The sequence below is a fragment of the Bradyrhizobium sp. Ken64 genome (assembly GCF_055807555.1).
This window is the reverse complement of the sequence record NZ_JBVVPA010000024.1, coordinates 1-54,380: the sequence shown is the minus strand read 5'-3', so window position 1 is coordinate 54,380 and position 54,380 is coordinate 1. Positions and strand designations below refer to the sequence as shown.

56 protein-coding genes, 1 tRNA gene and 1 pseudogene are annotated in these 54,380 nt (G+C 64.5%); 32 read left to right on the top strand and 26 right to left on the bottom strand.

Annotated features, from left to right (window positions below; translation table 11 throughout):
* Nucleotides 1-128 precede the first annotated feature (128 nt).
* Nucleotides 129-1,112, top strand: a complete 984-nt coding sequence (locus AC0L2F_RS29930; protein ID WP_473250844.1) for a VOC family protein — start codon at nt 129-131, stop codon at nt 1,110-1,112.
* A gap of 15 nt (nt 1,113-1,127) precedes the next feature.
* Here the strand turns inward: AC0L2F_RS29930 and AC0L2F_RS29925 are convergent, their stop codons facing one another.
* Together AC0L2F_RS29925 and AC0L2F_RS29920 are read right to left on the bottom strand one after the other, a co-directional pair.
* Complete coding sequence (locus AC0L2F_RS29925; RefSeq protein ID WP_473250843.1) at nt 1,128-1,790, bottom strand: response regulator; 663 nt, start codon at nt 1,788-1,790, stop codon at nt 1,128-1,130.
* Nucleotides 1,787-3,172, bottom strand: a complete 1,386-nt coding sequence (locus tag AC0L2F_RS29920; protein WP_473250842.1) for a HAMP domain-containing sensor histidine kinase — start codon at nt 3,170-3,172, stop codon at nt 1,787-1,789. Before AC0L2F_RS29920 ends, AC0L2F_RS29925 begins: the two co-directional genes overlap by 4 nt.
* A gap of 192 nt (nt 3,173-3,364) precedes the next feature.
* Here AC0L2F_RS29920 and AC0L2F_RS29915 point away from each other — a divergent pair, with 192 nt between their 5' ends.
* Nucleotides 3,365-4,243 (top strand): DUF3280 domain-containing protein, encoded by an 879-nt coding sequence (locus AC0L2F_RS29915; RefSeq protein WP_473250862.1) that lies wholly within the window; start codon nt 3,365-3,367, stop codon nt 4,241-4,243.
* Nucleotides 4,244-4,258: 15 nt separating this feature from the next.
* Here AC0L2F_RS29915 and AC0L2F_RS29910 read toward each other — a convergent pair whose 3' ends face one another.
* From AC0L2F_RS29910 to AC0L2F_RS29900, 3 genes are read right to left on the bottom strand one after another with little or no spacing between them, the layout of a single operon-like run.
* Nucleotides 4,259-5,290, bottom strand: coding sequence for an L-idonate 5-dehydrogenase (locus AC0L2F_RS29910; RefSeq protein ID WP_007611425.1), 1,032 nt, complete (start codon nt 5,288-5,290; stop codon nt 4,259-4,261).
* A 26-nt stretch (nt 5,291-5,316) separates the two neighbouring features.
* Nucleotides 5,317-6,084: an SDR family oxidoreductase gene (locus AC0L2F_RS29905; protein WP_473250841.1), complete on the bottom strand. Its 768-nt coding sequence runs from the start codon at nt 6,082-6,084 to the stop codon at nt 5,317-5,319.
* Between the two features lie 12 nt (nt 6,085-6,096).
* On the bottom strand, nt 6,097-7,296 hold the full coding sequence (locus AC0L2F_RS29900) for a mandelate racemase/muconate lactonizing enzyme family protein (protein ID WP_007611423.1): 1,200 nt from the start codon (nt 7,294-7,296) through the stop codon (nt 6,097-6,099).
* 180 nt (nt 7,297-7,476) lie between these two features.
* On the opposite strand from AC0L2F_RS29900, the gene AC0L2F_RS29895 reads away from it, so the two are divergent.
* Together AC0L2F_RS29895 and AC0L2F_RS29890 are read left to right on the top strand one after the other, a co-directional pair.
* Nucleotides 7,477-8,241, top strand: coding sequence for a GntR family transcriptional regulator (locus AC0L2F_RS29895; protein WP_473250840.1), 765 nt, complete (start codon nt 7,477-7,479; stop codon nt 8,239-8,241).
* 19 nt (nt 8,242-8,260) lie between these two features.
* Entirely contained in the window at nt 8,261-9,625 is a 1,365-nt protein-coding gene (locus AC0L2F_RS29890; RefSeq protein ID WP_473250839.1) for an MFS transporter, read from the top strand.
* A 71-nt stretch (nt 9,626-9,696) separates the two neighbouring features.
* Here AC0L2F_RS29890 and AC0L2F_RS29885 read toward each other — a convergent pair whose 3' ends face one another.
* The 3 genes from AC0L2F_RS29885 to AC0L2F_RS29875 all read right to left on the bottom strand — a co-directional run bounded on the left by AC0L2F_RS29885 (nt 9,697) and on the right by AC0L2F_RS29875 (nt 14,048).
* The gene (locus tag AC0L2F_RS29885) at nt 9,697-9,933 is read right to left on the bottom strand and encodes a hypothetical protein (protein WP_007611419.1); all 237 of its coding nucleotides are present in this window, start codon (nt 9,931-9,933) and stop codon (nt 9,697-9,699) included.
* Between the two features lie 98 nt (nt 9,934-10,031).
* The gene (locus tag AC0L2F_RS29880; protein WP_473250838.1) at nt 10,032-11,282 is read right to left on the bottom strand and encodes an arsenic transporter; all 1,251 of its coding nucleotides are present in this window, start codon (nt 11,280-11,282) and stop codon (nt 10,032-10,034) included.
* A 288-nt stretch (nt 11,283-11,570) separates the two neighbouring features.
* Nucleotides 11,571-14,048 (bottom strand): hybrid sensor histidine kinase/response regulator, encoded by a 2,478-nt coding sequence (locus tag AC0L2F_RS29875; RefSeq protein WP_473250837.1) that lies wholly within the window; start codon nt 14,046-14,048, stop codon nt 11,571-11,573.
* On the opposite strand from AC0L2F_RS29875, the gene AC0L2F_RS29870 reads away from it, so the two are divergent.
* From AC0L2F_RS29870 to AC0L2F_RS29850, 5 genes are all read left to right on the top strand, one after another.
* Entirely contained in the window at nt 14,049-14,267 is a 219-nt protein-coding gene (locus tag AC0L2F_RS29870; protein ID WP_473250836.1) for a hypothetical protein, read from the top strand.
* A complete protein-coding gene (locus AC0L2F_RS29865) occupies nt 14,264-15,346 on the top strand; it encodes a zinc-binding metallopeptidase family protein (RefSeq protein ID WP_473250835.1) in 1,083 nt (360 codons plus the stop codon). Before AC0L2F_RS29870 ends, AC0L2F_RS29865 begins: the two co-directional genes overlap by 4 nt.
* A gap of 183 nt (nt 15,347-15,529) precedes the next feature.
* Nucleotides 15,530-17,545 (top strand): acetyl-CoA carboxylase biotin carboxylase subunit, encoded by a 2,016-nt coding sequence (locus AC0L2F_RS29860; RefSeq protein WP_063995995.1) that lies wholly within the window; start codon nt 15,530-15,532, stop codon nt 17,543-17,545.
* A 167-nt stretch (nt 17,546-17,712) separates the two neighbouring features.
* On the top strand, nt 17,713-18,579 hold the full coding sequence (locus AC0L2F_RS29855) for an isocitrate lyase/PEP mutase family protein (RefSeq protein ID WP_473250834.1): 867 nt from the start codon (nt 17,713-17,715) through the stop codon (nt 18,577-18,579).
* Nucleotides 18,576-18,875, top strand: a complete 300-nt coding sequence (locus AC0L2F_RS29850) for an acylphosphatase (protein WP_007611410.1) — start codon at nt 18,576-18,578, stop codon at nt 18,873-18,875. Before AC0L2F_RS29855 ends, AC0L2F_RS29850 begins: the two co-directional genes overlap by 4 nt.
* 8 nt (nt 18,876-18,883) lie before the next feature.
* Here AC0L2F_RS29850 and AC0L2F_RS29845 read toward each other — a convergent pair whose 3' ends face one another.
* Together AC0L2F_RS29845 and AC0L2F_RS29840 are read right to left on the bottom strand one after the other, a co-directional pair.
* Nucleotides 18,884-20,404, bottom strand: a complete 1,521-nt coding sequence (locus tag AC0L2F_RS29845) for a PAS domain-containing sensor histidine kinase (RefSeq protein ID WP_007611409.1) — start codon at nt 20,402-20,404, stop codon at nt 18,884-18,886.
* A gap of 151 nt (nt 20,405-20,555) precedes the next feature.
* Nucleotides 20,556-21,410 (bottom strand): LysR family transcriptional regulator, encoded by an 855-nt coding sequence (locus AC0L2F_RS29840; protein WP_007611408.1) that lies wholly within the window; start codon nt 21,408-21,410, stop codon nt 20,556-20,558.
* A gap of 112 nt (nt 21,411-21,522) precedes the next feature.
* Between AC0L2F_RS29840 and AC0L2F_RS29835 the strand changes: the two genes are divergently transcribed.
* On the top strand, nt 21,523-21,945 hold the full coding sequence (locus AC0L2F_RS29835; RefSeq protein ID WP_007611404.1) for a tautomerase family protein: 423 nt from the start codon (nt 21,523-21,525) through the stop codon (nt 21,943-21,945).
* Between the two features lie 61 nt (nt 21,946-22,006).
* Here AC0L2F_RS29835 and AC0L2F_RS29830 read toward each other — a convergent pair whose 3' ends face one another.
* Complete coding sequence (locus AC0L2F_RS29830; RefSeq protein WP_473250833.1) at nt 22,007-22,720, bottom strand: DNA helicase; 714 nt, start codon at nt 22,718-22,720, stop codon at nt 22,007-22,009.
* A gap of 198 nt (nt 22,721-22,918) precedes the next feature.
* Nucleotides 22,919-23,665: a lipoyl(octanoyl) transferase LipB gene (lipB, locus tag AC0L2F_RS29825; RefSeq protein ID WP_007611402.1), complete on the bottom strand. Its 747-nt coding sequence runs from the start codon at nt 23,663-23,665 to the stop codon at nt 22,919-22,921.
* Between the two features lie 80 nt (nt 23,666-23,745).
* Here lipB and AC0L2F_RS29820 point away from each other — a divergent pair, with 80 nt between their 5' ends.
* The 3 genes from AC0L2F_RS29820 (at nt 23,746) to AC0L2F_RS29810 (ending at nt 25,160) form a co-directional block, all read left to right on the top strand.
* Entirely contained in the window at nt 23,746-23,988 is a 243-nt protein-coding gene (locus AC0L2F_RS29820) for a FliM/FliN family flagellar motor switch protein (protein WP_007603171.1), read from the top strand.
* 185 nt (nt 23,989-24,173) lie between these two features.
* Nucleotides 24,174-24,258: transfer RNA gene (locus AC0L2F_RS29815), tRNA-Leu, on the top strand.
* 293 nt (nt 24,259-24,551) lie between these two features.
* Complete coding sequence (locus tag AC0L2F_RS29810; protein ID WP_473250832.1) at nt 24,552-25,160, top strand: cysteine hydrolase family protein; 609 nt, start codon at nt 24,552-24,554, stop codon at nt 25,158-25,160.
* Between the two features lie 11 nt (nt 25,161-25,171).
* On the opposite strand, the gene AC0L2F_RS29805 is transcribed toward AC0L2F_RS29810, so the two are convergent.
* The 5 genes from AC0L2F_RS29805 to AC0L2F_RS29785 form a co-directional block, all read right to left on the bottom strand.
* A complete protein-coding gene (locus tag AC0L2F_RS29805) occupies nt 25,172-26,332 on the bottom strand; it encodes a DUF305 domain-containing protein (RefSeq protein WP_473250831.1) in 1,161 nt (386 codons plus the stop codon).
* A complete protein-coding gene (locus AC0L2F_RS29800; RefSeq protein WP_007603181.1) occupies nt 26,329-26,508 on the bottom strand; it encodes a CsbD family protein in 180 nt (59 codons plus the stop codon). Before AC0L2F_RS29800 ends, AC0L2F_RS29805 begins: the two co-directional genes overlap by 4 nt.
* A 143-nt stretch (nt 26,509-26,651) precedes the next feature.
* Nucleotides 26,652-28,256, bottom strand: coding sequence for an alpha-amylase family glycosyl hydrolase (locus AC0L2F_RS29795; RefSeq protein ID WP_473250830.1), 1,605 nt, complete (start codon nt 28,254-28,256; stop codon nt 26,652-26,654).
* 27 nt (nt 28,257-28,283) lie between these two features.
* Entirely contained in the window at nt 28,284-28,823 is a 540-nt protein-coding gene (locus AC0L2F_RS29790; RefSeq protein WP_007611395.1) for a hypothetical protein, read from the bottom strand.
* Nucleotides 28,824-28,835: 12 nt separating this feature from the next.
* On the bottom strand, nt 28,836-30,011 hold the full coding sequence (locus AC0L2F_RS29785) for a zinc-dependent alcohol dehydrogenase (RefSeq protein ID WP_007611391.1): 1,176 nt from the start codon (nt 30,009-30,011) through the stop codon (nt 28,836-28,838).
* A gap of 173 nt (nt 30,012-30,184) precedes the next feature.
* Here AC0L2F_RS29785 and AC0L2F_RS29780 point away from each other — a divergent pair, with 173 nt between their 5' ends.
* Nucleotides 30,185-30,967 carry an SDR family NAD(P)-dependent oxidoreductase gene (locus AC0L2F_RS29780; protein WP_007611390.1) on the top strand — a complete coding sequence of 261 codons (783 nt, stop codon included), beginning with the start codon at nt 30,185-30,187 and terminating at the stop codon, nt 30,965-30,967.
* Nucleotides 30,968-31,310: 343 nt separating this feature from the next.
* Here the strand turns inward: AC0L2F_RS29780 and AC0L2F_RS29775 are convergent, their stop codons facing one another.
* Nucleotides 31,311-31,715 carry a response regulator gene (locus AC0L2F_RS29775; RefSeq protein ID WP_007611389.1) on the bottom strand — a complete coding sequence of 135 codons (405 nt, stop codon included), beginning with the start codon at nt 31,713-31,715 and terminating at the stop codon, nt 31,311-31,313.
* 85 nt (nt 31,716-31,800) lie between these two features.
* Here AC0L2F_RS29775 and AC0L2F_RS29770 point away from each other — a divergent pair, with 85 nt between their 5' ends.
* The 5 genes from AC0L2F_RS29770 (at nt 31,801) to AC0L2F_RS29750 (ending at nt 37,667) form a co-directional block, all read left to right on the top strand.
* Nucleotides 31,801-32,808 (top strand): chemotaxis protein CheB, encoded by a 1,008-nt coding sequence (locus tag AC0L2F_RS29770; RefSeq protein WP_473250829.1) that lies wholly within the window; start codon nt 31,801-31,803, stop codon nt 32,806-32,808.
* Nucleotides 32,809-32,818: 10 nt separating this feature from the next.
* Nucleotides 32,819-33,097, top strand: a complete 279-nt coding sequence (locus AC0L2F_RS29765; protein ID WP_473250828.1) for a hypothetical protein — start codon at nt 32,819-32,821, stop codon at nt 33,095-33,097.
* 339 nt (nt 33,098-33,436) lie between these two features.
* Nucleotides 33,437-36,604 (top strand): CheR family methyltransferase, encoded by a 3,168-nt coding sequence (locus AC0L2F_RS29760; protein WP_473250827.1) that lies wholly within the window; start codon nt 33,437-33,439, stop codon nt 36,602-36,604.
* Complete coding sequence (locus AC0L2F_RS29755) at nt 36,604-37,350, top strand: Crp/Fnr family transcriptional regulator (protein WP_473250826.1); 747 nt, start codon at nt 36,604-36,606, stop codon at nt 37,348-37,350. Before AC0L2F_RS29760 ends, AC0L2F_RS29755 begins: the two co-directional genes overlap by 1 nt.
* A gap of 134 nt (nt 37,351-37,484) precedes the next feature.
* Nucleotides 37,485-37,667 carry a hypothetical protein gene (locus AC0L2F_RS29750; RefSeq protein WP_007611379.1) on the top strand — a complete coding sequence of 61 codons (183 nt, stop codon included), beginning with the start codon at nt 37,485-37,487 and terminating at the stop codon, nt 37,665-37,667.
* A 78-nt stretch (nt 37,668-37,745) separates the two neighbouring features.
* On the opposite strand, the gene AC0L2F_RS29745 is transcribed toward AC0L2F_RS29750, so the two are convergent.
* Nucleotides 37,746-38,030, bottom strand: a complete 285-nt coding sequence (locus tag AC0L2F_RS29745; protein WP_007611375.1) for a hypothetical protein — start codon at nt 38,028-38,030, stop codon at nt 37,746-37,748.
* 308 nt (nt 38,031-38,338) lie between these two features.
* On the opposite strand from AC0L2F_RS29745, the gene AC0L2F_RS29740 reads away from it, so the two are divergent.
* The 7 genes from AC0L2F_RS29740 (at nt 38,339) to AC0L2F_RS29710 (ending at nt 42,399) form a co-directional block, all read left to right on the top strand.
* The gene (locus AC0L2F_RS29740) at nt 38,339-38,545 is read left to right on the top strand and encodes a hypothetical protein (protein ID WP_007611373.1); all 207 of its coding nucleotides are present in this window, start codon (nt 38,339-38,341) and stop codon (nt 38,543-38,545) included.
* Between the two features lie 2 nt (nt 38,546-38,547).
* Nucleotides 38,548-38,748 (top strand): hypothetical protein, encoded by a 201-nt coding sequence (locus tag AC0L2F_RS29735; RefSeq protein ID WP_007611372.1) that lies wholly within the window; start codon nt 38,548-38,550, stop codon nt 38,746-38,748.
* An 80-nt stretch (nt 38,749-38,828) separates the two neighbouring features.
* Nucleotides 38,829-39,905: a flavodoxin family protein gene (locus tag AC0L2F_RS29730; RefSeq protein ID WP_473250825.1), complete on the top strand. Its 1,077-nt coding sequence runs from the start codon at nt 38,829-38,831 to the stop codon at nt 39,903-39,905.
* A complete protein-coding gene (locus AC0L2F_RS29725; protein ID WP_473250824.1) occupies nt 39,902-40,807 on the top strand; it encodes an NAD(P)/FAD-dependent oxidoreductase in 906 nt (301 codons plus the stop codon). Before AC0L2F_RS29730 ends, AC0L2F_RS29725 begins: the two co-directional genes overlap by 4 nt.
* An 18-nt stretch (nt 40,808-40,825) precedes the next feature.
* Nucleotides 40,826-41,770, top strand: coding sequence for a cation diffusion facilitator family transporter (locus AC0L2F_RS29720; protein ID WP_473250823.1), 945 nt, complete (start codon nt 40,826-40,828; stop codon nt 41,768-41,770).
* Between the two features lie 100 nt (nt 41,771-41,870).
* Nucleotides 41,871-42,200: a four-helix bundle copper-binding protein gene (locus AC0L2F_RS29715; RefSeq protein WP_473250822.1), complete on the top strand. Its 330-nt coding sequence runs from the start codon at nt 41,871-41,873 to the stop codon at nt 42,198-42,200.
* Between the two features lie 10 nt (nt 42,201-42,210).
* Nucleotides 42,211-42,399 (top strand): hypothetical protein, encoded by a 189-nt coding sequence (locus tag AC0L2F_RS29710; RefSeq protein ID WP_027567374.1) that lies wholly within the window; start codon nt 42,211-42,213, stop codon nt 42,397-42,399.
* A gap of 21 nt (nt 42,400-42,420) precedes the next feature.
* On the opposite strand, the gene AC0L2F_RS29705 is transcribed toward AC0L2F_RS29710, so the two are convergent.
* Nucleotides 42,421-42,678, bottom strand: coding sequence for a hypothetical protein (locus tag AC0L2F_RS29705; protein WP_179950104.1), 258 nt, complete (start codon nt 42,676-42,678; stop codon nt 42,421-42,423).
* Nucleotides 42,679-42,967: 289 nt separating this feature from the next.
* On the opposite strand from AC0L2F_RS29705, the gene AC0L2F_RS29700 reads away from it, so the two are divergent.
* A complete protein-coding gene (locus AC0L2F_RS29700) occupies nt 42,968-43,342 on the top strand; it encodes a hypothetical protein (protein WP_007611365.1) in 375 nt (124 codons plus the stop codon).
* A 6-nt stretch (nt 43,343-43,348) separates the two neighbouring features.
* Here AC0L2F_RS29700 and AC0L2F_RS29695 read toward each other — a convergent pair whose 3' ends face one another.
* Nucleotides 43,349-44,665, bottom strand: coding sequence for a polysaccharide deacetylase family protein (locus AC0L2F_RS29695; RefSeq protein WP_473250821.1), 1,317 nt, complete (start codon nt 44,663-44,665; stop codon nt 43,349-43,351).
* Nucleotides 44,666-44,855: 190 nt separating this feature from the next.
* Nucleotides 44,856-45,629: a polysaccharide deacetylase family protein gene (locus AC0L2F_RS29690; RefSeq protein WP_473250861.1), complete on the bottom strand. Its 774-nt coding sequence runs from the start codon at nt 45,627-45,629 to the stop codon at nt 44,856-44,858.
* A 116-nt stretch (nt 45,630-45,745) separates the two neighbouring features.
* Here AC0L2F_RS29690 and mgtE point away from each other — a divergent pair, with 116 nt between their 5' ends.
* From mgtE to AC0L2F_RS29670, 4 genes are all read left to right on the top strand, one after another.
* The gene (gene mgtE / locus AC0L2F_RS29685; RefSeq protein WP_473250820.1) at nt 45,746-47,167 is read left to right on the top strand and encodes a magnesium transporter; all 1,422 of its coding nucleotides are present in this window, start codon (nt 45,746-45,748) and stop codon (nt 47,165-47,167) included.
* 162 nt (nt 47,168-47,329) lie between these two features.
* Complete coding sequence (locus AC0L2F_RS29680) at nt 47,330-47,662, top strand: helix-turn-helix domain-containing protein (protein WP_035974180.1); 333 nt, start codon at nt 47,330-47,332, stop codon at nt 47,660-47,662.
* Between the two features lie 172 nt (nt 47,663-47,834).
* Complete coding sequence (locus AC0L2F_RS29675) at nt 47,835-48,653, top strand: aldo/keto reductase (protein WP_007611358.1); 819 nt, start codon at nt 47,835-47,837, stop codon at nt 48,651-48,653.
* Between the two features lie 49 nt (nt 48,654-48,702).
* Nucleotides 48,703-49,656, top strand: a complete 954-nt coding sequence (locus tag AC0L2F_RS29670; protein WP_473250819.1) for a hypothetical protein — start codon at nt 48,703-48,705, stop codon at nt 49,654-49,656.
* A 687-nt stretch (nt 49,657-50,343) separates the two neighbouring features.
* Here the strand turns inward: AC0L2F_RS29670 and AC0L2F_RS29665 are convergent.
* From AC0L2F_RS29665 to AC0L2F_RS29650, 4 genes are all read right to left on the bottom strand, one after another.
* A complete protein-coding gene (locus AC0L2F_RS29665; protein WP_146159799.1) occupies nt 50,344-50,541 on the bottom strand; it encodes a hypothetical protein in 198 nt (65 codons plus the stop codon).
* 1,046 nt (nt 50,542-51,587) lie between these two features.
* The gene (locus AC0L2F_RS29660) at nt 51,588-51,956 is read right to left on the bottom strand and encodes a response regulator transcription factor (RefSeq protein WP_084777341.1); all 369 of its coding nucleotides are present in this window, start codon (nt 51,954-51,956) and stop codon (nt 51,588-51,590) included.
* 266 nt (nt 51,957-52,222) lie between these two features.
* Nucleotides 52,223-52,453, bottom strand: a complete 231-nt coding sequence (locus AC0L2F_RS29655) for a hypothetical protein (RefSeq protein ID WP_063993432.1) — start codon at nt 52,451-52,453, stop codon at nt 52,223-52,225.
* Between the two features lie 331 nt (nt 52,454-52,784).
* The gene (locus tag AC0L2F_RS29650; protein WP_063993431.1) at nt 52,785-53,417 is read right to left on the bottom strand and encodes a response regulator transcription factor; all 633 of its coding nucleotides are present in this window, start codon (nt 53,415-53,417) and stop codon (nt 52,785-52,787) included.
* Nucleotides 53,418-53,820: 403 nt separating this feature from the next.
* Between AC0L2F_RS29650 and AC0L2F_RS29645 the strand changes: the two are divergent.
* Nucleotides 53,821-54,380: pseudogene (locus tag AC0L2F_RS29645) on the top strand (hypothetical protein); the annotation flags it as partial.

Below are 54,380 nucleotides of genomic sequence, written 5' to 3'. Positions count from 1 at the left end.
GGCCGGCGGCCCCGCGCTTATCGTCTTTGCGAACGCGAAGCGATCGCGGGACGCCACCGTAGGATCGCGCGCGGCCGGTATCAAGTTCGCCGCAGTGCGGCGGACGCGATGTCCTCGGGAGGAATTCGATGGAAATCACCGCGCTCGGCTATATCGGGATCAATTCATCCCAGCTCGATCAGTGGGGTCGGATGGCGACCGAGCTGCTCGGCATGCAGCAGGTCGATCGCGGCGGCAAGATGCGCGCCTTCCGCATGGATGACCACAAGCAGCGCCTGGTCATCGACGGCAGCAGCGATGCCGGGCTCGCGGTGATGGGATGGGAGGTTCCCTCGGCCTCGGACATCGACCGTCTCGCCGGCCGTCTGGAAAGCCATGGCGTGAAGGTGACCCGCGGCTCGCGCGCGCTGGCCGACGAGCGGCATGTGGCCGAGCTGGTCGTGTTCAGCGATCCCGCCGGCAACCGGCTCGAGGCCTTCTGCGAACCGGAGCTTGCGACCGAGCCGTTCAAGCCTGGGCGGCCAATCTCCGGCTTCCGCACCGGTGCGCTCGGCATGGGGCACGTCGTGCTCAACGTCGAGGATGTCGAACTGCTGGTGCCGTTCTATCGCGACGTGCTCGGCTTTCAGGTTTCCGATTTCGGCCTCAAGCCCTACGGGCTCTATTTCTTCCACGTCAACGGCCGTCACCACTCCTTTGCAATGGTTGGCTCAGGGCGGAAAGCGCTGCACCATTTCATGGTCGAACTTGGCAGCCTCGATGATGTCGGGCAGGGCTACGACCTCGCGCAGCTGGACGACGGCCGCATCGCCTACACGCTTGGACGGCATACGAACGATCACATGACCTCGTTCTACGTGAACACGCCGTCCGGCTTCTTCATCGAATATGGCTGGGGCGCTCGTGTGATCGATCCGGAAACCTGGCAGCCACACGAAACCTTTGACGGCCCGTCGCTGTGGGGCCACGAGCGGCTCTACATGCCCGAGGAGCAGCGCAAGCGCCTGCGCGACATGAGATTGGATGCAGCGTCGCGCGGCGTCCGTGTGGCCGATCCCCGCGTGCCCCCACTGAATTGTGCGTGGCTGGATTCGGTGGTGGCGCGGGAGTAACCGGAGCGGACACGATCAGGCCTCGCCGAGATCGACCTCCGTCAAGATTCCCTGGCGCAGCGCCAGCCGGACCAGCTCGATGTCGGAGCCGACGCCGAGCTTGTCCTTGATCATGGAATGCAGGTTCGCCACCGTCTTCGGGCTGACATGGAGCGTCTCGGCGATCTCCTCTGTCGTGTTTTCGGCGAGCAGCAGCCGCAGCACCTCGAACTCGCGCGGCGTGAGGACGTCGGCGGCAGAGCTTTCCCCGGCGAGCCGGCTCAACGCGAGCTCATGGTCGATGTCGGGGCTGATCGCGATCTTGCCGGCGAGCACGTCCATCACGGCGCGCACCAGCGTCTCCGGCGGGCTGGTCTTGGTGACGTAGCCCCTGGCGCCGGCGCGGATCGCCTGCACGGCAAAGCCGGCATTCTCGTGCATGGTGAAGACCAGGATCCTCGCGCCCTTGTCCCATTGCCTGATGCGCCTGACCGCCTCGATGCCGCCGATGCCGGGCATGCTCAGGTCCATGATGACGAGGTCGGGTGCCTCCGATTTGTAGAGACGGTAGGCCTCGGCGCCGTCGGCGGCTTCGGCGATGACGCGCAATCCCGGCTGCTTCTGGAGCACGGAGCGATAGCCCTCGCGGACGACGGAATGGTCGTCGACCAGCAGAATGGTCGCATCGGCCGCCCTCATGCGGCATGCTCCAGCGGCGGCCGATCGGCGGCTGCGAGCGGAATGACCACGCGCAGTGCGGAGCCGCCGTTCGGCGCGGCCTCGAAGCTCAACTGGCCGCGCAAGGCTGCAACCCGTTCGCGCATGCCGAGCAGGCCCATTCCGGATTTCGCGGCGGGATCGCTCGCGCGTCCGTCATCGTCGATCGCAAGCGCGATCTCGCCGGCCCCCATCGTCAATTCCAGGCTGACCCGCGTGGCGACGGCATGCTTGGCGGCGTTGGTGAGCGCCTCCTGCACGATCCGGTAGAGGCTGGCGCTGATCGTGGCGGGCAGGGTCTCGAATGCGCCGTCGAACCGGATCGAGAAACGCGTCTCGCCGCGGCTGCGCCCGTTCCAGCCCGCGACGAGGCCTTCGAGGCTGGCGACGAGCCCGAGTTCCTCGACATCGGGCGGCCGCAGCCGGAACAATGTGCCGCGCAACGTCTCCATCATGCCGGTTGCGGTCCGCGCGATGCCGTCGCATTCGCCAAGCAGGGAAGGGCAGTCCTGCGCGGCGGTCTGGCGGGCAGAGGAGGCGAGCGCGCGGATTGCGGCGAGCGACTGGCCGAACTCGTCATGCAGCTCGCGCGCGAGATGGCGGCGCTCCTCGTCCTGGAGCGCGATCAGCTTCCGCGTCAGCTCGCTGCGTTCGGCAAGCGCAGTCTCGAGGCTTTCGGCGAGATGGTTGAAGCCGTCGCGGATCGCGGAGAGCTCGGCAAGGTCGAACGGCGGCAGCCGCGTGGTGAGGTCGTTGGCGGCGATCCGCTCGAGGCCGGTGCGGATCATGCGGGTGGGGCGCAGCGCGCGTGCCAGCGCGGCGTAGACCAGCCCGCAGAGCAGCGGCAGCGCGATCGCCAGCGCCAGCATCAGGCGGCCGGCCTCGTGCCAGGCCTCCGCGGTCTGCACGGCCGGCTCGACCGAGACCACGGCGTCGCCGAGCTTCGCTCCGCGCACGATCACAGGCCGTGCCGCTTCGCGGCCGGGGTCGAACAAGCTGCGATAGAAGGCCGTGAAGGCTTGCGGCGGCGGGTTCGCCGGGGCGGGCGCGCCGCTGCAGAAACGCTGGAGGGTGTCGCCGCTCGTGCCGCGGAACGCCAGGCAGAGGCCGGGCGTCATCACATAGGCCGAAACGGGGTCGAGGTTGGGAAAGTCCGAGCGCGGGCTGGCCACCCACTGGATCTTGCCCTGCTGCAGCTCCAGCGTTTTGGCCACGATGGCGGCGATATCGTCGAGGCGCGCATGCGCCGCGCGGTCGGCCGTAATCAGGAAGTAGGCGGAGATGGCTGCGAAGCAGGCGGCCGATATCGCGGCCACGCGCAGCGTCAGTCGGACTTTGAGATCGAACCTCGGGCGGTTCCACATCGGCGGGCACCTGGTGCGAACGGGTTTGTCGCGACAGCATTAGACGGCAGAACGCATCCGGCGCAAAGCCGCCAGGCGCCAGTGCGGTGCACCGTCGTGAAATTTTCCCGGCCATCGCCGGGACCGGCGCCGCTGCATGGCCTGATGTCGCCGTCCAGATTGGCGCGCCGCTCCGTCACACGAGGCACATTTATGCACCTCCGCCGGTTGATCCTGTCAGTCTGTCTCCTTGTCGTCCTCCCGGCGTCTTATGCGCTTGCCGAAACCGCCATCGGCGTCGCCATGGACGATTTCAGTTATACCGATACGTCGGCTGAACCCGCCAACCAGACCGCCGCCCACGAGCGACGGCTGGCGGCCTTCATGGCCGCGCTCCGGCAAGACATCGGCGAAGACCGGCGCTACCGGCTCGTGCCGTCGGCCCAGGACGGCGCGGCGTTCAAGGTCATCGGCGGCATCCAGAAAACGAGCACGCTGGTACAATGGGCCAAGGTCGCCGTGATCGACGTCGGCGCCAAAAAGATCGTGATGGACAAGCTCTACACCTTCCGTGGCGACAATGATGAATCATGGCAGCGTGCCGAGATCTTCGTGTCGCGCGAGATCATGGCCGCACTCGCCACGCCCGCGCCGATTGCAATGGCCGTGTTCGATTTCGAACTGGAGGATACGACCGCCGCTTCGGCTGGCGCGTCGGCCACATCAGATGCGTCATATCTGGCCGAAGTGAGCGGGAGTGTTCGCGACGCCCTCGGCCGATCCGGCCGCTACCGCCTCGTCGATGTCGGCAGCGCGAACGAGAAGGCGGTGAAGGCGCACGCTTTGCGCGACTGCGGCGGCTGCGAAGCGGCGATTGCGCAAGGGCTCGGTGCGGATCAGTCGCTGATCGGGGTAGTGCGGCGGGTCAGCCGTACCGAATATACGCTCGGCTTCCAGGTGCGCGATGCCAGGACCGGCGCGGTGCTCGCACGCGGCGACAGCGGCCTGCGCCTGGGCGCGGACTATTCCTGGAAACGGGGCGCGGTGCGGCTGGTCAGTGATCGCATGATCGAGAACCAGCCGCAGCAATAGGCCTCAGGCGCGGCCTCAGAACGTCAGCTGCACCTTCATCGACTGCGAGCGGTCGCTGGCGAGCTCGAACGCCGCGACCGCGTTCTCGAACGGCATGGTCGCCGTGATCAGCGGCTTGACGTCGATCAGGCCTTCGCCCATCAGCCGCACCGCCAGCTCGAATTCGGGATCGAAGCGGAAGGTGCCGCGCAGCTGCAATTCCTTGGCGACGATGGAGTTGATCGGCAGCGTCATCTCGCCGCCGAGGCCGAGCTGCACCAGCGTGGCACCGGGCCTGAGCACGTCGAGGGCGGTGCGGAGTGCGGCCTGGTTGCCGGAGGCCTCGAACAGCGTGTCGAACACGCCTTTGCCGGTGCGCCAGGGATCGAGCGCCGTGGCGTCGGCCGCGACATTGATGGCGTGAGTGGCGCCGAGCTTTCTGGCGACGGCAAGCGGCGCCTCCGCGACATCGGTGACCACGATCTCGGCCGCGCCGCCGAAGCGCGAGACCAAAATCATCAGCGCGCCGATCGGGCCGCAGCCGGTGATCAGCACGCGCTTGCCGAGCAAGGGCCCGGCCTGCTTGCCGGCATGCAGGCACACCGCGAGCGGCTCGGCGACCGCGGCTTCCGCCAGCGACAGCTTGTCGGCGATCGGAACGGCCTGCGCCGCATCGACCGTGATGAATTCGCGAAAGCCGCCCTGCACATGGGGAAAGCGCATCGCGCTGCCAAGGAAGCGCATGTCGAGGCACTGGTTGCGCATGCCTTCCTGGCAATGCAGGCACTGGCCGCACGGCTTGCTCGGATTGACTGCGACGCGGGTGCCCGGCTTCACGTTGGCGACGCCGTCACCGACGGCCGCGACCACGCCGGCGATCTCGTGCCCCAGCGCCATCGGCTGCTGGATCCGCACGACGCCGAAGCCGCCGTGATGATAATAGTGCAGATCGGACCCGCAGATGCCGCCGTTCGCGATCTTGACGCGGACTTCACCCGGACCGGGCGCTGCATCGGGATAGAGGTCGATCCGCAGATCTTTCGGTGCGTGAATGACGACGGCGCGCATGGTGGGCTCCCTCAGCGTTTCGCGGCTCACATCGCGGCGATCATGCCGCCATCGACATAGATGATCTGGCCGTTGACATAGGTCGAGGCATCCGACGCCAGGAAGATCGCAGCGCCCACCAGCTCGTCCGGTCGGCCCCAGCGCTTGGAGGGAACGCGGCCCATCAGCCAGGTGTTGAAGTCGGTATTGTTGACCAGCGCCTCGTTCATGTCGGTTAGCATGTAGCCGGGGCCGATCGCGTTGGCCTGGATGCCGTGCTGGGCCCATTCCACTGCCATCGAGCGGGTCAGGTTCTTGATGCCGCCCTTGGCGGCGGTGTAGGGCGCAATCGTGGGACGCGCGAGCTCGCTGCCGAGCGAGCCGATATTGATGATCTTGCCGTGCTTGCGCGGGATCATGCGCTTGGCCGCCTCGCGGCCGATCACGAAGGCGCTGGTGAGGTTGGTCTCGATCACCTTGCGCCACTCGTCGGTGGTGAACTCCACCAGCGGCTTGCGGTGCTGGATGCCGGCATTGTTGACGAGGATGTCGACCGCGATACCCTTGTTGTCGAAGTCGTTGAAGGCGGCGACGATCGCGGGCTCGTCGGTGACGTTGAAAGCAGCACCCTCCGCCTGGTGGCCGGCGGCGCGAAACTCCGCGACGGCCTGCTCGACGCGCTTCGGATCGACGCCGTTGACGATGATCCTGGCGCCGGCCTTGGCCATGCCCTCGGCGATGGCGCGGCCAAGGCCGCGGGAGGAGCCGGTCACGAGCGCGGTGTGGCCGGAAAGGTCGAAGAGGGCGGTGCTCATCTCAAAATATCCTCACACGTTGGAACGGCGCACGGTCAAATCGGAACGGTCGAATACGGCGGGCAGAAGGTCGACGCCGAGGCCGGGGCCTTCCATCGGATAGACGAAACCATCTTTGATCGTGGGCATGGTGGTGACGAGCTCATTGTACCAGCCCTTGTAGAAGGCGCGCACCGATTCCTGGATCAGGGTGTTGGGCTGGCTGAACGACATGTGGATGGCGGCGATGAAGCCGATCGGGCCGATGCAGTCGTGCGGTGCGAAGGGCCGGTGATAGGTCTCGGCCATCGCCGCGATCTTGCGGCCCTCGGTGAGGCCGCCGGTCCAGCACAGATCCGCCATCACCACGTGCATGGCGTCGCGGTCGAGCATGTCCTTGTAGGGGAAGCGCGAGCCGAGCGTCTCGCTGGCGCAGACCCAGACGTCGGTGCAGCGGGCATATTCGGCCAGCGCCTGCGGCGAGTTCATCCGGATCGGGTCTTCGTACCAGGTCGGCTTGTAGGGCTCGAGCGCGCGCGCGATCTGTTTTGCGGTGGGCAGGTTCCACAGCGAATGGAGCTCGACCATGATCTCCATCTTGTCGCCGACGGCCTTGCGGATTTTCTCGAACGGCTCGATCGCGTGCTTCATCTGGGCGGCCGTGATGTACAGGCCCTTGTTCTCCTGCGCCGCCGGATCGAACGGCCAGATCTTCATCGCCGAGATGCCGCTCTCCAGCAGGTTTTCGGCAAGCGCATCGGCGTGGTGCATGAAGCCATCGAGATCCTCATAGGGCCCCTTGGCAGCGCCAAGATTCCAGTTCGCGACCGGGCTAATATTGGTCGAGCGGACATATTGGGTGCCGGCGCAGGTGTTGTAGATGCGCTGCTTGTCGCGGCAGAGGCCGCCGAGCATCTGGTGCACCGGCTGATTGCAGACCTTTCCGAACAGGTCCCATAGCGCGATGTCGATTGCCGACGCCGCGCGATATTCGACGCCGGTGGACGACTGCGCCATCGGCAGGTTCAGCATATCGCGGTGGATCGCCTCGATGTGCAGCGGGTTGCGGCCGAGCAGGCGGCCGGCAAAGGTGTCGTGGATCTGGGCCTCGACCGCGCCGGCGCCGTAGAAGGTTTCACCGAGACCGATCATGCCCGTGTCGGTGTGGACGCGCACCCAGATGACGTTGGAGAATTCTTCGGTGCGCAGCGTCTCGATCGACGTGATCTTCACGGCAATACTCCTCCCATCGCAGGCGCGCGCAGCGCCGTCTTGTTGTCATTCCGCACCGCAACATGGTGCGGGCGCATGCCAAGTCTTACGCTCGCTTGTAATATATCACAACATGTTTTAGGGATATCACCAACAAGGCGCCGCCCTGCAACGACGGCGCGGGCTGAGGGGAGAGACGACATGGCAACGCGCAAGCGCGCGCTCGGGGTGGTGAGGAACGACGATGCCGAGGGCAAGCCCTCCCGGCGCAACCGTCTCAACTTCTTCGAGCTGGCCTATCAGAGGATCGAAGAGCTGCTCGTCCATTGCGAGCTCAAGCCCGGCCAGTTCATGACGATGCTTGAATTGCAGCACATCACCGGATTCGGCCGCACGCCGGTTCATCACGCCGTCAATCGTCTCTCCGCCGATACGTTGATCATCATCCGTCCGCGTCACGGTCTTCGCATTGCGCCGATCGATCTGGCACGCGAGCGCATGCTGCTGGCTTTGCGCCGCGACATGGAGCGCTTCGTGATCCGGCTTGCGGCCGACCGCGCCAGCCTTTCGCACCGCAATCAGGCGCTGCACATCGAGCGCCTTCTGCGCGAGCGCCGCGCCAATCTGACCCTCGACGAGTTCAACCACATCGACCGCCGCATCGACGCGCTGGTGCTGGAGGCGGCAGGCGAACCGTTTCTGGTGCACACGCTGCGGCCGTTGCACACGCTGTACCGGCGCATCGGCTACATCCACCACCGTTTCATGCCGGGACAGGCCGAGCTTTCAGGAACAATCGATCATCATCTGGCTATTCTTAATGCGGTCGCCAGCCGCCGCGTCGAGGACGCGGTGAAGGCGAGCGATGCACTGATCGACTACATGGGCGAGATGTTCACCGGCATGGAGGTGGGGATCGACCCGCGCCTGCTCGATTGCAGCATCGAGCCGCTGCTCGGCACGTAAAAGTTCAGGAGGACCAAAGATGTCGACGATGGCGATGCCACAACCGACCGCGAGCGAAGCCGCGGTCCGCTACCTCATCACGAACTACAGCCCCAAGGGCAACAAGGTCGGCTGGCTGATGATGGCCTCGATCCTGGTCGAAGCCTGGGATCTCTATTCGATCGCCTTCGTGCTGATCTTCATCAAGGAGCAGTACAATCCCGATCCGCTGATGCTGGGCCTGGCCGCGGCAGGTACGCAAGGCGGCGCCATGATCGGCGCACTGCTCGGCGGCTGGCTTTCCGACAAGATCGGCCGCCGCGTCATGTTCCTGGTGACGATGGTGATGTTCATCGTGCTGGCGCTGGCGCAGGCCTTCGTGCCCAGCGTCGGCTGGCTCGTCGTGATCCGCTTCCTGCTCGGCATACCGCTCGGTTCGGACATCTCGACCGGCTACACCTACATCATGGAATCCATGGCCAAGGGTGAGCGCGAGGTCATGGGTAACCGCTGGCAGTTCATGTTCGCGGTCGGCGAGGTCCTGACGATCGGCGTCATCGTGATCTTCCTGCTGTTCGACATTCACCACGAGACGCTGTGGCGGGTGACGCTCGGCCTTGGCGCGTTGCCGGCGCTGATCATCCTGATCATGCGGCACGACGTGCCTGAGACGGCTGTGTGGCTGGTGCAGAAGGGACGCTACCGCGAGGCCAAGCAGGTCGCGCGCGAGATGTTCAACGATGATCTCGCCATGCTGCCGGACCATGACGTGGAGATGCCAAAGGTCTCCACCCGTGCGTTCCTCGCCGACCTCAAGAAGGATCCGATCCGCTGGCGCGCCACGATTTATGGCTGGATCGCCTGCTTCGCACAGGCCAGCGAGTTCTCGACCTTCGCGTTCTACCTGCCGGTGCTCTTTGTGATGGTCGGCGTGTCGAGCGTGCTCGGCATCAATCTGGTGACGATGGCGCTATTCTCCTTCGCCGCCGTGTCGGGCTGGGTCGGTCCGCTGCTGACGCCCAAGATCGGTCACCGCGGCATCTCGATCGCGGGCTTCTCGATCGTGCTGGTCTCGCTGCTGGTCGCGGCTTTCGCGCTCTACACCGACAACAAGATCCTGCTGCCGTTCGCGGCCGCCGCGATGCTGTGGGGCCATTATTGGGATGCGTCGAACTGCATGACGATCCCGACCATGGTCGCCAAGCCGAAATATCGCGGCACCGCCAGCGGCTTCGCTTACATGTTCGTGAAGCTGCCGTCGTTCCTGGCAATCTTCCTGTTCCCGACGGTGTTCGCCGCGATTGGGCAGGCGAATGCCACGCTGATGGTCGCGATCTTCCCGCTGATCGGATTGCTCGCCGCAATCTTTATCCTGCCGGAAGTCTACGGCTACGAGAACGATTGACGATGCGTGACCCGGTCGCGGCCGTGGTGGCCGCGATCGGGCTTTTCCCGTGGACGCGCCGGCGCGAACGGCTACGGGCTCAGGAAGATGGAATCGATCCCGGCGCCATGGCTGAGCAGGCCGATGGCCTGAAGCTGTGCGCTGTGCAGGTCGATCTCCACGATGGCGAACAGGGTCAGCAGCACCACGACCGAAAAGACCAATAGCGGGTGGGATGTTTCGCCCCGGCCTTGGTCCGCTGTGGTGAAGCCTTGAAACGTGCGGCGCAGGGAGAAGCTCTGCGGCAATGCCTTCGACTGGATCTGCATGATGAACCTTCCTTGCCGCGCGGTATCAGGCCGCGCGACGAGGTGCAGTATAGGCCCAACGTCAGCGGCGACATTGATGCGCCGCAAATTGCGCGCGATTACCGGATCGCGGCTGCCAGCGCCGCGATCAAGGCGGGCGGCGTCACCAGCAGTCCGAGCTTCAGGAACGGCCAGGCGCCGACTTCGATCTTCTCCCGCCGCAGCGCCACCAGCCACAGGATGGTGGCGAGCGAACCGGTTACCGACAGATTGGGCCCGAGATCGACGCCGATCAGGATGGCGCTCACGACCGGCGCGGGCAAGTGATCGCTGGCGGCAACCGAGCCGGCAACGAGGCCGACGGGAAGATTGTTCGCGATGTTGTCGGCGACCGCGGTGGCGATGCCGACGCTCCACGCCGCCTTCGTCACGGATTGCCCGACGGCTTCATGCAGCAGCGCGCTGAGCTGCCCGATCACGCCCGTCTTGATCAGCGCTTCCACCATCACGAACAGGCCGCCGACCAGCGGCAGCACGCTCCAGGAGACGCCGCGCAGCACGGGGAGCGGCGATTGCCGGTTGAGCAGCAGCACGATTGCGGCTGTCACCACGCCGCAAACGAAGGTCGGCAGGCCCAACTCCTTGTCCAACGCGGAGGCCGTGACCAGCACGATGCCGATCGCCACGATGCCGATGGCCGTCAGCTTGCCGCCGCGGCCGAGCTTTGGATGCGGCACGCTGCTTGCGATCGTCTCTTCCTTCAGGGCGCGGTGCTGGGTCAGGCGCAGCACGACATAGGTCAGAAGGATCGAGGCCGCCGAGGGCAGGGCGAACAGGCGCAGCCATTCGGTGAGCGCAGGCATGTGGGCCCCGAACACGACCAGATTGGCCGGATTGGAGATCGGCAGCACGAAGCTCGCGGCGTTGGCGATGAAGGCGCAGACGAACAGATACGGCAGCGGCTTGGCGCCGGCCGCGCGCGTCGCGGCATAGACGGCGGGCGTCAGCACGATCGCGGTGGCGTCGTTCGAGAGCAGGACGGTGACGAGCGTGCCGACGATGTAGATCAGCAGGAACAGCCGCTGCGGCGAGCCGCCGGCATATTCCACGGCGAGCGCTGCGAGGTAGTCGAAGAGGCCTTCGAGCCGCGCCAGTTCGGCGATCAGCATCATGCCGATCAGGAAGAGATAGACATCCACGCCTTTCTCGATGCCGGTGAGCGCATCCCGCCACGGCAGCAGGCCGAGCAGCAGGAGCGCACTGGCGCCGATGACGGCCCAGATCGCCTCCGGCAGGCGAAAGGGCCGGATAATGACGCCTGCGGTCGCGGCGACGATGATGCTCCAGGCCAGGATGGCGTCAGACGGCACGTTCGATCCCTAGGATGTGTCGGTTCATTCGGCAGCGATAGCGGAAGCCGCCGCCGCTGTCTTCCCCCGCGGGCGCGGACCGCCGTCTGCGATCTGCCGCGTCTCGGTGCCGAGTTTCGGTCTATGATTTTGTTCAAAGCCTGTTGGGTTGGGGCGGCGCGATAGCGTCGTCATTGCGAGCGGAGCGAAGCGATCCAGACTGTCTCCGCGGAGCGAGTTCTGGATTGCTTCGTCGCAAGGGCTCCTCGCAATGACGGAATCTGTGGAGGCGTCTCGCGATGTTCACTCTCACCGCGCCATCGACGGCTTTGCCGTGATCGCCTTGCGCAAGATGCGCGACAGCGCTTCGACCGAATACGGCTTCTGGATCAGCTCGAAACCGCGATCGGCGTTCTCGGCGAGAACGTTGCTGTAACCAGAGGTGAGCACGACGGGCAGGCCCGGATAGCGTTCGCGGATGATGCCGGCGAGCTCGACGCCGTTCATGCCGGGCATGATGACGTCGGAGAAGACGAGGTCGACGGCGAACTCGTTCTCGCCGAGGATGGCGAGCGCCGCATTGGCGTTGGCGGCACGGCGGACGACATAGCCGAGGTCTTCCAGCAACTCCGTGGAGAACCGGCCGACCTCGTCGTCGTCTTCCACCACGAGCACGCGATAGCCGCGCCCGGTGGCCGCGGCCTCATAGGTCAGCGCCGCCGCTTCCTGTTCCGTGGCGGGGCTTTGCGCCTGCGGCAGATAGATGGTGAAGGTCGCGCCTTCACCAAGCGTGCTCGTCACGGCGATGTCGCCCTCGGACTGCTTTGCGAAGCCGAAGGCCTGGCTCAGGCCGAGGCCGGTGCCCTTGCCGACCTCCTTGGTGGTGAAGAACGGCTCGAAGATGGCCTCGATGTTTTCCGGCGCGATGCCGCTGCCGGTGTCGGCGACCGAGATCGCGACATAGTCGCCGCCGCGCGCCGATTGCGCTCGCAGGTTGGGGATGCCCTGAACTTTCCGGACCGCTATCGTAAGGCGGCCTTCGCCGTCCATGGCGTCGCGTGCGTTGATCGCGAGGTTGATCAGCGCGGTCTCGAACTGCGCGATATCGGCGACCGTGAAGCAGTCGCCATCGTGAACCTCCACCGCGATGTCGATGCGGCCACCGACCAGCGGCCGCACCAGTTGCGCGACGCCTTCAACCTGGCTGGCGACGTTGAAGATCTGCGGTTTCAGCGGCTGCCGGCGCGCGAAGGCCAGCAGCTGGGCGGTCAGCTTGGAGGCACGCTCGACGGTGTCGGAGATGGCATCGACATAACGGCGGCGGCGCTCCTCCGGCAGCTCGCGGCGGCGCAGGAAATCGGTGGCCGAGCGGATGATGGTGAGCAGATTGTTGAAGTCGTGCGCGACGCCGCCGGTGAGCTGGCCGATCGCCTCCATCTTCTGCGATTGCCGCAACGCTTCCTCGCCGCGGCGGCGTTCGGTGATGTCGACAGCCTCGGGCACCGCGCCGGTGATGTTGCCGTGGCGGTCGAGCACCGGGCGCATGCCGAACTCGAAATCGCGCTCGCCGATGGGAAGGCGCAGGCGCATCTCCAGCCGCACGGCTTCGCCCTTGAGCACGGTGTCGAAGGCCTCGCGCACCAGCGCGCTCATGCCCTCCGTCGCGCTGAACCAGGGCGTCTGCCACAGCGGCTTTCCGATCACGTCCGCGGGGCTCGCCTTGATGCCGTCGAGTGCGTTCTTGTTGGCGTAAAGCAACTCGCCCCTGAGATTGACGAGGCCCTGATACTGGTTGCTGGTCTCCAGGATCGCGCGCAGCCGCGCCTCGTTGGATTCGAGCTCGGCGGTGCGCTCGACGATGCGTTCTTCCAGCGTCTCATTGAGCTGCCGGAGCTCGATCTCGGCCTGCTTGGCCACCGTGATGTCATGGGCAACGCCGATGAAGCCGATATGCCGGCCGGTCGGGTCCCAGCGCGGCTGTGATTCCGAACGCAGCCAGCGCCATTCGCCGGCGGCGTTCTTGTAGCGGGCTTCCAGCACGAACGGTTTGAGCGATGCTTCGCCCTGAACGGATTGCTGCAGCACGTGCGGCAGGTCGTCCGGATGCAGCACCTTGCGCCAGTCGAAGGCAATGGCCTGGTCGTAGGGCAGGCCGACGAAATCGACATAGGCCTGGTTGGCAAAGGACCGTGTGCGGTCGAGTTTCGTGACCCAGATCGGCACCGGCGCGCTGTTGGCGATCAGCCGGAAGCGCTCCTCGCTCTCGCGCAGGGTCTCGCGCACCAGCATCTGGTCGGTGACGTCGATATGGGCGCCGACGAGGCGGAGGGCACGGCCATCCGTGTCGCGCTCGATCTTGGCGACGACGCGGATCCAGCGGGTCTCGCCGTCGTTAGGGCGGATGATGCGGTATTCGGCGGTGTAGTCCTCGCTGGTGCCGGACAGTGCGTCGATGAAGTGCTTCACCGCAGCGTCGCGCTCGTCGGGATGAATGCGATTGACCCAGTCCTCGTGCGACTCGTCGGCGGCTTCCGGCGGCAGGCCGTGGAGCATCAGATATTCCGGCGAACGGCGGTTCTTGAAGCCTTCGCGGAAGTCGACTTCGAGACCGCCGACCTTGCCGATGCGCTGGATGCGCGCAAGCTCGGCTTCGCGCTCCTGGAGCGCGCGATAGGCGTTGTCGCGCTCGCGTGCGACGTCTTCCAGGTGCTGGCGCAGCCTTTCGGCGGCGAAGGTCTCGGGCAAAGGATCGTTCAAGGCGGTGGCCGTTGTGATGCAGGAGCGCACATGGCCGACCGATATTCACACAGACGAAGCGTGATGGCCATTGCTCAAAGGAAATATGGAAAGAAAGACGTCGCCGAATGCAGTGTGGTGGGCATGAACGAACGCCGGGTCTGGCTATTTGTTCCGAACCTTGGAACGATGAGCCTTCCGGGCGCGTATCTCCGGGGCGCTACAACTTTCATTCCCAAAAGCTCCCTTTCCGAAGAGGCTAAATCTTGAAGCTTTTTGTCTGCCAGGCCTGCGGCAACGTGCTCTATTTCGAGAACCGCGCCTGCGAACGCTGCGGCCATCGGGTCGCGTTCCTGCCGGAGAAGGAGACGATGTCGGCGATCGAGCCCGACGGAGAGAGTCAAGGTGGGGCCTGGCGGACGCTGGCTACCAAGGGCGAAAGTCGCATGCTCTGCAGCAATGCCGAGCATGATGCATGCAACTGGCTGACGGATGCGGGCGATACCACCGGCTATTGCCGCGCCTGCCGCCATAACGGCGTCGTGCCGGATCTGTCGGATCCGGCGCAACTCGCCGGCTGGCGCGAGCTGGAGATGGCGAAGCACCGGCTGTTCTATTCCCTGATCCGCTGGAAGCTGCCGCTCCAGACCCGGCAGGACAATCCCGAACATGGCCTGATCTTCAATTTCCTCGCCGACGATCCGCAGAGCGGGCAGAAGGTCCTGACCGGCCACGACAACGGCCTGATCACGATCGCGCTGACCGAGGCGGACGACATCGAGCGCGAGCGGCGCAGGCTGGAGATGGGCGAGCCCTACCGGACGCTGCTCGGGCATTTCCGCCACGAGGTCGGGCACTATTTCTGGGATGTACTGGTGCGCGACGGCGGCAAGCTGGACGAATGCCGCGCCGTGTTCGGCGACGATTCCGCCGATTACGGCCAGGCCTTGCAGCGCCACTATGCCGAAGGCGCCCCGGCTGACTGGCAGCAGAACTACGTTTCAGCCTACGCGACCACGCATCCCTGGGAAGATTTCGCCGAGACCTGGGCGCACTATCTTCACATCGTCGACACCCTGGAGATGGCTAGCGAGTTCGGCATGGAGGTGCGGCCCAAGGTGGACCGCGACGGGGAGTTGACGACGCGTATCCGCTTCAACCCTTACGATGCGAGGGACGTCGAGGCCATCGTCAACGCATGGCTGCCTTTCACCTTCGCCATGAACAGCGTCAACCGCGCCATGGGCATGCGCGACCTCTATCCGTTCATCCTCTCGCCGGTCGTGGTCGACAAGCTCGGCTTCATTCACGGCCTGGTCCGGGACGCCGCCAAGGCCGGGAAGCCGTAGGCCGTCCGGGGCCTGCCAGGCCCGTTTCGGTCTTGCTTCGGTCTTGCGCTGGTACGCCAGAGGGGCCGGATTTTGACCGTTGCCTCCGGCCTATTTTGATGTACCACGGGAGCCACACGGCCCCTCCCATAGGCTCCAACGGCCAGGGAAGGGTCCCGCCCAAGGTCGAGACTCAAGAAAAGCATGTTCAAACGCATTCTGATCGCCAATCGCGGCGAAATCGCCTGCCGGGTCATCAAGACCGCTCGCCGCATGGGAGTTCAGACGGTCGCGGTCTATTCCGAGGCCGACCGCGACGCTCTCCATGTCGAGATGGCCGACGAGGCCGTGCTGATCGGCCCGCCGGCTGCGGCCGAGAGTTATCTGGTGATCGAGAAGATCGTGGAGGCCTGCCGCAAGACCGGCGCCGAGGCCGTGCATCCCGGTTACGGCTTCCTGTCCGAGCGCGAGGCGTTTCCGCGCGCGCTGGAGGCGGCCGGCATCGTCTTCATCGGCCCCAACCCGGGCGCGATCGCGGCGATGGGCGACAAGATCGAATCCAAAAGGGCTGCCGCGAAGGCAAAAGTCTCGACCGTGCCCGGCTATCTCGGCGTCATCGAGGACGCCACGCACGCGGTCAGGATCGCCGACGAGATCGGCTATCCCGTGATGATCAAGGCCTCCGCCGGCGGCGGCGGCAAGGGCATGCGCATCGCGCATTCGACCTCCGAGGTCGCCGAGGGTTTTAACCTCGCCAAGGCCGAAGCCAAGGCCTCGTTCGGCGACGATCGGGTCTTCATCGAGAAGTTCATCGTCGATCCCCGCCACATCGAGATCCAGCTGCTGGGCGACAAGCACGGCAACGTGATCTATCTCGGCGAGCGCGAATGCTCGATCCAGCGCCGCAACCAGAAGGTCATCGAGGAAGCACCGTCGCCGCTGCTCGACGAAGCCACCCGCCGCAAGATGGGCGAGCAGGCGGTCGCACTCGCCAAGGCCGTGAATTACGACTCCGCCGGCACCGTCGAATTCGTCGCGGGGCAGGACAAGAGCTTCTACTTCCTGGAGATGAACACGCGCCTCCAGGTCGAGCATCCCGTCACCGAGCTCGTCACCGGCGTCGACCTCGTCGAGCAGATGCTCCGCGTTGCCGCCGGCGAGAAGCTCGCCATTGCGCAGAAGGACGTCACGCTGACCGGCTGGGCCGTGGAGTCGCGCCTCTACGCGGAGGACCCGTTCCGCAACTTCCTGCCCTCGATCGGTCGCCTGGTGAAATACCGTCCGCCGGCGGAAGCGAGCCAGGACGGCATCACCGTGCGCAACGATACCGGCGTGCAGGAGGGCGGCGAGATCTCGATCCATTACGATCCGATGATCGCCAAGCTCGTCACCCACGCGCCGTCACGCGCGGCCGCGATCGAGGCGCAGGCCACCGCGCTGGACTCGTTCTACGTGGACGGTATCCGTCACAACATCCCGTTCCTGTCGGCGCTGATGCATCATCCGCGCTGGCGCGAAGGCCGGCTCTCCACCGGCTTCATCGCCGAGGAATTCCCCAGGGGCTTTGCCGTCCGCGTGCCGGAGGGCGAGGTCGCACGGCGGCTTGCCGCGGTCGGTGCCGCCATCGATCACGTGCTCGGCGAGCGCAAGCGGCAGATTTCCGGTCAGATGGGCGGCCGCATCGTGCAGCGCGAGCGGCGCCGTGCGGTCTGGCTCGAGCGCCAGGAGATCCTGCTGGAGATCGCGCGCGAGGGCGAGGCGGTCGCGGTGCGTTTCGTCGATGCCGACGGCAAGGCCGGCAATGCGCATCTGTTGCAATCGCCGTGGAAGCCGGGCGATCCGGTCTGGCAGGGCACCATCGACGGGCACCTCGTGGCGGTGCAGGTGCGCCCGATCGCAAACGGCATCCGCCTCGCGCATCAGGGCGTCGAGGTGCCGGTCTATGTCTGGACCGAAGCGGAAGCTGCCTCGGCGCGGCTGATGCCGGTGACCACGGCTGCCGACACCGGCAAGAAGCTGCTTTGTCCGATGCCCGGTCTCGTGGTCTCGATCGCGGTGACCGAGGGGCAGGAGGTCAAGGCCGGCGAGACGCTCGCGGTGGTCGAAGCCATGAAGATGCAGAACGTGCTGCGCGCCGAGCAGGACGGCACGGTGAAGAAGATCCACGCCAGCGCCGGTTCGACGCTCGCGGTGGATGCGCTGATTTTGGAATTTGCATAGGGGCCCAATGTCGTCCTGGCGAAAGCCAGGACCCATTGCCCCAGGGAGTAGTTGTTGATGGCGATGGTGGCCGTCATTTTCTGCCACCATATCCAATTGTGGTAATGGGTCCTGGCTTTCGCCAGGACGACGGCGGGGACGCAATTCGCACTAACCGAGACATCACCATGGCCTTTCGTTCCCGCCGCGAAAAATTGCGATCGATCCTGTCGGGCGCGACTTGCGTCCATCCCGGCTCGGTCTACGACGCCATCTCGATCCGCATCGCCGAGGATCTCGGTTTCCCGCTCGGCATGTTCGGCGGCTCGGTGGCTTCGCTCGCGGTACTCGGCGACCCCGACATCACGCTGATCACGCTCACCGAGCTCGCCGAGCAGATGCGACGGATGTCGCGTGCGGCAGCACTGCCGGTGCTGGTTGATGCCGATCACGGCTATGGCAACGCGCTCAACGTGCGCCGCACGGTGCAGGAGCTGGAGATGGCGGGCGCCGCCGGCCTCACCATCGAGGACACGCTGCTGCCGGCTGGCTTCGGCGAAGCGAAGACGCAGCTGATCTCGCTGGAGGAGGGCGTCGGCAAGATGAAGGCGGCACTGGACGGCCGCGGCGATCCCTCGCTCTTCATCATGGGGCGCACCGGTGCGGCCTCGATCACCTCTATCGAGGATGCGATCCGCCGCGCCAGGGCCTATGAAGCCGCCGGCGTCGACGCGCTGTTCTTCACCGGCATCAAGTCGCGCGCCGAGCTCGAGGCGGTCGCATCCGCCACGCATCTGCCGATCGTGCTCGGCGGCGCGCCGGAGGAGTTGAACGTGCTCGAATACCTCGCTGGCCAGCGCGTGCGCATCGCGCTTCAGGGCCACGCGCCGATCGCGGCCGCAACACAGGCCGTCTACGAGACACAGAAGGCGCTGCGCGACGGCACTGCGCCGAAGAATCTCAAAGGCCTCCCGTCATCGGACTTGACCAGCCGCATCACGCGGGAGGCCGACGTCAAGGCGCGGAGCGCCGACGTCCTCGGACTGCAACAATGAGCCGGGCGATCCTCCAGGTCATGATCCGCGGCCGCGTGCAGGGCGTCGGCTACCGGGCCTGGCTCGAGTACCAGGCGACGACGTGCGGTCTCGAAGGCTGGGTCCGCAACCGCCGCGACGGCAGCGTCGAAGCGCTGTTCGCAGGGCCGCCGAAGCACGTCGCCGACATGGTGGCGCTGTGCCGCCACGGCCCGCCGTCCTCGCGCGTCGACAGCGTCACCAGCGAGACGGCCGACGCCGATGAGCTGAACTTGCGCCGGGCAGGCGAGGCGTTTTCGGTGTTGCCGACGGTGTAGCTAAAGAATCACCGCGGCAGCTTGGCGATTGCCTCGCTCAATTCGTGGATCTCGTAGGGCTTGCGCAGGATCGGGAAATCGCCGCGCACGCCTGCGGCGACTTCGCTGTAGCCGGTGGCGAGCAGGATCGGCAGGCCGGGGCGGATCTGGCGGAGGTGATGGGCGAGGCTGAGCCCGTCCATCTTGCCGGGCATGACGATATCCGAGAACACGAAGTCGACGCCGTTCTTCTCGATCTCGCTCAAGGCGGCTTCGGCGTCCGCGACGCGACGCACCTGATAACCGAGCTGCTCCAGAAGACCGATGCTGACGGCGGCGACGTCCGGATTGTCCTCGACCAGCAGCACCGTGCCGCTGCCCTGGAACGCCGGTTCTCCCGCCGCCTCGCGCGATGGCTCGTCTTCTCCGCGCGGTAGGAGGATGGTGAAGGTCGTGCCCTTGCCGAGCGCGCTCGCGACCCGGATCGTGCCGCCGGCCTGATGGGCGAAGCCGTGCACCTGGGAGAGACCGAGGCCGGTGCCCTTTCCGATCGGCTTGGTCGTGAAGAACGGCTCGAAGATCTTGTCGAGAACGTCGGAGGGAATACCGAGGCCGGTATCGCTGACGTCGATCGCGATGAATTCGCCCACGAGGGGATCCTCGTCGAGCACGAGATTGCGCGCTGCGATCGTCACCGTGCCTCCGTCGGGCATCGCGTCGCGGGCATTGATGACGAGGTTGAGCAGCGCGGTCTCGAGCTCGGAAACGTCGGTCCTGATCGGCCAGACGTCGTCGCTGACGTCGAAGGCCAGGCGCACGGAGCTGCCGACGCCGGCATCGAGCACCTCGCGGATCGCCGCGATGCGGTCGGCGAAGTCGATCGCCTGCGGATTGACGCTCTGCCGCCGCGCGAACGTAAGGAGCTGGTTGGTCAGCGCCGCGCCGCGCTTGGTAGCGGTCTCGATCGCCGAGATCGCGCGCTGAAGCTTGGCGTCGTCGTTGGCCCCTCGTTTCAGCATGTGGAGGCTGCCGCTGATGATCATCAGGAGGTTGTTGAAGTCGTGGGCGACCCCGCCGGTGAGCTGGCCGAGCGCATCGAATTTCTGGGATTCGGCGAGCTGCTTCTGCATCGCCTCGAGCTTGAGCTGGGTATTGCGGCGCTCGGTGATGTCGCGCGTGATCTTCGCGAAGCCGACCAGCTCGCCGGCCTCGTAGATCGGATCGATCACGACGCTGGCCCAGAAGAAGGTGCCGTCCTTGCGGACGCGCCAGCCTTCCTCCTCGTAGCGGCCCTTTTCCCGTGCGATCCCGAGCGCACGGGCGGGCTTGCCGTTGGCGCGGTCGGTCTCGGTGTAGAAACGGGAAAAGTGCTGGCCGAGGATCTCCCCGGGCGAATAGCCCTTGATGCGCTCGCCGCCGATGTTCCAGCTGGTGATTCTCCCGGTGGGATCCAGCATGTACAGGGCGTAGTCCGCGACCCCTTCAACCAACAGGCGGAAACTGCGTTCGCTTTCGAACAAATCCCTCTGCTGACTAGACTTCTCGATCATTCCCGGACCCTGCCTTAACCGGGGCAAACGCGGTAGGTGGCGGATTGTTCCGAAGATTTGGAACCTTTTTAGGCAATATTGCGGGCCCGTATGCAGGGCGCAAGCTAGCGGACGCTCGCAGCGTTAGGCGATCTTGTAAACCGGTCTGGCGTCAGACCGCCGCCGCGCTCCGGAACGTCGCCGCCACCGCGCGCAGCGCCGCAAGCTTTGCGGGATCGCTGACCTTCGAATGCAGCATCACCTTGGAGCTGCCGAGTTTTGGCAGCTTCTGGACTGGCCCGATGTCGACCAGCCCAGGAGGTGCGATCCGTCGCGCCAGCGGTGCGATGGCAAGTCCGGCAAGTGCGGCCGCGACCACGGCGGTGACGCCACCGCCGACAAAACGCTCACGCCATGTGAGGCCGGCCTTGTCGAGCGCGCGCACGGCGATGGCGCGGACGCCGCAGGGCGGAGCGAGGGTTGCGAGCGGCAAAGGCTGCCCCTTTGGCACGGTGAAGCGTCTTGACGCGAACCAGCCGAATTCGTCCTCGGCCAGCCTCTCGCCGCCGCGGCGGCTGCCTTCCTGGCGCACGATCACCGCATCCAGTTGGCCGGAATCATAGGCCTCCTGCATCTCGCGTGAGAAGCCGATGGTGACGGCGAGGGTGAGGTTCGACGACATCGCATGCAGGCGTTCGAGCAGCGGTACCAGCTCCGGCCCCGCGGCATGGTCGGAGATGCCGAGCGAGAGCGACTGCGCGAGCGAGGCCTCGCCCGACAGCGCGCGGTCATGTGCCGCGATCAGCGCGCGGGCGCGATCGAGGAACGTCGCGCCGTCTGCCGTGAGCCGGACCGCGCGCGGCGAGCGCTCGACGAGGCGCCTGCCGAGCAGCGTTTCCAGCCGTTGCAGCTTGAGGCTGACGGCCGCCTGGGTCGTGCCAAGGACCTCGGCGGTGCGCGTAAAACTCTGGAGGTCGGCGACCAGCAGGAAGGCCTGGACAGTGGCGATGTCGAGCGTTGCTGTCATTATGATATCTTATCACTGGTATCAACAGAGATAAGATACCAAAATGTCGAGGGTCGGTCTAGCTTCTCATCAACGCCGCGCAACACCTGCGCGACATCCGAGGAGAACGACCATGCCGCTGATCACCGTGTCCTACACCACCTCCCGCCAGTCGCCTTCGCTGAAGGCCGACATCGCGAGCGCCGTGTCCGAACTCACCGCAAAAATCCTGCACAAGGACCCTGAGGTCACCGCCATCATCGTGAAACCGGTCGAGGCGGGCGACTGGTTCGCCGGCGGCAAGTCGCTCGCAGAGCAGAAGCTCGCGAGCTACTGGATCGACATCCACGTCAGCGAAGGCACCAATACCAAGGACGAGAAGGCCGCCTATCTCGCCGCGATGTTCCAGCGCATGGCCGGGATCCTGGGTCCGCTGCATCACGAGACCTATCTGCATGTCGACGAGGTCAAGGGCGACGCCTACGGCTTTGGCGGCCTGACCCAGGAGCGGCGCTACATCGCCGGCAAGCTCGAGGTTTCCCCCGAGAAGGCGTGAGGAGGGAGGCCGCGGGTGAACGATCTCACCCGCGGCCTGAACCGGTTGGGCCTCCTGATCGTCAGCTCGCTATGCGAAACTGAACTTCGTCCTTGTTCAGGAAACAGGTCTTGTCGAACAGCTTCAAATCAAGCGGGTTCGGCAGCCTGACATCGTCCAGGTCAGGGCAGGGTTTGAGCGAGGGATCATAGGAGCGGTCGATCTGCGAGATGAAGACGACGATCAATCCCTTGTCGCGCGCGAATGATTTCAACGCGCGCACCTGAACGGTGAGGTCGGGATTTTCACGCCGCTGGTCGAGCAGTTGCAGATAGTCGATCACCACGACCGTGCCGCGCGGTGCTGCGGCCATCTGCTTGACGACGTAATCGGCACTGATGGCGTCGGAGCAATCGACCTCGAGGAGCTTTTCGAATTGCGCCGGGTCTACGCCGACCCTCCGAAGGCGATCCAGAACGTCTTTCTCGGTGTATTCGAGCGAGAAGAACGCAGCGCGGTGGCCCGACCGCATCGCCTCCACCGCAAGCTCGAGGCTCATCAAGGTCTTGCCCTGGCCGGGGCGCGCCCCGACCAGCACGAGGTCACCCGGTTGGAATTGCGGGAAAAACCTGTTGGCCGGGCTCGCTGCGGCCGCTTTCGCCGCGAGCATGCTCCAGGCGGAAAAGCCTTCCGTCGCGGCGATGCGATCGAGCGCATCGTGCAGCGGGATGCCTTCCTCGCGGGACAGACGCTTCGCTCTTCGCTTCAGATGATAGATGGGTGCAGACAGTCTCATCGCAAAAACCTCCCATTGCGAGCTGAAACGCAACCCCTCCTTATGCCTGGCGCTCGAACAGTCGGTCCGAAGATCAAATCGCCCGGCATGACATCTGCTTTCCCGGCGGAGGGGGGAGGCGTGGGCGACACCGGAATCGAGCCTAGCCGATTCCGCATTGGCGGAAAACGATAGAGGCGGGGCGCTCTACAGAAAGCGTTAGACGGCTTCCGGGATCAGCGCCCGGGTCGGCCCGAACAGCTCCTCGAAGGCCTGCCGGAGCGCGACGTCGACATCGGACATCGTCACGAGCTGGCCGAGATCGACCAGCGAGGTGACGCCGTAGCGGGGATCGGCGACGCCGCAGGGCACGATGCCGGCGAAATGCGACAGCTCCGGCTCGACATTGATGGCGATGCCGTGAAACGAGACCCAGCGCTTCAGTCGGACGCCGATCGCCGCGATCTTGTCCTCGTGCTCGGGTCCCTTGTCGGGCCGCTTCACCCAGACGCCGACCCGGTCCTCGCGCCGCTCGCCACGGATGTTGAAGGCGGCGAGCGTCCGCACAATCAGCTCCTCCAGGCTCGCGACATAGGCCCGGACGTCCGGCCGCCGGCGCTTCAGGTCGAGCATGACATAGGCCACGCGCTGGCCGGGCCCGTGGTAGGTGAGCTGGCCGCCGCGCCCGGTGGCAAAGATCGGGAATCGGGCATCGAGCAGGTCGGATTCCTTGCCGGAGGTGCCGGAGGTGTAGAGTGGGGGATGTTCCAGCAGCCAGACCAGCTCCGGAGCTTCACCCGCTGCGATCGCCGCGACGCGCGCCTCCATTTCGGCCACGGCCTCCGGATAGGGCACGGGCGCGTCCGAAATCCGCCACTCCACGGGCTCGCCGGAGGAGGCGGAAAACGCCGTCAAATCGAGCTCTTGACGCTGGTTTTGGCGGGGGTTTTGGGGTGAATTAACCATTGGCTAACCATAACCGGGTGATGATCCCAGGTGCAAATATCAAGTCCCTAGTCCTAGTCCCAAGTTGCGGTGGTGCTGCAGTGCCTACTCTCGACAAAGTCACCGTGGATCTCATGGTCGTCCTCGGGACGACCACCATGCCGATCCATCAGGTATTACGTCTTTCCCGCGGCGCCATCATCGAGCTGGACGCAACCGAGGCCGACGAGGTCAAGGTTCTGGCCAATAATTTGCCGGTCGCCTCCGGCGTCGTGCTGGTCGACCGCAACCGGATCGCGGTCGAGGTCAAGCAGATGCTGCCACGTATCCCGGGCACGCGGTAGCGGCCTGGGCATACGGTAGCGGCCCGGGCAGGCGGAAAAGGCCGATCCCGGCGCGAGGAGCCGGAACTTTCCTGCCAAGCTTGTGGAATTCAGGGCCTTTGGAGGCTTGTACCCCTCTGACGGATTTGTTAGATCGGCGCCGTTGATCCGGTTGGCCTTCAAGCCTCAGGCCGGCATCCCCAAAAGCGCTCGTGGCGGAATTGGTAGACGCGCTGCCTTGAGGTGGCAGTGAGTAAAATCGTGGGGGTTCGAGTCCCTCCGAGCGCACCATTTGGCCACCTCGGTATTGATATTCCTTGGTTATTGATGCCCTCCGGGGGCGTGGCTGCGCAGTTGCTGCGCAGGGCCCGAATGGCGCTGCCGACGTGAGCCGGGGTCCCGAGCACCGTTCCGATAAAGCGATGATCGTCCTCATTCCATGGCGCCGGCATTGTTCGATTCGGCGCTGCGGCTGGATCGCGCGTGATGGGGAACGATGATCGTCGGGATCGCATTTGCAGTCGGTGAGGTCGCTGCGCAAATGCCGGCTGCGGCGCGTGGCTATGGTTAGACGGTGAAGGACGATGAGAGACAGCGCGTCGGAAGTGACCGACATCGGCGACGCCGTTCACTTGTGCATCGACATGCAGAACATCTTCGCTCCGGGCGGTCTCTGGGAGACGCCATGGATGGCGCGAGTGTTGCCGACGATCGCCTCGATCGTTTCGCGCCATCAGGCCAGAACGATCTTCACGCGATTTATCACGCCCGAGAACCCGGAGGATCGGCCCGGACAGTGGCAGCGCTATTTTCGTCGCTGGCAAGAGGCGACCCGCAAGCATCTGCCGCCATCCGGTCTCGAGCTTGTGCCGGCCCTGGGCCGCTTCGTTCCGCCGGCTGCCGTCATCGACAAGCCGGCCTATTCGGCGTTCAGCAATCCCGGCCTCGCCGGTCTGTTGATCGACAAGAATGTCGGCACAGTCGTGATCACGGGCGCAGAGACGGACGTCTGCGTGCTCTCGACGGTCCTGAGCGCCGTCGATCTCGGCTTTCGGGTCGTTATCGTCGAGGATGCGCTGTGCAGCTCGTCCGACGTCGGCCATGATGCGCTCATGACGATGTACCGCACCCGCTTTCACGGCCAGGTCGATCTGATGACCGCCGAGGAATTGGCGGAGTTCTGGCGGGAGTAGGGACGATTGGCTCAGTTGACGTTGTCCGCGAGCATGTTGCGGAAGGCGGTGGCGACGGCGGCAATGCCGCTGGCGTCGTGCATCAGTGCGATCTCGCCCTGCTGCTCGTGGCGGATGGCGTGGGCCATCACACGCAGGCGCAGATCGCCGCCGCTATGCCACATCTGATCGGCCATCCTGACCGCGCCGGCGTGATGCTTGCTCATGGTCTCGACGAACAGCGTGTCGAATTGGTCCGCCGGCGCGGCCTTGACCTGTCGCATCTCGGCCTGTGTCAGGAAGCCCGGCATGGCGGCACGTTCGTCCGAGCTGCAATCGGGCATCTCGGTGTCGAACCAGCTCAGCCACCAGGTCTCGAAAATCCGGTTCTCGCCGGTCTGGCTTGCGACCATCAGCATCGCCAGCTTTCTCAGATGCGGGTCCTGCGCGCGCTCCGCGGCGATCCGCGCCAGGTCGATGCCCTGGGCGTGATGCGCGGTCATATGACGGATGTAAGTCTGGTCCGCGTCCCTGTCGCGGCCCATCCATGGCGGCTCGTAACCATGGCTGCCGAACAACGCGGTCGCTCCGAGCAGTGCGATCAAAGCCAGCGCGCCGGTGGTCCAGGCATTGGTGAAGCGAACATCGCGCGCGGGTGCCGCGCCTCGTCTCCAGCGCAACCGGGCGAACAGGGGATACATCACGGCGGAGGAGCCATGGACGAGCAGGCCGATCCAGTACGGCTGCTGCAGCGTGAACAGCGGCTGCCAGAACGGAAACAGCGGCACCAGCACGAACCATTCCATGCTTGACGAGAACACGGCCCAGGGCAGGGCGAGCAGCAGGATCGCCAGCGGCCGCAGGTCGGCGGTCCAGCGCCCGAGCAGGCCGAAGAAGACCACCGCCCAGGAGAAGTCCGCCCATTGGTGGAAGGCGATCCCGGCAAGGATCGCGCTCCACGACGGCTCTGCGCTTATCGCCCAATCGCGCGCGGGGATGGCGGCGACCGTCATCCAGTCGACGGCGGCATCGCGTCCGATCCGCGCGGCGAAGAGCTGGCTGACGATGGTCGAGAAGGTGCTGCTGATCAGGCCGAGTTCGGCAGCGGCGATCCAGCGCGAGCGTCGCCGTGAGGCGGCTTCATCACCGGGACGAATTGAACTGGAAATGGTTGACGGCGCGGCGGCGTTCACGTCAGCTGATTGAGTTTCTTCAACGGATTGAGCTCGCTCGGCTTGCTCTGTTCGTCCCGGCCGCGCTCGGCTTGCTCCTTGCCTTCCTCGTGGAGATCCTGATCGCCGACGATCTCGCCGACGGCCTGTTTCGCCTTGCCAGCGATCCGCTGACCGAGGCCCTTGGTCTTGCTCATGGTCTGCCTCCAGGCTCACGCCGCGGCGCCGGCGCTTGAAGGGGATGAGCGCCGGGGCCGCGGTTTCCTCTATTCAGCCTCCGGCAGGGGGGACGTCGGAAGCGTTGATGAGACGCGCTGACCCGCGGATGGTTCCTCGGCCGTCATCTTGGCTCGAGTTCGATGATCACGCCTTCATTGCCGCGGAGCAGGATGGTGGCGCCCGGCAACGGCTCGGACGGCAGGTCGAGATGCGTCGACATCAGCAGGCGGCCGCGACCTTGCCAATGCCATTTCCGCGGCTCGGCGGCGATGTTGAGCGCGACCAGAATTTCCCTGCCGCCATCCGTCCGCCTGTAGGCAAGAACGTCGTTCTGCGAGCGTAGCGGCTCGTAGCCGCCGTGGCGCAGGCACGCGTGCTCGCGCCGCAGCGTCATGAGCGCGCGAAACAGCGCCAGGATCGAACGCGCATCGCGCTGCTGCGTGGCCACGTTGGTCGCGCCGTCGGGCGGCTCCAGCGGCAGCCATGGATCGCCGGTGGTAAAGCCGCCATTGCTGCTGTCATCCCATCGCATCGGCGCGCGTTCGGGATCGCGGCAAAGGCCATACCCCGGCACGAGCTTCTCGAAGGGATCGCGGACGCGGTCGGCCGGAATGGGAACGCGCTTGCGGCCGATCTCGTCGCCCATGAAGAAGAACGGCGTTCCCCGCAGCGTCAGCAGCAGCATCGCCAGCACGCGCATTTGCGGCTCGCCGATCTTGCTCGCGATCCGCTGCTTGTCGTGGCCACCGATCACCCAGACCGGCCAAGCATGATCCGGGATAGCGTTGAAATACGCATCGATCGTTGCTTGCAGGGACAGCGCGTCCCATTGCGAGTCCAGCAGCGCGAAATTGAGCGGCAGATGCAGGCGCGGACGGTCGTTGCCGTAGAAGTGGCCGATGCGGTCGGTCTTGCCCTGGACTTCACCGCACAACATCCGCCCAGGATAACCGTCGATCATCTCGCGGATGAATTCGATGCAATCCATCGTCTCCGGCCGATCGTCGGTAAAGACGGGCGTCTGGCGCTGCGGCGGCGGCTTGCCTTTCACTTGCGGGTTATGCGGATTGTCGCGCAGCAGCGCGTCCTTGATCAGCACCGCGCTGGCATCGACGCGAAATCCGTCGACGCCGCGATCGAGCCAGAAGCGCATGACATCGGCGATCGCGGCGCGCAGCTGCGGGTTGCGCCAGTTCAGATCGGGCTGCTCGACCAGGAAGGAGTGATAGTAATACTGCCGCCGCGCCTCGCACCATTCCCAGCCGCTGCCGCCGAAGCGGCTTAGCCAGTTGTTGGGCGGGCCGCCGTTCTCGGCCGCGTCGGCCCAGATGTACCAATCGGCTTTCGCGCTGTTTCGTGAGCTGCTGCTCTCGACGAACCATGCGTGGTCGTTCGCAGTATGGTTGGGCACGAGATCCAGGATCACGCGGATCTCCGCGGCGTGCAGGGCCTTGAGCAGGCGGTCGAACGCCTCGAGGCTGCCGAACGCAGGGTCGATGGAGCAGTAGTCGGAGATGTCGTAGCCGAGGTCGCGGAACGGACTCTTGTAGATCGGCGTCAGCCACACCGCGTCGACGCCGAGCCATTTCAGATAGTCGATGCGCGAGGTCAGGCCGGCGAGGTCGCCCTTGCCGTCGCCGTCCGAGTCCTGGAACGAGATCAGTGCGATTTCGTAGATGACGGCGGATTCCCACCACGCACCTTCGTCACGGGACGCCTCGCTCATTGCCTTGCATCACCTCGTCGTGCGTCCTCAGGTCCGTGCCGCCGCGTGGGCTGCGATCTGCTTGGCCGCGGTTCGGGCGCTCTCGATGCCCTTGGGAAAGCCGCTGCGGTTCGGATACAGCTTGCGTCGGGCATCGCGCGGCGGCCGTTGCGGCTTGGTGTCTTGCGCGGCGCGGTAGTCGAGCATCGCGATGCCGCCAACCATCAGCAGCGCCAGCGCGATATTGCCCTTTTTGGGATTGTCCGCGGTCATGCCCGAGAGCAGCGCGGCGGCATCGAGGCCGTCGCCGCCGACGCGGGCCCACAGGCCGGCGTTCTTCTCGACCGAGAGGGTCATGACCCCGGCAAGGATTTCCCGCACGCCGAAGGCACGGACCAGCGTCTCGCTACCTTCCATGCCCAGCGTTTCCGTGACGCGCCGCGGCGCGAAGAATTCAACGACGCCGAGACCGATGCTGAACCAGCCGAGTGCGCGGGCGAGCTGGTCTTCGGGCCGCTTCAGGCTCGGGCCACCCTCGACGATTTTCGGATCGCCCTTGGTGCGAACGATGTTGGAGAAATGAAACATGGGCCTTGCTCCTCAGGGCTTCAGCACGACCTTGACGCAGGAGTCGCGCTTGTCGCGAAACACCTGATACATCTCGGGGCCTTGGCTGAGCGGGACGGTGTGGGTGATGACGAAGGACGGATCGATCTGGCCTTCCTCGATGCGATGGAGCAGGTCGTCGGTCCAGCGGTTGACGTGGGTCTGGCCGGTGCGCATCTGCAGGCCCTTGTTCATGAAGGCGCCCATCGGAAGCATGTCGGAGAATCCGCTGTACACGCCCGGCACCGAGATGATGCCGCCAGGGCGGCAAACATAGATCATCTCGCGCAGCACATGCGGCCGGTCGCTCTCCACCATGACCATCTGCTTGGCGCGATCGAGCAGCGTGTCGGGCAGGGAGGCCATCACATGCGACTCCATCCCGACGCAGTCGATACATTTTTCGGGGCCTCTACCGTCGGTGAGCTCCTCGAGCCGCTCCAGGACGCTTTCGGTTTCGAAGTTGATGGTGGTGGCGCCGCCGGCTTCGGCCATGCTGAGCCGTTCGGGCAGGCAGTCGATCGCGATCACCTGGTTGGCGCCGAGCAGGATGGCGCTGCGGATCGCCATCTGTCCCACGGGACCGCAGCCCCAGATCGCGACCGTATCGGTCGGCTCGATGTCGCATTGCGCGGCGGCCTGCCAGCCGGTCGGGAAGATGTCGCTGAGAAACAGCAGCTTCTCGTCGGGAATGCCGTCGGGCACCTTGATGTGGGTGGCGTCGGCGAACGGCACGCGCAGATATTCGGCCTGGCCGCCGGGATAGCCGCCGGTCAGATGGGTGTAGCCGAACAGGCCGGCCGTCGTGTGTCCGAACGCCTTGTCCGCCAGATGGCGCTTGCGATTGGTGGTTTCGCAGACCGAGAAATTGCCGCGCTTGCACTGGTCGCATTCGCCGCAAATGATCGTGAAGGGAACGACGACGCGGTCGCCCTTCTTCAGCTTGCCGTCGACGCCTGAGCCGACCTCGACCACTTCGCCCATGGTCTCGTGGCCCATGATGTCGCCGGGCAGCATGCCCGGAATGTAGTTGTGAAAGAGGTGCAGGTCGGAGCCGCAGATGGCGCAGCTCGTGACTTTAATGATCGCGTCGCGCGGATCCTGAATCTCAGGATCGGTGACGGTGTCGCAGCGAATATCTTCCTTGCCGTGCCAGACCAGCGCCTTCATCTCTGTCCTCCCGCGAGCTACGAGGCATCCAAGTCGAACAACGAACGATGGTTGCTATCGCACGGTGCAAAATCTTTGCGCCGCACCGGCGTGCGTCCCGATAGGAACGAGCGGCCATTGCGGTGATTGGAGCGTCATCAATCCCATCTCAAGGACTAGCGAAGGATACGCTCATGGCCGCCAATCAACTCGCCGTCGTCACCGGCGCCTCCACCGGCATCGGCCTGGAACTCGCCAGATGTTGCGCCCAAGGAGGCTTCAACCTTGTCATCGCGGCGGACGAGCCCGAGATCGAGAGGGTGGCCGTCGATCTCCGCAGGCTCGGCGGCGGCGTCGAGGCGGTCGAGGCCGACCTCGCCACCACCGAAGGCGTCGACAAGCTTTGCGCCGCGGTCGGCGACCGGCCGATCGACGCGCTTCTGGCCAATGCCGGGGTCGGCCTCGGCAAGGCCTTCCTCGATCAGGATTTTGCCAGGATCAAGCACCTCGTCGACACCAACATCACCGGCACGCTGTATCTGATCCATCGCGCCGGCAACGAGATGCTCCGCCGCAATTCGGGGCGCATCCTGATCACGGGCTCGATCGCCGGATTCACGCCGGGCAGTTTTCAGGCGGTCTACAACGCCAGCAAGGCCTTCCTCGATTCATTCTCGTTTGCACTGCGCGAGGAGCTGCGCGACAGCGGCGTCACCGTCACCTGCCTGATGCCGGGCGCCACCGAGACGGAGTTCTTCCGCCGCGCCGACATGATGGACACCAAGGTCGGCACCGAGCCGAAGGACAGTGCCTACGACGTCGCGAAGGCCGGCTTCGACGCCATGTTGCGCGGCGAATCCGACATCGTGACCGGAATGAAGAACAAGCTTCAGACCACCATCGCCAACGTCACGCCGAACGAGATGCTGGCCAAGCAGCATCGCAAGATGGCGGAACCGGGCACGGCGAAGTCGTAGAACGACGCCGTCGCAATCTAAGCTGAGGGCCCGGCCGCTCCCGCGGACCGACAAAGGAGCACGCCGATTCACATAGCCTAATGCGCAAGGCTCCCCGAGCGCTCAGACTGGTCCGGCTGGAGTGAGGGGGCTGTGTTACCGATGGATCGCGTTGAACAGGCCTTTGTCGCAACGGCAATCACAGGTTTCCTCGTGATGATGGCGGCGATCGTCTGGATGATGATGGGCTGATGGCCGGGAGGGTTGCTGATTGCGGATCGCGTTGCCGTATGCTGCAGTGCTCCTGTGCCTGGCGGTCACCGCCTGGCTCGCTTTCGCGCATCTGCTCTGATCGCCGTCCGGCTCAACCGTGCTGATCGGCGATCAGCGCGGCCAGCCTGTGGGCCATCGCCGGCATATCGATCGGTTTCTCCAGGATTGGCACGTCGTGGAATTCCGGACTGATGCTGATCTTGTCGTAACCGGTCGTGAACAGGAAGGGTATGCTGCGGGCCTTCAGTTCGCGCGCGACAGGGAAGATCATCTCGCTGTGGAGATTCACGTCAAGCACGGCGGCATCCAGGATGCCGCCATCTTGCAGGATCCTGAGTGCTTCATTGAGATCGCCGACTGGCCCCGCGACCTCGGCACCGAGCGCCTGACATGCCTTGCCAATGTCATCGGCGAGAAAATATTCGTCCTCGACAATGAATATCCGCCGCCCCGTGAGCGGCGACTGCGGATCTGACGATGTGGGCGCTATCGCCATGGCGCTTCCGTGGCTTCCTTCCGGTCCGTAGGAACATCGGGCGGTGACTGGCCTTGGTATAACCATACAACCGAAAGCGGGTTCCATGAGCAACCGCGATATCATCGTCATAGGTGGCTCGGCCGGCGCGACCGCACCGTTGAAGCAGATCCTCGGCCGGCTGCCGCCGGATCTGCCCGCGGCGGTGTTCATCGTGCTGCACATCCCGGCGCAGGGCATCGGCATCCTCTCGACGGTCGCCAGCAGCGCCGGTCCGCTGCCGGTGCGGCAGGCCGAAAACGGCATGAAGATCGAGCCCGGCCAGGTTTATCTGGCCGCGCCGGACCATCATCTGCTGCTATCCGGGGATCACCTGTTCCTCGGGCGCGGTCCGCGCGAGAACATGGTCCGGCCGGCCATCGACGCCTTGTTCCGCTCGGCCGCCATCAACTACGGCCCGCGCGTCATCGGTGTGCTCCTCAGCGGGCTGTTGTCCGACGGTGCGGCCGGTCTCAACGCCATCAAGCGTTGCGGCGGAATCTCGGTGGTTCAGGACCCCTCGGACGCCATCGCCGATGAAATGCCAAGGAGCGCCCTGGAGGCGAGCATCATCGATCTTTGCGTCCCCGGTGCCGGAATGGGGGACGTTCTGTCCGATCTCGCCAGGGAAGTTGCGGGTGCCGCGCTGCCGATCCCGCCCGAGATCCGGCTCGAGGTCGACATCGCGGCGGGCGAACGGATCGGCAGTGACAAGCTCCTCTCGGTGGCTGATCCAGTTGCACTGACCTGTCCGGCCTGCGGGGGCGTGCTATCCGAGATCAAGGAGTCGCACCCGATGCGCTTCCGTTGCCAGGTCGGTCACGCCTACGCCGCCGACATCCTCGCAAAAGAGCAGGAGGGGCAAGTGGATGAAGCCCTGCGGGTCGCACTGCGCATCATCGAGGAGCGGGCTGAGTTGGTGCAGCGCATGGCTGCGGACGGACGGCGCAACGGCCGGCCCGCGGTTGCCGAGATGTACCAGGCGCGGGCTGCCGAATATCGCGAATATGCCGACATGATCCGGCGCGTGGTGCTAAAGTCGCTTGATCCTCCGGTTCGCAAGCGGGAGGCCTGAGGAGGTCGCCATGACCATTTCCCTCGCCGAATGGACCGAGCAGCTCGATACCGAGCGCCGCCATCTGATCAAGGCCGATCGGGATATCGAGGAGGGTTCGCAGCGCATCCGCGATCAGGAGGATCGGATCCGCGAACTCAGTGCCGGTGGCCACGATGCGGGCGAGGCGGAGCGCTTGGCCGAGGTGCTGAAGCAGACCCTGACGGAATGGCTCCGCCACCGCGTCCTGATCGAGCAGCGGATTGGCTATCTCCGGCAGCAAAGTCGGTCCGGAGTGATCCAGGGGTAGCAGGCCGCCCGAGCTCTATCCCGAGATCGTACCCGCCTAGCCCGTACATGAAGTCGTGTGGCCCCTCGGCGCTGCGGCGCAACGATCGTTCTCGCGGAGCAGCCGGCGGGCGAACGCGGTGGCGTCCTGGGCCGGCCTGATCAGGGCCGCGAGCTCGTCCGAGGTCTGCATCATGGGACCCCGATTGTAGGCCCCTGGGTCGGCAATCGACAACGATGTTCGCCGTATGGAACGCTGCGTGACGTTTCCGCCTTGCACCTGTTGGGGTAACATCAATCCTGCTATTTGCGGCGAGCGGGCGTCCCCTGGTTCCCGTCACTGAATGAGGCTACCGAGACTATGCATGAAATCGGCGACCAGCCGGTCGAAAGAGAGCGCCAGACCAGGTCTCCGCTGATCATCGGGGTGGGCGCCGCGCCGACAGCTCTGGATAGCGTCGAGCGGTTCTTGTCCAAGCTGACCGTGAGCGCCGACCAGGCCGTCGTGCTGGCGCTGCAACATCACGAGGCGCTGGACGAGCCGCGGCTGCGTCGGATCGTGCAGGATGCCACCGGCGGCAAGATCACCGACATCAGTAACGGCCAGACCATCGAGGGCGGCACGATCTATCTGTGCCCGCCGGCGATGATCACGACGATCCATGACGGTCGCTTCGCGGTCCGCCCGGCCGAGCAGGCCCCCGGCGAGCGGGCCACGATCGACAGCTTCCTGGTGTCTCTGGCGGAAGAACGCGCCGAGCAATCGATCGGCGTGATCCTGTCCGGCGTCGGCGGCGATGGCACGCTGGGTACCGCGACTCTGAAGGATCACGGTGGTCTCGCCATCGCCGAGAAGGGCGCGAGCGACGAGGCTGATCATCTGAAAGAAGCCAACACGCCGGCTGCGATCGCCGACTACGTGCTCTCTCCGGAGGAGATCGCCGAGCACATCCAGGTCTATGCCCGTCACCTGCGGCGGCTGGAGGAGAAGCAGGGGTTCGACGAGGTGCTGGCCGCTGCGGCGACCTCGCTGTCGCGCATCGCCGACATCCTGCGCAGCAAGACCGGTAATGATTTTCACGGCTACAAGCAGAACACCTTCCTGCGTCGCGTGCAGCGACGGATGCAGGTGGTCCAGATCGCCGACATCGCCGCCTATGTCGATTTCCTGCGCAACGACCAGGACGAGGCGCAGCATCTGTTCAACGACCTCTTGATCGGCGTCACCGAATTCTTCCGCGACAAGCGCGAATTCGATGTGCTCGAGAGTCAGATCGTCCCGAAGCTCTTCGAAGGCAAGGACGCGCGCCAGCAGGTTCGCGTCTGGGTGCTCGGATGCGCCACCGGAGAGGAGGCCTATTCCATCGCTATCCTCCTGCGCGAGCACATGGCCAAGATGGACTCGCCACCGCAGGTTCAGATCTTCGCGACCGACATCGACGGACGGGCTCTGGCGACCGCACGCGTCGGCCGCTACCGCACCAATATCGAGGCGGACATGACCAGCGAGCGTCTGGCGCGCTGGTTCGTGCGGGAAGGCGATACATATTGCGTCGTCAAGGAACTGCGCGAGATGTGCATCTTCTCGCAGCATAACGTGATCAAGGACGCGCCGTTCTCGAAGCTCGATCTCGTCTCCTGCCGCAATCTGCTGATCTATCTCAATGCCGAATTGCAAAATCGGGTGATCCCGCTATTCCACTTCGCGCTTCTGCCGGATCGATTCCTGTTTCTCGGCAATTCCGAGAACGTCACGCGGCATCCAATACTTTTCGTGCCGATCGACCGCCGCGCCCGCATCTTCAAGAAGCTGGAGACCGGAACACGGCTGCCACCGGAATTTCCAATCACGACCGCTGCCGGGAGGGCGCCCGCCGAGGTGCCGCCGCTGCGCTCGTTCCGCCCCGACATCGGCCTGGAGCGCCGCGCACAGCGGATTGCCGAGCGCTACGCGCCCGCCTATGTCATTACCGACAGCAATTTTCAGGTCCTGCACTTTTCCGGGCGCACCGGCCGCTACATCGAGCCGACGGCAGGCGCTGCCACGCTCGATCTGCTCCAGCTCGTTCACCGCGATCTCCGCCTGGACCTGCGCGCGGTGCTCAGCCGCGCGACGGAGACCAACGAGCCGGCCCATGCCGAGCAGGTACAGCTCGGCGCCAACGGTCAGCACATTTCCGTCGACATCATGGTGGAGCCGATCCAGGAGGGCGGCAGCGGCAACCGCAATTTCGTCGTCCTGTTCAAGGACGGCCCTGTGCGCGCAATAGATGCCGGCGAGGGCAAGCCCAATGCGCTGGTGCAGACCGAGCATGTCGAGCGTATCGAAGGCGAGCTGCGGGCGACGCGGGAGCGCCTCCAGGCAACCATCGAAGAGCTCGAAAGCACCAACGAGGAGCTGAAGTCGTCGAACGAGGAATACCAGTCGCTCAATGAAGAGCTTCAGTCCGCGAACGAAGAGCTCGAAACGTCACGCGAGGAATTGCAATCGGTCAACGAAGAATTGACCACCGTGAACGGCGAGCTGGCTCACCGCGTCCAGGAATTGACGCGCGCCACCAGCGATCTTCAGAACTTCCTGGAGAGCACGCAGATCGCGACCGTATTCCTCGACAACGATTTGCGCGTCATGAACTTCACGCCGGCGATCACGCAGGTACTGCATCTCGTCGAGACCGACACGGGCCGCCCCATCGCGCACATCAAGGCGCGCATCCCGATCGAGGAGCTCTATGACGACATTCGCGGCGTGTTGCGGACGCTTGCCACCGCCGAGCGCGAGCTCAGGGATCCGGACACCGGCACGCGCTACATCGTGCGCATCCTGCCCTATCGCAGCATCGACAATTTCATCGCGGGGGTCGTGATCACGTTCGTCGACGTCACCGCGATTACCCGCGCCGAGGAGCGGCAGCGCCTGCTGCTGGCCGAGCTCCAGCACCGGGTCCGCAACACGCTGGGCGTGGTGCGCTCGATCGCCCGTCGCACGGCCGATAGCAGTTCGACGGTCGAGGAGTTTGCTTCCCATCTCGATGGCCGGCTCAACGCATTCGCCCGAACCCAGGCGCTGGTGACCCGCGATCCCGAGGGCGGCGTTGATCTCGAATACCTCGCGGTCGAGGAACTGCTGGCCTATAACGCCAGGGAAGGGGAGCAGGTACGGGTCAGCGGCCCCACGGTGCGTTTTCAGTCGAAGGCCGCGGAAACCTTTGCCCTTGCCATTCACGAATTGGCGACCAACGCGCTCAAATACGGCGCCCTGAGCCGGCCGACCGGTCGCATCGAGATTTCCTGGCGCCTTGAGCAGGGCACCGACCCGGCGGAGCTGGTGTTCGAGTGGCGGGAGCGCGGTGGGCCGCCGGTTGCGCCGCCGCCGCACAAGGGATTTGGGACCGAGCTTCTGGAGCGCACACTCGGGTTCGAGTTCAAGGGGCAGACCAGGTTGGCATTCAATCCCAGGGGACTGGAATGCACGATCACCATTCCTCTCAGCAAACGGGCGTTTCATACACCGGCGGTGGCCAACTGATGCCCTTGTCGACGCTCGATCGCAGCCAGGTGGACCCGGTCATTCGCCGGCTGAACGTGCTGAGGCCGTTGTCGATGGAGGCCCGCACCTCGCTCGAATACGCAATGCTCGAAGGAATCCAGCGTGCAGGGGCGGGCGAGGATCTGATCTCGGAGGGAGATCCGGTCGACAGCGTGCGCCTCGTGCTGTCGGGCTGGCTCTGCCGCTACAAGACGCTTGAGGACGGGCGGCGCCAGATCGTCAATTTTCTCTTTCCCGGCGAAAGTTGCGATGCACACGCGTTCCTGCTGTCGGTGATGGATCATTCCATCGCGGCGATGACGCCGGTCGTCTACACCGAAATCAAGCGCGCGCGGTTTGAAAGTCTGGTGGCGGGCGACCGCGCGCTGGCGGAAGCGTTCTGGTGCGAGACGCTCGTCAACAACGCGATCCAGCGCGAATGGGCCATCAATCTCGGCCGCCGGGTGGCCTTTGAACGCGTGGCCCATCTGTTCTGCGAGATCATCGAGCGGCTGCGTCCTGTCGGCATGGTCGAGGGCAATTCCTGCGTGATGCCGGTAACGCAAATGGATCTTGCGGACGCCACCGGCCTGTCGGTGGTCCACCTCAACCGCACGGTTCAGGAGCTGCGCGCCTCCGGCCTGATCGTGCTGCGCGATCGCACGCTGACCATCACCGATCTCGATGCGCTCAAGGACGCGGCGCTGTTCTCGCCGAGCTATTTGCAACTCTATCGGCGGGCCTAAGCGCCTTCTCGGGTGTTCCGAGATACTTGATCCAGGTTAGCGCTCGCGAATGTTTTTGAGCGGATGGCTGGTTTTGAGTAATCGACGTAACTTACGTAAAGGCGGTTTCGTCCCGAATCTTCTATCGTCGTTCCATGAACGACGTCCTGCTTGCCCGCGCTGAGCGCGCGATCGAAGCAAGCCGCGCCCTCCGGGCGCAGCGCAGAGCGGTCGCGGATCAGCTTGATGACGCCACGCGCGAGGTGCGCCGGGTGGTGATGGAAAGCGCGATGCTGCGCTCGGAGCTCAAGGCCCTTCGCGACAACCGGGAAGAGTAGGACCTCCGGCACGGCGTGCCGCCGGAATCGGAGCCGACGACACCAAACGCGCAGCACGCGCCTGGATGGGTGCCTCGCTCAGCGCCGCTTCGCTGCTTTGGATCGCCTGTTGTAAGGCGAGCGGTTGACGGGCTTGAGCGAAATGCCTTCGCGTTGCGCCTTGCTGCGAATGGCCGCCACCGGGCGCTGCAGCTTGATGCTCATGACGCCCGTGGGCGTGTTTCCTTTTGCGAGCTGCTTCAGCTTGCTCACGTCCGCAGGTGTCCACCGTTCGCGCGCCCGGCGCTTGTACGCGGGATTGGCCTTGCGCGGGCCTTTGCGGCCGATTGGTGAGCCCGGCCGCTTCCATGCTGCTTTCGCCATGATGATCCTCCTTCAAGTCCTTCATCAATCAGCGAATCAGCATTTCGGTTCCGGCGCAGACGAGGTGGCGCCGCGCGCGAAGGGAATGCGCGCATCCGTCGCTGCTCGGCCGCTTCGTTTCGCACCGGCAAAATCACGCACTGTTAACTTATTGAAATGCCGGAACCTGCGGTTGCGGCCGAAGCTGCCAACACTGCCGGGCTGGGCCGCCCCAACCGGCATGAACTGTGGCCCCGGCGCCGACCTCCCGCCGGGGCCAATTCCTCCCATCTCGATTCCTTCCATCTGAAGGGCTTTGTGAAAGTACAATGACCGCGAAACGCAACCGCAGGAAACAGACCCAATCGCTCCAGGAGCGATTGGCGGCATTCGCCCAAACCGCTCGCGAGCGCGCGCGCAGCCTGCCGCCCGGCAAGGAGCGCGACATGCTGCTTCAGCGCGCCATGCAGAACGAGGTGACCTCGAACCTGACGGACTGGTTGAGCGAACCCGTCTACCCGAGGCGAGGACCTTGACGATGCGGAGCATCAAGCACTACCGCGCGTTCCAGATCGATCCGGACGGGCATGTGTTTGGATGCATCAATTTGGCCTGCGACGATGATGAGCAGGCCAAGCGCGAGGCCGCCTCGCTGGTGCTGGTGCACCGCATCGAACTGTGGCGGCTGGACCAGCGCATCGCGCAGTTCGATGTGCCGCCGGTAGTTGTCCGCCAGTAGGGCGACGAGAGGAGAGCGAGAAGGAACCCCGCGCCGCGCCCCGGGTTGGTCGAACTGTACCGACCTCGCGAGGAGCCAGCATGACGGAAGCCGACATTCGCAAGGGGATGCCGCCCGTCAAGCTCTCGCGCGAGGCCTTCGAGCGCCGCTACAGGAGCCGGTTCGTCGATCCCACCTTTGCACCGCTCCAGCGCGAGCTCGACGCCATCGTCGGCGCGGCCTGGGATGCCTACAGCAATTCACGCAAGGCCCCGCTGACGCGAAAGGCGGGCGCTGGATTCGCCGATCCCGATTACGACATCGCCATCGACTGGCTCGATGCGCGCGCGAAGATACTGGCGGCGCAGAGACGCCATGACGATGCGGACGAGACGCCGCGCATCCTCATTATCAACGGCTCGGCGCGGAGCGAGCACACCTGTCCCGGCGAGATGTCCAAGACCTGGCGTCTGGTCGAGCTCGCCGAGCCGGTCTTTGCCGAGCTTGGGTTTGCCGTCGACATCCTCGATCTGTCGCGCCTGGCTTCGGAGTTCGGCAAGACGATCCATCCCTGCAAATCCTGCGTCGGAACCGCGATGCCGCTCTGCCACTGGCCGTGCAGCTGCTATCCGAACTATTCGCTGGGGCAGACCGACGACTGGATGAACGATATCTATCCGCTGTGGGTCGCAGCCCACGGCATTCTGATCGTGACGCCGGTGAACTGGTATCACGTGCCCGCCGGCCTTAAGGCGATGATGGACCGCATGGTCTGCGCCGACGGCGGCAATCCCGATCCGACCTCGACCCACGGCAAGCAGGCGGACGAAGCCAAGGCGCTGGAGCTGAAGGGCTGGTCTTATCCGCGCCATCTCGCCGGCCGGCATTTCGGTCTTGTCGTTCACGGCGATGCGGTCGGTGCCGAGGGCGTGCGCCGGGCCTTGTCGGATTGGCTGACCGATATGCAGTTGATCTCGGCAGGCCGCTTCGCCGAGCTCGATGGCTATGTCGGCTACATGGAGCCATACGCCACCTCGCACCGCGCGCTCGATGACGACAGCGCATTCCAGACAGAGGTGCAGAACGTCGCGCGCGCACTCGGCAATGCGGTCCGGCTGGCGCGGAGTGGACAGCTTTGCGCGCCCGGTGCGGGCCTGTCGGATCCAAACCCCAAATGACGGCGAACGATCAGCCGTATGATTGCCTGATCGTCGGCGGCGGCCCCGCCGGGCTGATGGCTGCGATCTATCTCGCGCGATTTCGGCGCCGCGTCTGCGTCGTGGACGCAGGCGCGAGCCGGGCGGCGCTGATCCCGCGCAGTCACAATGTGCCGGGCTTCGTCCATGGCCTGTCCGGTACCGACCTGCTCGCGCGCATGTCTGCGCAACTGGGCGAGCTCGCGGTCACGCGCGTTGATGCCGAGGTCACCACTTTGCGGCGACACGCGCGAGGTTTTCAGGCGATCTGGAACGGCGGCGCGCATACCGCCGCCATCGTCGTCCTTGCCAGCGGCATCGTCGACGCCCATCCGCCGTTCGACGAATGGCGCGCGGCGGTCGCGGACGGGCTGTTGCGCTACTGCCCCGTCTGCGACGCTTTCGAGGCGATCGACCGTCGCATCGGCATCGTCGGTCCGCTTCACCGGGCCGCCGGCAAGGCGCTGTTCATGCGCGGCTACTCGCGCGACGTGACGTTGCTGGCAACAGGCGAGGATGACGGGAAGGCCACGGCATCGGAGCTGAATGACGCGGGTGTCGAGATCGTCGTCGCGCCCGGCCTGCGCCTGAGGCGGAGAGACCACGGCGTCGAAGCCGTCTTCGCCCACGGCCGGACGGCGCAATTCGAAATGGTCTACCCGGTGATGGGAGCGAAGGTGCGCTCGCAACTCGCGATGACGCTGGGGGCCGAACATACCGGGGAGGGATACCTGAAAGTCGACGACCATCAGCGCAGCTCGGTCGACGGGCTCTACGGGATCGGCGACGTCGTCACCGACCTGCACCAGATATCGGTCGCGTTCGGGCACGCCGCGCTCGCCGCCTGCACGATCCACCACAGCCTGCCGCGGCGGCTGGCGTGAGGAACGGGGTATCGGAGATTGGTGACAGAATCATCCTCGAAGACCGCGGTCTATGCGGCGCTGTTCGGCAATGTCCTGGTCGCGGTCACGAAGATCGGCGCCGCCGCGTGGACGGGAAGTTCGGCCATGACGAGCGAAGCAGTGCATTCGCTCGTCGACACGACCAACGAGATCCTGCTGCTCTACGGCTACCGGCGCGCGAGCCGTTCGCCCGACGAATCCCATCCGCTCGGCTATGGGCGCGAGCTGTATTTCTGGAGCTTCATCGTTGCGCTGCTGATCTTCGCGCTGGGCGCCGGTGTCTCGCTGTATCAGGGCATTCTGCATGTCGCCGCCCCCGAGCCGATCGAAAGTCCGATCGTCAGCTTCGTGGTGCTCGGGCTGTCGTTCCTGTTTGAAGGCGGCTCCTGGCTGGTTGCCCTGCGGCGCTTCAGCTCCGACGGCCAGCGGTTCGGATATTATCAGGCTTTCGTTCGGAGCAAGGATCCTCCGGCATTCATGGTGCTGCTCGAGGACAGCGCGGCGCTGATCGGCATCGCCATTGCCGCGGCGGCCACTGCGGCGGCCGTATGGCTGCGCCAGCCGGTCTGGGACGGGATCGGTTCGATCCTGATCGGGATATTGCTGGCGATCGTGTCGATCGGCCTCGCGCGCGAGAGCAAGAGCCTGCTGATCGGCGAGCCCGCCGATCCGGAGCTTGCACGATCGATCCTCGACATCGCAAGGCGGTCGCCCGGCGTGCTCAGGGCCAACGGCCTCCTGACGGTGCAGCTGTCGCCGGTCGAAATCGTTGCGGCCCTCAGCATCGAATTTGCGGATGACAAGCGCGCCGACGACATCGAGCGATGCGTCGTTGCGATCGAGACCGAGATACGCAAACGCCATCCAAGCGTGGTGGCGCTGTTCATCAAGCCGCAGACCGATGCTCGCTACCGGGCGGTGCGCGCGAGGCGTTACGGCTAGCTTTGCGAGGTTCCCCCTAAGCCACAATCGGCACGACAGCAGGAACGATCACAACATCCCACGGGTTGAGCGGAGCAGGGGCGAGCATTGGAGAAACCGGATGGCTCAATCCGAAGACATGACGCGCTGCATCGCGCTCTGCATGAGCTGCTATCAGACCTGCCTCGGCACGGCGATGAACCATTGCCTCGAGACCGGCGGCAAGCACGTCGAGCCCAAGCATTTCCGCCTGATGATGGCGTGCGCCGAAATGTGCCGGACGGCGGCGCATTTCATGCTGATCAACACGCCGCATCACCGGCACACCTGCGGCGAATGCGCCGAAATCTGCAGTGAATGCGCCGAGGATTGCGAGCGGGTCGGCGGCATAGACGAGTGCGTCGCCATGTGCCGCTCCTGCGCACAATCGTGCCGTGCGATGGCGGCCTGAGGACAAGCCCATGCTGGAAGAGAAACTCACGGAAGCCATCGTCGAGGAGCTGAAGCGGCAGGCGGCCAACCGGCCGCAATTGCTGAAGGTCGAACGCGCAGACGACGCGAAAGCCTCGGAGGAGCTGATCGTCAACGGCAAGATCGACCTGGCCGCGCTGGTCATGGTGATCGCGGGATCGGTCGCCGGCGGGCCTTAAGTCTGGCCGTCAACGGTGCCCTCAGCCATATTCCTCGCCGATGCCGTATTCCCGGTAGATCTCCAGCGGATCGAGGTCGGGAAACAGCCGGCATTTGGCCTGGGCGAGATGCAGGGTCACCGCCGCCGGCTCCTTGCCGTTCGAGAGCATCTTGCGGATGTCGTCCATATGCGCGCTCGGCTGGTGCTTGGTGTCGAGCTGCTCCAGCGCGACCAGCGCGGTCGCCAGCGCCTCGGTCAAAACCCAGTCGTCGTGGCCGGTGATTCCCTTCTTCGGCATCGGCGGACCCCACATGTGGCGGCCCCATTCTATCGGGACTTCCGCCAAATCTCCAAGGAGCCGTTGCAGCCAGCAGGCCCGCGGACCGGACCGGCGGCCCTGCTCCGGCTTGCATTATGGCCGGGCGTGGCTAAAAGGCGGCATTGCAGGGGCAATAGTATCTTTGTTGAAACAAAGTTGGCGTAGACGGGCCTGCATCGGCATTCAGGCCGGCTGTTCCGGTTTGGGCTCCTGATCCCCGCATTTGCAACACGGTCCGGTTGCGCCACCCTTCAAGGCTTGAGCCCGCATGGTCTTTTTAAGCTTCGTCTATCGCTTCGTGACCAATTTCGCATTCATGGCGATGGTCTATTTCAGCCTGAATTTCATGGAGAAGTACCAGAACCGGGCGATCATCGCGATCCTGGTGCTGATCTATAGCGGCATGCGCGCGGCTTCGACGCTGCGGGCGTTTTACTTCTACCAGAAGATCGAGCGGCTGGAGGCCGAGACCAAGCGGCTACAAGGCCCGATCAATGACGGCGCGGGCGGAACGAACACGCGCAAGCAGGTCGTGGTTGACGTCGCGCGGCTGCGGCGCGACGGCGAGGTCAAGTCCTATATGGACCTGTTCTTCCTGGCGCTGATCGTCTTGCTCTGCGTCGCCAACATCATGCGACAGTAGGATCTGCTAGGCGCGCTTCTTCAGGCTCGCCACACGGGTGGGGCGCGGCGCGGTGCTCTTTGGCGCGGCGCTCTTGGCTGCAGTGCTCTTGGCTGCAGTGCCTTCGGTCTGTGCGGCATGCTTCGGTGTGCCATGAGCAGCGCGCGCGGTGCGGGGAGCGTGCGACTTGCCGGCTTTGCCCCTGGCCGTACGGGGCGTCTCGGCCGCCATGGCCAGGCGCGTCGCGGCGCGCCGCGACAAGGTCGTCGACAGCAGCACCTCGATCGAGCCTTCTGGGATCGCAAAGAGATCGCGGTCGGGCACGGGCAGGGTGGCCGCGACATTGGCGAGCGCCATGGTTTTGCGCGGCAGCAGCGGTTGATGCGCGGTCTGCGCGTTGAGGTCGGCCAGCGAGGGCGCCGCAAGCGTCTCGGTCTGCGCGAACACGAAGGTCGGCACGGCGGGCCAGCGCGCGATCGGTGTGGTCTCGGTCGGCGGATGCAGCAGCCATTCCACTGGCGTCGTCGGCGTCGCCGGCTGCTCGGCGGTCGCGGGCACCACGTGCACGATGCGATAGCCGCGCGCCTTGAGGTCGCGGATGATCTTCGGCAGCGCCGCTACCGTGCGGGCCTGGATGTCGTGCAGCAGCAGGATGCCCTTGCCCTTGGCCTCAAGCCGCTGGATCGCGAGCTGATAGACGCGATCGGACGACACATGGCGCCAGTCGTCGGCCGGGAAATCGGCGCTCCAGACCTGGATGCCGCGCGAGATCAGAAGGTTCTCGACGCCGTCGGCGCGCATCAGGCCGGGAATGCGGAAGAACGGCGCGAGCTTGGACGGATCGGTCATTGCGGCCGATGTCCACTCGATGCCGCCATTGATCTGCGCCTCGGCTTTGTCGAGCGGCATCCGGTCCATTGTGAGCGGATGCGTCATGCTGTGGGTGCCGACGGTGTGGCCCGCCGCGACCAGCTTGCGCACGCCTTCCGGGTTCGCCTTGGCCTGTTCGCCGATGATGAAGAAGGTCGCCTTGATGCACTCGTCGGCGAGGATCTGCAGCACCTGGTTGGAATATTTAGGCAACGGACCGTCGTCGAAGGTCAGGACGACTTCATGGTCCTTCAGCGGCAGCGTCTCGCGGTACTGCATGGTGCCGATGCGGGGATGCTCGTGCGGATCGACCACGAGGGTGCGGGAGGTCCCGAGCGCGTCCGGATGGCCGGGGCAGTCGGCTGCAATGGCTGGCGAGCCGATGGTCAGGACACCCAAAAATCCGCCGAGGAATCCGCCAAAGCAAAGGACGATCCACGATCGCGTCCGGGCAACAACGCTACTTCCGATCATGAACCCCGTCTGCCCTCTTACGCGATTGCCGCCATAGTAGGTCGGAGACATCGGCAAACGGTTCAGGCGCAAGAAACGTTACCCAGAACCCTGCCGCGACAAGTCCCCTCGATACTTGCATGGCGTAGCATGAACAGACTGTTAATAGGGCCCAAATCACCCCATTTTGCGCCGGCGTGACATTCCGGCATCAACGTGCGTCGGCATTCTTCTGTGATGTGCCCGCCGGCACGACGTGAACCACCCGATAGCGGTTCTCCCTCAGATACCGCAGGAAGGCCGGCATGATCGCAGCCGTGCGCGCCTTGGGATCGTGGAACAGGATGATACCCTTGCCGGCGGCGGCGAGCCGCTCGGTGACGAGCTTCAATTCCTGCTCCGGCGTTATCTCGTTCCAGTCGCTGGCCCACAGGTCAGCCCCGAACACCACGATGCCGCGGGACTGCAGCAGGTCGAGCTCGGCTTGCGTGGCCTCGAAATAGGGAAACCGGAAGAACGGCGTCGATGGTGTCGTCGTTGAGGTGCCGTGCAGCGCCATCTCGTCGGCGGCAATGCCGCGGTCGATCTCGCTCTTCGCCTTGTCGTGCGGGATCCGCGCCATGAACGGATGCGAGAAGGTGTGGTGGCCGATGCTGTGGCCCTCGCCGGCGATGCGCTTGACCATCTCGGGGTATTCGGAGGCGTGCAGGCCGATCAGGAAGAAGGTCGCGCGCACGCATTCCTGGGCCAGCGCCGCCAGCACCTTGGACGTCGTCGGCGGATACGGTCCGTCGTCGAAGGTCAGCACGACCTCGTGATCGGCGAGCGGCAAGGTCTGCGGAAAGCTCTTCAGGCCCACGCGCGGCGTGGTCTTGGCGTCGACGCTCAGAATGCGGGAGGTGCCGAGCGCGTCCTTGCGCGGGCACTCGGCGGCTTCAATCGAGGCGATGCCGGTGAGGGCGGCGAGGGCTGCGCCTGCCGCCATCGAGGCCCACCTCAGTCGAAGCATCTTTGTCATTGCGCTCAGAGTTGCCTTGTGGGTATTGCCTGAACCAACAGCTCAGACCACTCGTTCCAACCTGTCGGACGGCGAGGCGCGCCATGGATGAACATCTGGACGGTGCCGCGTTTGCCGCGGAATCGGTACTCGACCACGTGCCGATGCGCAATGAAGACGGCGAAATTCGTCACGAATTCGTCGCGGAAATTGCCCATGCGATCGAGGCCGGCGACAGCGCCGCGCTGCGCGCCTGCGTTGCCGAGCTGCACGAGGCCGATCTCGGCGATCTCATCGGGGCCCTCGAGCCCGACGATCGGGTCCGCCTGGTCGAACTGACGGGGCGCGATTTCGACTTCTCCGCGCTGAACGAGCTCGACGAGGGCGTGCGCGAGGAGATCCTCGAGGAACTGCCGCCGCAGACGGTCGCGGAAGGTGTGCGCGAGCTCGAATCCGACGATGCGGTCGAGCTGCTGGAAACGCTCGATCAGGCCGATCAGGAGGAGATCCTCGAGAAGCTGCCGCTCAAGGAGCGCGTCGTGCTCGAGCGCAGCCTGCTTTATCCGGAGAACTCCGCCGGCCGCCGGATGCAGACCGAGTTCATCGCCGTGCCGCAGGATTTCACCGTGGGGCAGGCGATCGACTACATGCGCGAGACGCCGGATCTGCCCGATCGCTTCTACGAGATCTACGTCGTCGACAAGGAGCAGCACTGGCAGGGCGCAGTCTCGCTCGATGTCCTGCTGCGCGCCCGCCGCCCGGTGGCCCTTGCCGAGCTGACCGACGAGGATCGCCGCCGCGTCTCCGTCCTGGAGGACCAGGAGGAGGTGGCGCGCATGTTCGGCAAGTACAATCTCGTCGCAGCCCCGGTACTCGACACCCAGGACCGCCTCGTCGGCGTCATCACCGTCGACGACGTCGTCGACGTCATCGAGGAAGAGGCGGACGAGGACCTCAAGGCGCTCGGCGGCGTCAACAGCGACGAAGAGCTGTCCGACACCGTGTTCACCATTGCACGCGCGCGGTTCAACTGGCTGCTGGTCAATCTCGCCACCGCCTTTCTGGCGTCCTCCGTGCTCGGCCTGTTCGAGGGCCAGCTCGAGAAGATGGTGGCGCTCGCCGTGCTGGCGCCGATCGTCGCAAGCCAGGGCGGCAATGCCGCGACCCAGACCATGACGGTCGCGGTGCGGGCGCTGGCGACGCGCGAGCTCGGCTCCTCCAACGCCTGGCGCGTCGTGGTGCGCGAGGGCCTGGTCGGCCTCGTCAACGGTCTCGCCTTTGCCGTGATCACGGGCATCGCCGCGGTGGCCTGGTTCAGGATCCCGGGCCTCGGCCTGGTCATCGGGCTCGCCATCATCGTGAACCTCTTCGCCGGTGCGCTCGGCGGCATCCTGATCCCGATGGCGCTCGAACGTGTCAGGGCCGATCCGGCTGTCGCCTCCGGCACGTTCGTGACAACGGTCACCGACGTCGTCGGCTTCTTCTCCTTCCTGGGAATTGCGACGTTGTGGTTCGGGTTGAGGTAGGAGCTGTTGAAATCCGTAGCCCGGATGGAGCGAAGCGTAATCCGGGGCCGCTGCATCCGTCGAGAGACGCCCCGGATTGCGCTTCGCTCCATCCGGGCTACTGGCCATCATCTTTAATCCGAACTTAAGCGACCTCCCGCATCATCGTCCCCGCTTGGGGGAATGAGCATGCGTGTGCGGCTGAAGGCGGACGGACGGATTGTCGAGTTGCGGGACGGACAAGAGTTTCCTGTCCAGCCACTTCCGATCCAGCCCTTTCCAATCCAGCCCGTACCTGACGCAGCGCCGCCCGACACCAGCTCGCTCGCCGTGCGCGATTTGCGCCGCCGCGCCTGCCTGACCCAGATGGAGTTCGCGGCCAAACTCGGCGTTCCCGTCGAGACCATCCGCAACTGGGAGCAGGGCAAGCGTGCCCCGCGGGGACCCGCCCGCGCGCTGCTCGCGGTGATCGCGCATGCGCCCGAGACCGTGTTCCAGGCGCTCGCCAAAGCATGAGCTCAAGGCCTGACGTCAAGGCTTGAGGTCAGAGCCTGGCGCGAACCTCCCGTTAGCATTGCGCGCAAGATCCGGCCCGGCGGCCGGTGTCGTCCGTTGGCAGTGTCGCCCGCCGGGTTCATAATGACGCCTGGATCATGATTTGGGGCGAGCGCGACAGAGAGGATTCCTCATGCTGTTCGTCGAGACCAATGGCGCAAGAATACCGGCGATCGGGCTGGGAACCTGGGAGCTGAGCGGGCGCATGTGCGCACGCGTGGTCGAGCAGGCGTTGCGGCTCGGCTATCGCCACATCGATACCGCACAGGTCTACGAGAATGAGCGCGAGGTCGGCGACGGCTTGCGCGCCTCCGGCGTGCGCCGCGACGACATCTTCCTGACGACAAAGGTCTGGACCAACCATTTCGCACCCCACGATCTCGAGCGCTCGGTCAAGGAGAGCCTGGCGCGCATGCGACTTCCCTCCGTCGATCTCCTGCTGCTGCACTGGCCCAATTCGCACGTGCCGCTGGAGGAGACGCTGGGCGCGTTGTCGCATGCCAAGCGCATGGGCCTGACCCGCCACATCGGCGTCTCCAATTTCACCGTCGCGCTGATCGAGCAGGCGGTGGCGTTGTCGCCGGAGCCGCTGGCCTGCAACCAGGTCGAGTACCACCCTTATCTCGACCAGGCGAAGGTGAGGGCGGCCTGCGATCAGCACGGGCTCGCTCTTGTCGCCTATAGCCCGATCGCCAAGGGGCGGATCAAGACCGACCAGACGCTCGCCGAGATCGGGCGTCTCCATCACAAGACGCCGGCGCAGGTCTGCCTGCGCTGGCTGGTGCAACAGAATGTCGCTGCGATCCCGCGCACCTCGCGCGTCGAACGCCTGTCGGAAAACATCGAGATCTTCGATTTCGAGCTTTCGGACGACGAGATGGCCCGGATCGCCGCGCTGGCCAGTCCCAGGGGCCGCCTGACCGATTTCGGCTTCGCGCCAAAATGGGATTGAGGGGGGACTGCCGTATGCTAGGACGAGCACGGCAACCTGAAGTCAGGCGATGGAACTGCGGAAGATCATACGGACGGACATTGCAGCGTCGGCGATCGCCCATCTGACGCTGGTCGCGCTGATCATCGTGATCAGCGAAGTCCATCCGTTTCACGCCAGCCCGCCCGAATCGGTTTCCGTCAGCATAGTGACGCCGGAGCAGGTGAAGCAGGAAGAAGCCAAAGCCGAGGAGAAGGCCGACGAAAAACTCAAGGCAAAGCCGCCGGATCCGATCCCTGACCTGAAACTGCCGAAGCTGGATTTCTCCGAGAAGGACAACGCGGCGGCCGCGCCGAAGCCCGAGGCGATGCAGCAGGCCTCGCCTGAAGCGTCGCAACGGAAACAGCCACAGCCCCAGCCTTCACAGACGCCTCAGCGCGCGGCAAATGCGCAGCCGCTACCGCAGCCTCAACAGCCACAGCCTCAGCCATCGCAGTCGCCGCCGCCTCAGGCGACACCGCAGCCCCCGGCGCCACAGCTACTGCCACAAGCGATGCAGCAGCCAGAGGCCGCGCCGCCGCCGTCCTATCAGGCGCCGGAGCCCGACGTCACCGTCAAGTACGGCGTCATGCTGGGCCTGCCGCCGGAATTGCCGACGGAGCTGCCGAAAGATGCTCCCAAGGACGATGGCGGCGATGCCAAGGATTCAATCGCGGCCAAGCTGCCGGCCGAAATCATCGCCGAACTGCGTCGTCACTTGCGAAGCTGCGCCAAGCTGCCGGCGGGCGTCGCGCCGACCGACAACGTCAACATCAAGCTGCGCACGGTGCTCGCGACCGACGGCACGCTGGCGCGCGAGCCGATCCTGATCGAAGCCCCGCCGTCGGCAAAGGGCGTGGCGCTCGTGAAGTCCGCCATGAGCGCGCTTCAGGCCTGCCAGCCCTACAAGATGCTGCCTGCCGACAAATACGGGGAATGGAAGGTGATGGACCTGCCGTTCAGCCCGCGGGATTTCGGCGGGTAACAGGTGGTCATGTAGCCCGGATGGAGCGTAGCGCAATCCGGGGCCGCTCGCGCTGCGTTTCGCACCTTCCCGGATTACGCTTGCGCTCCATCCGGGCTACGGGACCGCGCCTGTGTCGCCCCGTCAACCCCTTCCCACAAAAATATTCCACTTTACCGAAATTCGGAAACGGCGTATGTGTCGTCCATCCCGGCTCATCCTTGAGGGGCGATCTCGTTGTCGTCTTGATTGCGAGCCGGGCTTGCGGTGGACGCGGCAGCGTCGGCATGGGAGGTGCGGGCAGGGCGGGTAGTCCCTGTGAGCCTGCAACCGCGTGCGGACGAGCGGCGCTGTGAAGTTCGTCTCGTCGGTATTTCGATGGCCACGTGCACGGGGCCGTCGAACCCTGCGGCGAAATGGCGAATGCGCGTACGGCAAAACCGTGTGGTCCTGTCGTCCAGCGATTTCGTGCCGTGAGGAAAAATACAAAACCCTTTTTAATGAAAGGGGTTAGTTGGTGGCGGCGACCGCGACCGCTGCTGGCGGAAACCCGCCGGGCCCTATTAGGCCCTAGTTTCACATGCTGCCGCTTAAGAAAGAGTTTGGGGGCTGCGTCCGCGCGGACCCGGTCGGCTGCGCTTCGATGGCCGTCGGGTCGCGGCGCTGGCCTGATGGACGTGCTGGCGCGAGCCGCCCCTCGGCGCGGCTCTAGGCATCTTTGCGCTCCCAAATCGTGACGTAGGAGGCGCGATGATTGTTTGCCAGCGCGTCTGTGAAATCAGGTTGGAAAACAACTGTCACAATGCGCCAATCGTCATGTAGGCCGCTGTTTAATTGGATATCCAGCATGGATTGGTCGGCCCAAACGGATGTGGTTTTGAATCTAGCTTGCCGCAACTCGGACATGGTTATCCCGCTTGGCCCTGCGCTGGCGGCCCGCTCTACGGTTTTCCCGGGCCTGCGCTGAGGCGGCCCGGTTGCCGAAGTTGGACCGATAAACGGGACTACTTTTTCGGCTCGGTGGTGGTTGGGGTGCTTGTGGTGCCGTCGCGCGCATCCCGTCGCTCGTCGCGGCCTGTGCGCCGCTCTTGACGCCGCTCTGTGCGTCCGGTGCGGCGTTCCTGCCGCCGCTCGGTTCGCCCGCTGCGCCGTTCCTGACGGCGTTCTGTGCCTGACTTCGGCGCGTCCGCTGGCGGCGCAATAGGCGCGGCGGCTGGCGCGGCGGTTTGGGCCACCGCCTCTGAGGCCGCAAAAATTGAGGACGAAGCCACGAGCCCAAACAGCCCTGCCTGTCCAAGAAAGGTTAGTGCGTTGCGACGACAGACCTGTTTCGGCCCCGAACGGTCACTCATTGTCAGGCTCCCGGTTGCTGCCCCACCTGAGCAGTCTCACTACCGTCGTCGGCTTGCTTATTGATTTGGATCAACTTGGCCGGATCGTTCAAGCCATGCTGGTATCTCGGTCGATGGGATCGACACTCTCGGCAGGTGCGGGATGATGGTCCCCGCAGTGACGATCAGCCCGTCGTAATATTTGGTTCGCGCAAAATCCTGCGCCTCCGCTTTGGTTGAAAACATCTTGGTTAGGCGCGGATGTCGCCGTCTTGACAGCGTGCCATCCGGGGGCACTTCAAAAGTGACGTACCAAGTGTGTTTCACGCTGTAATGCCGCCCCTGCCTATTCGCGCCGGACAAAAGGAAAGCCGCCACGGGGAGGAAGCGGTGACGACTTTTTTTTCACGCTTGCCGCTGAACAAAAACGAGCGCCGAGACCGTGAAGGGTGTGGCCCCAGTCCTTGGGGAAACTGGGGCCACGGGGGGGCTGTGTACCTGTATTGATTGGGGGGCTGGTACCTGACAATCCAAACTCAGAAATCAACTTAGCGAAAGTTGTCCTGTGGTGCATTGTCCCAAAGTGCAGAGTGCAAGGGCCCGGAACTCGGGCACTTAGCATTACCTTCCTGACGCTTTCTTGAGCGGCTCGATCAGTTCGCGCGACGAGAATGGCTTGGTGAGATAGGCGAGACAGCCGGATCGAAGGGCGGCCTCGCGAACCGAAGGGCTATCGTTCCCGGTCATGTAGATGACTGGCACACTGCTCCCAGCCGCCTTGAGGCGGTGCCTCAAGTCGATGCCTGATCCATCGCGCAGATTGATGTCGAGAACGACGCAAAGCGCGCTGTCAAACTCGCTGCAGTTTGCAAAAGCCTCCGCAGACGGAAACAGCACGCTGGCGTAGCCAAACTGTCGCAGGAGTCGGGCTACACTTCTCAGCATTGCGGCGTCGTCATCGACGACAAGGACGACATTCTTTTTGCACAAGAAGTTTTCCGTTTGCCAGAGGTGTCAACGGACGCTTGTCGCTACGAGTGGAGAACTACCAAATGGCCAAAATGACCCGGCGGAGCGAATGGGTACTCCCGGAGCGCTTAGTTTACCATTGTACTGAAGGCCCTTGTAGAGCTGCTGGAGGTGATGAGGCCGCATGTTTGCTGTTGGATGCGCAACTTGAGACACCCGCCCGGTCAGGAACTGAGACAAGCTCCGCCAGTCGCCATCAGAGGCCCCGCGTCCAAATATATTCTCAGCTATTCCGTTGATCTGAACGCCTCCCAGCACGCGGGCGACAATTCAGTCGCCTTCTCCTTGAGGCAATTAATAATGCGCTGGCCACCGGGGCGAAGTCCTTTGCACAAAAGCTCGATGTCGCTTTTGCATTCTCGTGGGATCTTGATGGGGTCGGTTAGACGTTGCTTGGCGAAGGCATCTTGGCCAAACAACGCGATTGCAATGCCGAACAAGATACGAAACCAGTTCATTTCCAGCGCTCAGTTGGACGATTGCACTCAGAGTACAGCGTTGAGACCCAAGTTCAGTTGAGTTCGGTGCTATCGCTACGGACGCAAGAGGTTCCATCAAAGCAAGGACGCCCATTGATCTACATCAACCTCCCGCGCGGACAGAGCCGCAATCTCGCGAGCGGGGTTCATGGAAGGGTTCCGTCGTGCTCCGCTTCTGCCCTCAGAATTCCGGGATCGTCATCACTATGACTTGCCTGCTTTGAACGCCGCGCCCTTTGGTCGCTCTGGGTGCATAAGCGCTATCAGACTGTGCCGAGCCGTGGCGTTTAACTGTGATAATCGCTCCAGCTTAGAGGGTCTGTTCCGTGGCTGGGGAAAGAGCTCCGATCCTCTCGGCAAGAGACACCAGCTCGGCTAACGACCGGACCTGCATTTTTTCCATCACACCGTGACGGTGAGCTTTGATCGTGCGCTCCGTTGTTCCAAGCGCGTGAGCGATCTGCTTGTTGATTTTGCCACGAACGATAAAGTTGAAGACCTGTCGCTCGCGCGGCGTCAATGTAGCGAGACGAGCACGGGCCGCACTTATTTTGTTTTGCAGGTCTAACGTCGATTGATGGTGTGCCAACGCTCCTGCGATTGCGCGAAGAAGGTCTTCGGAGCTTGCCGGCTTGCTCAAGAAATCCCGAGCACCCGCCTTTATGGCCCGCACGGTGAGAGGAATGTCGGTATGGCCGGAGAGAAATATGATCGGCAATGCCGAGCCGAGTTCGACCAATTTTCTTTGCAAGGCCGAGCCGTCCAGATCGGGCATTTGCACGTCGAGAAGAATACAACCCGGAATGCCGTCGCTCGGTAGTCGGTCGAGCAGCTCCTGCGCCGACGAATAGGCTGCGACCTGGTAACCGGCGTGCTTCAAATGACGCTCCATGGCCGCCAGGAATGATGGATCGTCGTCGACAATATGCACGAGCCCCGACATCGGTCCTCTTTCGCTGCCAAGAGGGTACCGCGCAACTTGGGGTGAGTAAGTGTCGTTTGGCGCTTGTTCAGGCATAGCTGATCTGTCGCTACGATCTACTACCAAAGTCTCAATGCAGTTTGTGCCACGCCGTCGTGCCGCGCTGCCCCTGATGATAGCGACACTCCGCATGGATGGCCGGCAGCTACTACGTGTCTTGCCAAGGCGCGAAAAGCGGGCGACGGCACTCTATCAAGAAATTCAACCGGACGTTTTGCAGGTTGCGTTGCGGATCGTTACCAAATTATGATTTATGGTCGGGTGAGCCATACGGCGTATGACGATGCGAGATTTGGCGGACCTGCGGCCCGCTGCACCAGCCGTGCCAGCCTGATGGTGCACCTCGCGTTGCGATTGGGACTGCATGTTGAAGGCGTTCGCATTATCGATTTGCGCTGGCTACCTTCTGCGGGCAACTTGTCATGCTAGTGAGCTGACAGAAAACACCGCATTCGGCCCCGCGCCAGTCGCGCCAAAGATTGACTTCCAGTCGCTTCGGATCAAGGGGCTCATCGTGGCGCTGCCTGGCCCGCAGGACACCGTCGATCCAGATTTCGCCGGCATCCGATCAAGTCTCGCTTCACTCGGGATCGGCTACGTCGGCTACACCAACAACAACTTTTACGACAACATGCTGCCCGCCGAACGGAGCACGTTGGGCCAGCAGGTCTATAATGGTCAGAAGCCAACCTTCTTCACGAACAACGTGATGCAGATGACTTACGACCTCAGCAGATCCGGGATTTCCGACGGTCAGATCGCGGTTGGCGGCATCTACAATTACGACACCTGGGCACCGGCCGGGCCGAACGCATTTAGCCTCGCGACTCTCAGCTATTATCAGACCTTCCTGAACCGGCAGGTGGAATTGAAGGTTGGATATTTGGCCAATGTCGTTGAGTATTGGGGACCATTTCTGGCAGG

What these genes read in the sequence shown, in the direction of transcription:
- AC0L2F_RS29930 (WP_473250844.1), top strand. Translation starts at nt 129, where the DNA reads ATGGAAATCACCGCGCTCGGCTATATCGGGATCAATTCATCCCAGCTC.
- AC0L2F_RS29925 (WP_473250843.1), bottom strand. Translation starts at nt 1,790, where the DNA reads ATGAGGGCGGCCGATGCGACCATTCTGCTGGTCGACGACCATTCCGTC.
- AC0L2F_RS29920 (WP_473250842.1), bottom strand. Translation starts at nt 3,172, where the DNA reads ATGTGGAACCGCCCGAGGTTCGATCTCAAAGTCCGACTGACGCTGCGC.
- AC0L2F_RS29915 (WP_473250862.1), top strand. Translation starts at nt 3,365, where the DNA reads ATGCACCTCCGCCGGTTGATCCTGTCAGTCTGTCTCCTTGTCGTCCTC.
- AC0L2F_RS29910 (WP_007611425.1), bottom strand. Translation starts at nt 5,290, where the DNA reads ATGCGCGCCGTCGTCATTCACGCACCGAAAGATCTGCGGATCGACCTC.
- AC0L2F_RS29905 (WP_473250841.1), bottom strand. Translation starts at nt 6,084, where the DNA reads ATGAGCACCGCCCTCTTCGACCTTTCCGGCCACACCGCGCTCGTGACC.
- AC0L2F_RS29895 (WP_473250840.1), top strand. Translation starts at nt 7,477, where the DNA reads ATGGCAACGCGCAAGCGCGCGCTCGGGGTGGTGAGGAACGACGATGCC.
- AC0L2F_RS29890 (WP_473250839.1), top strand. Translation starts at nt 8,261, where the DNA reads ATGTCGACGATGGCGATGCCACAACCGACCGCGAGCGAAGCCGCGGTC.
- AC0L2F_RS29885 (WP_007611419.1), bottom strand. Translation starts at nt 9,933, where the DNA reads ATGCAGATCCAGTCGAAGGCATTGCCGCAGAGCTTCTCCCTGCGCCGC.
- AC0L2F_RS29870 (WP_473250836.1), top strand. Translation starts at nt 14,049, where the DNA reads ATGGCCGACCGATATTCACACAGACGAAGCGTGATGGCCATTGCTCAA.
- AC0L2F_RS29860 (WP_063995995.1), top strand. Translation starts at nt 15,530, where the DNA reads ATGTTCAAACGCATTCTGATCGCCAATCGCGGCGAAATCGCCTGCCGG.
- AC0L2F_RS29855 (WP_473250834.1), top strand. Translation starts at nt 17,713, where the DNA reads ATGGCCTTTCGTTCCCGCCGCGAAAAATTGCGATCGATCCTGTCGGGC.
- AC0L2F_RS29850 (WP_007611410.1), top strand. Translation starts at nt 18,576, where the DNA reads ATGAGCCGGGCGATCCTCCAGGTCATGATCCGCGGCCGCGTGCAGGGC.
- AC0L2F_RS29845 (WP_007611409.1), bottom strand. Translation starts at nt 20,404, where the DNA reads ATGATCGAGAAGTCTAGTCAGCAGAGGGATTTGTTCGAAAGCGAACGC.
- AC0L2F_RS29840 (WP_007611408.1), bottom strand. Translation starts at nt 21,410, where the DNA reads ATGACAGCAACGCTCGACATCGCCACTGTCCAGGCCTTCCTGCTGGTC.
- AC0L2F_RS29835 (WP_007611404.1), top strand. Translation starts at nt 21,523, where the DNA reads ATGCCGCTGATCACCGTGTCCTACACCACCTCCCGCCAGTCGCCTTCG.
- AC0L2F_RS29830 (WP_473250833.1), bottom strand. Translation starts at nt 22,720, where the DNA reads ATGAGACTGTCTGCACCCATCTATCATCTGAAGCGAAGAGCGAAGCGT.
- lipB (WP_007611402.1), bottom strand. Translation starts at nt 23,665, where the DNA reads ATGGTTAATTCACCCCAAAACCCCCGCCAAAACCAGCGTCAAGAGCTC.
- AC0L2F_RS29810 (WP_473250832.1), top strand. Translation starts at nt 24,552, where the DNA reads ATGAGAGACAGCGCGTCGGAAGTGACCGACATCGGCGACGCCGTTCAC.
- AC0L2F_RS29800 (WP_007603181.1), bottom strand. Translation starts at nt 26,508, where the DNA reads ATGAGCAAGACCAAGGGCCTCGGTCAGCGGATCGCTGGCAAGGCGAAA.
- AC0L2F_RS29795 (WP_473250830.1), bottom strand. Translation starts at nt 28,256, where the DNA reads ATGAGCGAGGCGTCCCGTGACGAAGGTGCGTGGTGGGAATCCGCCGTC.
- AC0L2F_RS29790 (WP_007611395.1), bottom strand. Translation starts at nt 28,823, where the DNA reads ATGTTTCATTTCTCCAACATCGTTCGCACCAAGGGCGATCCGAAAATC.
- AC0L2F_RS29785 (WP_007611391.1), bottom strand. Translation starts at nt 30,011, where the DNA reads ATGAAGGCGCTGGTCTGGCACGGCAAGGAAGATATTCGCTGCGACACC.
- AC0L2F_RS29780 (WP_007611390.1), top strand. Translation starts at nt 30,185, where the DNA reads ATGGCCGCCAATCAACTCGCCGTCGTCACCGGCGCCTCCACCGGCATC.
- AC0L2F_RS29775 (WP_007611389.1), bottom strand. Translation starts at nt 31,715, where the DNA reads ATGGCGATAGCGCCCACATCGTCAGATCCGCAGTCGCCGCTCACGGGG.
- AC0L2F_RS29770 (WP_473250829.1), top strand. Translation starts at nt 31,801, where the DNA reads ATGAGCAACCGCGATATCATCGTCATAGGTGGCTCGGCCGGCGCGACC.
- AC0L2F_RS29765 (WP_473250828.1), top strand. Translation starts at nt 32,819, where the DNA reads ATGACCATTTCCCTCGCCGAATGGACCGAGCAGCTCGATACCGAGCGC.
- AC0L2F_RS29760 (WP_473250827.1), top strand. Translation starts at nt 33,437, where the DNA reads ATGCATGAAATCGGCGACCAGCCGGTCGAAAGAGAGCGCCAGACCAGG.
- AC0L2F_RS29755 (WP_473250826.1), top strand. Translation starts at nt 36,604, where the DNA reads ATGCCCTTGTCGACGCTCGATCGCAGCCAGGTGGACCCGGTCATTCGC.
- AC0L2F_RS29750 (WP_007611379.1), top strand. Translation starts at nt 37,485, where the DNA reads ATGAACGACGTCCTGCTTGCCCGCGCTGAGCGCGCGATCGAAGCAAGC.
- AC0L2F_RS29745 (WP_007611375.1), bottom strand. Translation starts at nt 38,030, where the DNA reads ATGGCGAAAGCAGCATGGAAGCGGCCGGGCTCACCAATCGGCCGCAAA.
- AC0L2F_RS29740 (WP_007611373.1), top strand. Translation starts at nt 38,339, where the DNA reads ATGACCGCGAAACGCAACCGCAGGAAACAGACCCAATCGCTCCAGGAG.
- AC0L2F_RS29735 (WP_007611372.1), top strand. Translation starts at nt 38,548, where the DNA reads ATGCGGAGCATCAAGCACTACCGCGCGTTCCAGATCGATCCGGACGGG.
- AC0L2F_RS29730 (WP_473250825.1), top strand. Translation starts at nt 38,829, where the DNA reads ATGACGGAAGCCGACATTCGCAAGGGGATGCCGCCCGTCAAGCTCTCG.
- AC0L2F_RS29725 (WP_473250824.1), top strand. Translation starts at nt 39,902, where the DNA reads ATGACGGCGAACGATCAGCCGTATGATTGCCTGATCGTCGGCGGCGGC.
- AC0L2F_RS29715 (WP_473250822.1), top strand. Translation starts at nt 41,871, where the DNA reads ATGGCTCAATCCGAAGACATGACGCGCTGCATCGCGCTCTGCATGAGC.
- AC0L2F_RS29710 (WP_027567374.1), top strand. Translation starts at nt 42,211, where the DNA reads ATGCTGGAAGAGAAACTCACGGAAGCCATCGTCGAGGAGCTGAAGCGG.
- AC0L2F_RS29705 (WP_179950104.1), bottom strand. Translation starts at nt 42,678, where the DNA reads ATGCCGAAGAAGGGAATCACCGGCCACGACGACTGGGTTTTGACCGAG.
- AC0L2F_RS29700 (WP_007611365.1), top strand. Translation starts at nt 42,968, where the DNA reads ATGGTCTTTTTAAGCTTCGTCTATCGCTTCGTGACCAATTTCGCATTC.
- AC0L2F_RS29695 (WP_473250821.1), bottom strand. Translation starts at nt 44,665, where the DNA reads ATGATCGGAAGTAGCGTTGTTGCCCGGACGCGATCGTGGATCGTCCTT.
- AC0L2F_RS29690 (WP_473250861.1), bottom strand. Translation starts at nt 45,629, where the DNA reads ATGGCGGCAGGCGCAGCCCTCGCCGCCCTCACCGGCATCGCCTCGATT.
- mgtE (WP_473250820.1), top strand. Translation starts at nt 45,746, where the DNA reads ATGGATGAACATCTGGACGGTGCCGCGTTTGCCGCGGAATCGGTACTC.
- AC0L2F_RS29680 (WP_035974180.1), top strand. Translation starts at nt 47,330, where the DNA reads ATGAGCATGCGTGTGCGGCTGAAGGCGGACGGACGGATTGTCGAGTTG.
- AC0L2F_RS29675 (WP_007611358.1), top strand. Translation starts at nt 47,835, where the DNA reads ATGCTGTTCGTCGAGACCAATGGCGCAAGAATACCGGCGATCGGGCTG.
- AC0L2F_RS29670 (WP_473250819.1), top strand. Translation starts at nt 48,703, where the DNA reads ATGGAACTGCGGAAGATCATACGGACGGACATTGCAGCGTCGGCGATC.
- AC0L2F_RS29665 (WP_146159799.1), bottom strand. Translation starts at nt 50,541, where the DNA reads ATGTCCGAGTTGCGGCAAGCTAGATTCAAAACCACATCCGTTTGGGCC.
- AC0L2F_RS29655 (WP_063993432.1), bottom strand. Translation starts at nt 52,453, where the DNA reads ATGAACTGGTTTCGTATCTTGTTCGGCATTGCAATCGCGTTGTTTGGC.
- AC0L2F_RS29650 (WP_063993431.1), bottom strand. Translation starts at nt 53,417, where the DNA reads ATGTCGGGGCTCGTGCATATTGTCGACGACGATCCATCATTCCTGGCG.